This is a genomic window from Pseudomonas sp. AL10 (genome assembly GCF_029960685.1).
GTDB lineage: Bacteria > Pseudomonadota > Gammaproteobacteria > Pseudomonadales > Pseudomonadaceae > Aquipseudomonas > Aquipseudomonas lactis.
Map to the genome: position 1 here is coordinate 1 of NZ_JASBQZ010000009.1, position 56,986 is coordinate 56,986.

General features: G+C 59.7%; 52 protein-coding genes and 1 pseudogene. 15 read left to right on the top strand and 38 right to left on the bottom strand.

Features of this window, described 5'->3' with window-relative positions:
• Positions 1-102: 102 nt before the first annotated feature.
• Positions 103-1,032, bottom strand: a complete 930-nt coding sequence (locus QK296_RS11840; RefSeq protein ID WP_057710344.1) for a DMT family transporter — start codon at positions 1,030-1,032, stop codon at positions 103-105.
• 92 nt (positions 1,033-1,124) lie between these two features.
• Here QK296_RS11840 and QK296_RS11845 point away from each other — a divergent pair, with 92 nt between their 5' ends.
• Together QK296_RS11845 and QK296_RS11850 are read left to right on the top strand one after the other, a co-directional pair.
• Entirely contained in the window at positions 1,125-1,688 is a 564-nt protein-coding gene (locus QK296_RS11845; protein WP_003192155.1) for an XRE family transcriptional regulator, read from the top strand.
• Between the two features lie 153 nt (positions 1,689-1,841).
• Positions 1,842-2,198 carry a hypothetical protein gene (locus QK296_RS11850; RefSeq protein ID WP_032900748.1) on the top strand — a complete coding sequence of 119 codons (357 nt, stop codon included), beginning with the start codon at positions 1,842-1,844 and terminating at the stop codon, positions 2,196-2,198.
• 141 nt (positions 2,199-2,339) lie between these two features.
• On the opposite strand, the gene QK296_RS11855 is transcribed toward QK296_RS11850, so the two are convergent.
• The gene (locus QK296_RS11855; RefSeq protein ID WP_157255546.1) at positions 2,340-2,486 is read right to left on the bottom strand and encodes a hypothetical protein; all 147 of its coding nucleotides are present in this window, start codon (positions 2,484-2,486) and stop codon (positions 2,340-2,342) included.
• A gap of 34 nt (positions 2,487-2,520) precedes the next feature.
• On the opposite strand from QK296_RS11855, the pseudogene QK296_RS29055 reads away from it, so the two are divergent.
• Positions 2,521-2,681, top strand: a pseudogene (locus tag QK296_RS29055) (ABC transporter ATP-binding protein); the annotation flags it as partial.
• A 12-nt stretch (positions 2,682-2,693) separates the two neighbouring features.
• Positions 2,694-4,088, top strand: coding sequence for an FAD/NAD(P)-binding protein (locus tag QK296_RS11860; RefSeq protein WP_282390955.1), 1,395 nt, complete (start codon positions 2,694-2,696; stop codon positions 4,086-4,088).
• A 103-nt stretch (positions 4,089-4,191) separates the two neighbouring features.
• Here the strand turns inward: QK296_RS11860 and QK296_RS11865 are convergent, their stop codons facing one another.
• From QK296_RS11865 to QK296_RS11880, 4 genes are read right to left on the bottom strand one after another with little or no spacing between them, the layout of a single operon-like run.
• Positions 4,192-5,445 carry an HlyD family efflux transporter periplasmic adaptor subunit gene (locus QK296_RS11865; RefSeq protein ID WP_192002766.1) on the bottom strand — a complete coding sequence of 418 codons (1,254 nt, stop codon included), beginning with the start codon at positions 5,443-5,445 and terminating at the stop codon, positions 4,192-4,194.
• On the bottom strand, positions 5,435-6,913 hold the full coding sequence (locus QK296_RS11870) for a TolC family protein (protein WP_282390956.1): 1,479 nt from the start codon (positions 6,911-6,913) through the stop codon (positions 5,435-5,437). Before QK296_RS11870 ends, QK296_RS11865 begins: the two co-directional genes overlap by 11 nt.
• A complete protein-coding gene (locus QK296_RS11875) occupies positions 6,906-8,105 on the bottom strand; it encodes an ABC transporter permease (RefSeq protein ID WP_003192149.1) in 1,200 nt (399 codons plus the stop codon). The genes QK296_RS11870 and QK296_RS11875 overlap by 8 nt, the downstream gene beginning before the upstream one ends.
• Positions 8,102-8,809: an ABC transporter ATP-binding protein gene (locus QK296_RS11880; protein WP_032900746.1), complete on the bottom strand. Its 708-nt coding sequence runs from the start codon at positions 8,807-8,809 to the stop codon at positions 8,102-8,104. Before QK296_RS11880 ends, QK296_RS11875 begins: the two co-directional genes overlap by 4 nt.
• Positions 8,810-9,164: 355 nt before the next feature.
• Here QK296_RS11880 and QK296_RS11885 point away from each other — a divergent pair, with 355 nt between their 5' ends.
• Both QK296_RS11885 and QK296_RS11890 read left to right on the top strand, forming a co-directional pair.
• Positions 9,165-9,896 carry a TetR/AcrR family transcriptional regulator gene (locus QK296_RS11885; protein WP_003192146.1) on the top strand — a complete coding sequence of 244 codons (732 nt, stop codon included), beginning with the start codon at positions 9,165-9,167 and terminating at the stop codon, positions 9,894-9,896.
• Between the two features lie 400 nt (positions 9,897-10,296).
• Complete coding sequence (locus QK296_RS11890) at positions 10,297-14,196, top strand: hypothetical protein (protein WP_282390957.1); 3,900 nt, start codon at positions 10,297-10,299, stop codon at positions 14,194-14,196.
• An 81-nt stretch (positions 14,197-14,277) separates the two neighbouring features.
• Here QK296_RS11890 and QK296_RS11895 read toward each other — a convergent pair whose 3' ends face one another.
• Entirely contained in the window at positions 14,278-15,339 is a 1,062-nt protein-coding gene (locus tag QK296_RS11895; protein ID WP_169855957.1) for an FUSC family protein, read from the bottom strand.
• 162 nt (positions 15,340-15,501) lie between these two features.
• Entirely contained in the window at positions 15,502-17,118 is a 1,617-nt protein-coding gene (locus QK296_RS11900; protein ID WP_057710350.1) for an NADP-dependent glyceraldehyde-3-phosphate dehydrogenase, read from the bottom strand.
• Positions 17,119-17,256: 138 nt separating this feature from the next.
• Here QK296_RS11900 and QK296_RS11905 point away from each other — a divergent pair, with 138 nt between their 5' ends.
• Positions 17,257-18,132 carry a Dyp-type peroxidase gene (locus tag QK296_RS11905; RefSeq protein WP_034133814.1) on the top strand — a complete coding sequence of 292 codons (876 nt, stop codon included), beginning with the start codon at positions 17,257-17,259 and terminating at the stop codon, positions 18,130-18,132.
• A gap of 121 nt (positions 18,133-18,253) precedes the next feature.
• On the opposite strand, the gene QK296_RS11910 is transcribed toward QK296_RS11905, so the two are convergent.
• Positions 18,254-18,988, bottom strand: coding sequence for a carbonic anhydrase (locus tag QK296_RS11910; RefSeq protein ID WP_003192136.1), 735 nt, complete (start codon positions 18,986-18,988; stop codon positions 18,254-18,256).
• Between the two features lie 188 nt (positions 18,989-19,176).
• On the opposite strand from QK296_RS11910, the gene QK296_RS11915 reads away from it, so the two are divergent.
• Entirely contained in the window at positions 19,177-20,325 is a 1,149-nt protein-coding gene (locus tag QK296_RS11915) for an MFS transporter (RefSeq protein WP_057710352.1), read from the top strand.
• Here the strand turns inward: QK296_RS11915 and QK296_RS11920 are convergent.
• Positions 20,322-20,843, bottom strand: coding sequence for a DUF3087 family protein (locus QK296_RS11920; protein WP_057710353.1), 522 nt, complete (start codon positions 20,841-20,843; stop codon positions 20,322-20,324). The genes QK296_RS11915 and QK296_RS11920 overlap by 4 nt on opposite strands.
• A gap of 114 nt (positions 20,844-20,957) precedes the next feature.
• Between QK296_RS11920 and QK296_RS11925 the strand changes: the two genes are divergently transcribed.
• On the top strand, positions 20,958-21,137 hold the full coding sequence (locus QK296_RS11925; RefSeq protein ID WP_003192131.1) for a hypothetical protein: 180 nt from the start codon (positions 20,958-20,960) through the stop codon (positions 21,135-21,137).
• 12 nt (positions 21,138-21,149) lie between these two features.
• A complete protein-coding gene (locus QK296_RS11930; protein WP_003192129.1) occupies positions 21,150-21,350 on the top strand; it encodes a DUF6021 family protein in 201 nt (66 codons plus the stop codon).
• A 30-nt stretch (positions 21,351-21,380) separates the two neighbouring features.
• On the opposite strand, the gene QK296_RS11935 is transcribed toward QK296_RS11930, so the two are convergent.
• Positions 21,381-21,617, bottom strand: a complete 237-nt coding sequence (locus QK296_RS11935; RefSeq protein WP_003192128.1) for a DUF6555 family protein — start codon at positions 21,615-21,617, stop codon at positions 21,381-21,383.
• 120 nt (positions 21,618-21,737) lie between these two features.
• Here QK296_RS11935 and QK296_RS11940 point away from each other — a divergent pair, with 120 nt between their 5' ends.
• Together QK296_RS11940 and QK296_RS11945 are read left to right on the top strand one after the other, a co-directional pair.
• Positions 21,738-22,571 carry an arylamine N-acetyltransferase gene (locus tag QK296_RS11940; protein WP_282390958.1) on the top strand — a complete coding sequence of 278 codons (834 nt, stop codon included), beginning with the start codon at positions 21,738-21,740 and terminating at the stop codon, positions 22,569-22,571.
• Between the two features lie 125 nt (positions 22,572-22,696).
• Positions 22,697-23,449, top strand: coding sequence for an outer membrane beta-barrel protein (locus tag QK296_RS11945; protein WP_003192126.1), 753 nt, complete (start codon positions 22,697-22,699; stop codon positions 23,447-23,449).
• Positions 23,450-23,511: 62 nt separating this feature from the next.
• On the opposite strand, the gene QK296_RS11950 is transcribed toward QK296_RS11945, so the two are convergent.
• The 24 genes from QK296_RS11950 to QK296_RS12065 all read right to left on the bottom strand — a co-directional run bounded on the left by QK296_RS11950 (position 23,512) and on the right by QK296_RS12065 (position 50,693).
• Positions 23,512-23,826, bottom strand: coding sequence for a hypothetical protein (locus QK296_RS11950; RefSeq protein ID WP_003192124.1), 315 nt, complete (start codon positions 23,824-23,826; stop codon positions 23,512-23,514).
• Positions 23,816-24,166 (bottom strand): toxin, encoded by a 351-nt coding sequence (locus tag QK296_RS11955; RefSeq protein WP_003192123.1) that lies wholly within the window; start codon positions 24,164-24,166, stop codon positions 23,816-23,818. Before QK296_RS11955 ends, QK296_RS11950 begins: the two co-directional genes overlap by 11 nt.
• Positions 24,167-24,403: 237 nt before the next feature.
• Complete coding sequence (gene nuoN, locus QK296_RS11960; protein WP_003192122.1) at positions 24,404-25,867, bottom strand: NADH-quinone oxidoreductase subunit NuoN; 1,464 nt, start codon at positions 25,865-25,867, stop codon at positions 24,404-24,406.
• Between the two features lie 7 nt (positions 25,868-25,874).
• Positions 25,875-27,407 (bottom strand): NADH-quinone oxidoreductase subunit M, encoded by a 1,533-nt coding sequence (nuoM, locus tag QK296_RS11965; RefSeq protein WP_003192119.1) that lies wholly within the window; start codon positions 27,405-27,407, stop codon positions 25,875-25,877.
• A gap of 49 nt (positions 27,408-27,456) precedes the next feature.
• Positions 27,457-29,310: an NADH-quinone oxidoreductase subunit L gene (gene nuoL / locus QK296_RS11970; RefSeq protein WP_034133818.1), complete on the bottom strand. Its 1,854-nt coding sequence runs from the start codon at positions 29,308-29,310 to the stop codon at positions 27,457-27,459.
• Positions 29,307-29,615: an NADH-quinone oxidoreductase subunit NuoK gene (gene nuoK / locus QK296_RS11975; RefSeq protein WP_003174727.1), complete on the bottom strand. Its 309-nt coding sequence runs from the start codon at positions 29,613-29,615 to the stop codon at positions 29,307-29,309. Before nuoK ends, nuoL begins: the two co-directional genes overlap by 4 nt.
• Positions 29,616-29,617: 2 nt before the next feature.
• Positions 29,618-30,121, bottom strand: a complete 504-nt coding sequence (gene nuoJ / locus QK296_RS11980) for an NADH-quinone oxidoreductase subunit J (RefSeq protein ID WP_003174726.1) — start codon at positions 30,119-30,121, stop codon at positions 29,618-29,620.
• A gap of 9 nt (positions 30,122-30,130) precedes the next feature.
• On the bottom strand, positions 30,131-30,679 hold the full coding sequence (gene nuoI / locus QK296_RS11985; protein WP_003174725.1) for an NADH-quinone oxidoreductase subunit NuoI: 549 nt from the start codon (positions 30,677-30,679) through the stop codon (positions 30,131-30,133).
• Positions 30,680-30,690: 11 nt separating this feature from the next.
• Entirely contained in the window at positions 30,691-31,698 is a 1,008-nt protein-coding gene (nuoH, locus tag QK296_RS11990; RefSeq protein WP_003192116.1) for an NADH-quinone oxidoreductase subunit NuoH, read from the bottom strand.
• Entirely contained in the window at positions 31,695-34,409 is a 2,715-nt protein-coding gene (gene nuoG, locus QK296_RS11995) for an NADH-quinone oxidoreductase subunit NuoG (protein WP_003192114.1), read from the bottom strand. The genes nuoH and nuoG overlap by 4 nt, the downstream gene beginning before the upstream one ends.
• A 135-nt stretch (positions 34,410-34,544) precedes the next feature.
• Positions 34,545-35,900, bottom strand: a complete 1,356-nt coding sequence (gene nuoF / locus QK296_RS12000; protein ID WP_034133820.1) for an NADH-quinone oxidoreductase subunit NuoF — start codon at positions 35,898-35,900, stop codon at positions 34,545-34,547.
• Positions 35,897-36,394: an NADH-quinone oxidoreductase subunit NuoE gene (nuoE, locus tag QK296_RS12005; RefSeq protein WP_003174721.1), complete on the bottom strand. Its 498-nt coding sequence runs from the start codon at positions 36,392-36,394 to the stop codon at positions 35,897-35,899. Before nuoE ends, nuoF begins: the two co-directional genes overlap by 4 nt.
• Before the next feature lie 2 nt (positions 36,395-36,396).
• The gene (gene nuoC / locus QK296_RS12010) at positions 36,397-38,181 is read right to left on the bottom strand and encodes an NADH-quinone oxidoreductase subunit C/D (RefSeq protein WP_282390959.1); all 1,785 of its coding nucleotides are present in this window, start codon (positions 38,179-38,181) and stop codon (positions 36,397-36,399) included.
• A 71-nt stretch (positions 38,182-38,252) separates the two neighbouring features.
• Positions 38,253-38,927: an NADH-quinone oxidoreductase subunit B gene (locus tag QK296_RS12015; protein WP_003174719.1), complete on the bottom strand. Its 675-nt coding sequence runs from the start codon at positions 38,925-38,927 to the stop codon at positions 38,253-38,255.
• 10 nt (positions 38,928-38,937) lie between these two features.
• Positions 38,938-39,351 carry an NADH-quinone oxidoreductase subunit A gene (locus QK296_RS12020; RefSeq protein ID WP_003192109.1) on the bottom strand — a complete coding sequence of 138 codons (414 nt, stop codon included), beginning with the start codon at positions 39,349-39,351 and terminating at the stop codon, positions 38,938-38,940.
• A gap of 644 nt (positions 39,352-39,995) precedes the next feature.
• Positions 39,996-41,321 (bottom strand): isocitrate lyase, encoded by a 1,326-nt coding sequence (gene aceA / locus QK296_RS12025; RefSeq protein ID WP_003174717.1) that lies wholly within the window; start codon positions 41,319-41,321, stop codon positions 39,996-39,998.
• 495 nt (positions 41,322-41,816) lie between these two features.
• Positions 41,817-42,554, bottom strand: coding sequence for a secretin N-terminal domain-containing protein (locus QK296_RS12030; RefSeq protein ID WP_003192107.1), 738 nt, complete (start codon positions 42,552-42,554; stop codon positions 41,817-41,819).
• Positions 42,555-42,764: 210 nt separating this feature from the next.
• The gene (locus tag QK296_RS12035) at positions 42,765-43,187 is read right to left on the bottom strand and encodes a GNAT family N-acetyltransferase (protein ID WP_057710354.1); all 423 of its coding nucleotides are present in this window, start codon (positions 43,185-43,187) and stop codon (positions 42,765-42,767) included.
• Complete coding sequence (locus QK296_RS12040) at positions 43,180-44,346, bottom strand: cupin domain-containing protein (RefSeq protein ID WP_057710355.1); 1,167 nt, start codon at positions 44,344-44,346, stop codon at positions 43,180-43,182. The genes QK296_RS12035 and QK296_RS12040 overlap by 8 nt, the downstream gene beginning before the upstream one ends.
• An 84-nt stretch (positions 44,347-44,430) precedes the next feature.
• Entirely contained in the window at positions 44,431-45,801 is a 1,371-nt protein-coding gene (purB, locus tag QK296_RS12045; RefSeq protein ID WP_003192102.1) for an adenylosuccinate lyase, read from the bottom strand.
• A 125-nt stretch (positions 45,802-45,926) separates the two neighbouring features.
• Positions 45,927-46,550: a high frequency lysogenization protein HflD gene (gene hflD, locus QK296_RS12050; RefSeq protein ID WP_003192101.1), complete on the bottom strand. Its 624-nt coding sequence runs from the start codon at positions 46,548-46,550 to the stop codon at positions 45,927-45,929.
• On the bottom strand, positions 46,547-47,671 hold the full coding sequence (gene mnmA / locus QK296_RS12055; RefSeq protein WP_034133822.1) for a tRNA 2-thiouridine(34) synthase MnmA: 1,125 nt from the start codon (positions 47,669-47,671) through the stop codon (positions 46,547-46,549). Before mnmA ends, hflD begins: the two co-directional genes overlap by 4 nt.
• A gap of 59 nt (positions 47,672-47,730) precedes the next feature.
• Positions 47,731-48,177 (bottom strand): NUDIX hydrolase, encoded by a 447-nt coding sequence (locus tag QK296_RS12060; protein WP_003192098.1) that lies wholly within the window; start codon positions 48,175-48,177, stop codon positions 47,731-47,733.
• Positions 48,178-48,467: 290 nt separating this feature from the next.
• Complete coding sequence (locus tag QK296_RS12065) at positions 48,468-50,693, bottom strand: NADP-dependent isocitrate dehydrogenase (protein ID WP_003192096.1); 2,226 nt, start codon at positions 50,691-50,693, stop codon at positions 48,468-48,470.
• Positions 50,694-51,176: 483 nt separating this feature from the next.
• Between QK296_RS12065 and icd the strand changes: the two genes are divergently transcribed.
• Positions 51,177-52,433, top strand: a complete 1,257-nt coding sequence (icd, locus tag QK296_RS12070; protein WP_034134539.1) for an NADP-dependent isocitrate dehydrogenase — start codon at positions 51,177-51,179, stop codon at positions 52,431-52,433.
• Between the two features lie 75 nt (positions 52,434-52,508).
• Here the strand turns inward: icd and cspD are convergent, their stop codons facing one another.
• A complete protein-coding gene (cspD, locus tag QK296_RS12075; RefSeq protein WP_003192094.1) occupies positions 52,509-52,769 on the bottom strand; it encodes a cold shock domain-containing protein CspD in 261 nt (86 codons plus the stop codon).
• Between the two features lie 225 nt (positions 52,770-52,994).
• Here cspD and clpS point away from each other — a divergent pair, with 225 nt between their 5' ends.
• Both clpS and clpA read left to right on the top strand, forming a co-directional pair.
• Positions 52,995-53,360, top strand: a complete 366-nt coding sequence (clpS, locus tag QK296_RS12080; protein ID WP_003192092.1) for an ATP-dependent Clp protease adapter ClpS — start codon at positions 52,995-52,997, stop codon at positions 53,358-53,360.
• A 29-nt stretch (positions 53,361-53,389) separates the two neighbouring features.
• The gene (gene clpA / locus QK296_RS12085; RefSeq protein WP_003192090.1) at positions 53,390-55,660 is read left to right on the top strand and encodes an ATP-dependent Clp protease ATP-binding subunit ClpA; all 2,271 of its coding nucleotides are present in this window, start codon (positions 53,390-53,392) and stop codon (positions 55,658-55,660) included.
• Positions 55,661-55,905: 245 nt separating this feature from the next.
• Here clpA and infA read toward each other — a convergent pair whose 3' ends face one another.
• Together infA and QK296_RS12095 are read right to left on the bottom strand one after the other, a co-directional pair.
• The gene (gene infA / locus QK296_RS12090) at positions 55,906-56,124 is read right to left on the bottom strand and encodes a translation initiation factor IF-1 (protein ID WP_002553999.1); all 219 of its coding nucleotides are present in this window, start codon (positions 56,122-56,124) and stop codon (positions 55,906-55,908) included.
• A 100-nt stretch (positions 56,125-56,224) separates the two neighbouring features.
• Positions 56,225-56,932, bottom strand: a complete 708-nt coding sequence (locus QK296_RS12095) for an arginyltransferase (protein ID WP_044274593.1) — start codon at positions 56,930-56,932, stop codon at positions 56,225-56,227.
• Positions 56,933-56,986 lie beyond the last annotated feature (54 nt).

The window sequence follows — 56,986 nt, forward strand, 5'->3', positions numbered from 1 at the left end:
GCCAGCGTGGTTTAACGGGGCGCCTGAGATCAAGATCACAAGCAGATCAAGAGCAAGATCAAGAGCGGCTCGCTTCGCATCGTGGTTACTGTCGATCGTGGACTATCCCTGCCGCTCCTCTTCCAACGCCTCTGCCAACTCAACGGCCTTCTGCCCCTTCGTCTTCAACTCACTCACAATCACCGCCACCACAATCAACACCGCCCCCAACATTGCAATCGGCGGGAACCGCTCCCCGGCGATTCGCCCCACAACGCCGGCCCACACCGGCTCACCGGCATAAATCAACGTCGCCCGGGTTGGCGAAACACTTTGCTGGGCCCAGTTCATCGCCACCTGGATCACCGCACTGGTCAAGCCCAGGCCCACGGCACTGAACAGCAGCAGCCAGGAAAAGCCCGGCAACGCCTCGCCCATGGGCACCACCATCATGAACGACAGCACCGAAGCGGTGGCCAGTTGCACCACGGTCACCCGACGAATATCCACTTGGCCTGCAAATGCGCTGATCAAGATGATCTCGGCCGCTATTGCCACGGCACCGACCAGCGTAGCGATTTCACCTGGGCTGAAGTTCAGTGAAGCCCCCGCCGGGCCGGTCAACAGCATCAACCCGGCAAACGCCAGCATGATGCCGATGCTGGGCATCAACCCGGGGCGACGGCCCAATACCAGCCACTGCAACAGCGGCACGAATGGTACATACAAGGCGGTGATAAACGCCGACTGGCTGCTCAAGATGGTTTGCAGGCCAATGGTCTGCAAGCCATAGCCGAACATGATCGCCACCCCGATAAACACCCCGGCCTTCAATTCGAACAGGGTCAGGTCGCGCAGGGTGCGCAAGGAAAAAAGCCCAACCACTATCGTCGCCGCCGCGAAGCGCAGACCCACAAAAAACATCGGCCCGCTGACGGCCATAGCGTGCTGCACGAGCAAAAAGGTGCCGCCCCAGATCATGGTGATCACCACCAGGATGCATTCGGCTTTACTGAAACGGTTGAAACGCGAAGGCGAGTTCGGGGTGGTCATGGCGGCTCGGTCTTGCAAGGGGAAAGCACGGACCGCACAATGCGCCGCACGCTGGGCAGTATACTGCGCACACCCACCTATTGAGCAATATAGTGCACAAAGAAAATCCGCAACGGGCCTCGGTCCTGCAGCACGTCAGCCAGAACGTTCGTCGCCTGCGCCATGCCGCCGACCTGAGCCAGACCGCGCTCTCGGAAAAATCCGGGGTCAGCCGGCGCATGCTGGTGGCGATTGAGGCAGGGGAGAAGAACGTCAGCTTATCGACCCTGGACCGAGTGGCCGAAGCGTTGGACGTGGCGTTCAGTGATTTGATCCAGGCGCCGGATGCTCCCGATCACAGCTGCATCAACGAGCTGGCCTGGGCGGGTGAGATCCCGGGCAGCAAAGCCGTATTACTGGCTAAGGCTAACGCTCGACGTGAAGTTGAATTGTGGGAGATGCGCTTGGAACCAGGGGATCGCTACTGTCCCGAGCCGGATCCGGAAGGGTGGAGCGTGCAGTTGTTTGTATATGAAGGTCACCTGACACTGAAAGTGGGAGACGAAAAAATAATCGTCAGCGCTGGCGAGTTTTTTATGTTTGCCAGCCGCCAAGGCCACGTCTACCGCAATGATAGTGAGGTCGCGGTGCAGTTTGTTCGTAATGTCGTTATTTGATTAATTTGTCAGGTGTCTGTCGACAGTTTTTATTGTTTGTCAACTGTTGAGTTTGACAGGTTTAAGCGTTCGTCATATTTGCTAGATTGGTTTCTCGATATCGTTGATGTGCTATCAGCGCAAGTCGAGTTAACTTATTGAAGGAGATAGTCAATGGATATTTTTTTGCCTGATCCAGCTACAAACCTGCCTGGCTCGACGTTGCCTGATGCTTCGATCACTCCGGTGAACCCTGATGGGACGCTCAATAATCACGATATCGAGAATAAACTCGCTTACATGCACGTGTTCCCCTATGCCGGTATCCAACTTGAGGACGAGGTAGCTTGCTCCCAAAAAGTGGAGGGCGGAACGTGGTTCAGTTTTCGTGAGGTCACTAATCCTTGCGCCACTATCGACGTATTAGTACGTTCATTGCGTGGTGGCACTACGACAACTATTTCGTATTACGTGAGGCGCGGGGGAGAAATTGTGGGGCGCTCCGGAGAAAGGGTCTATCACGTCGTATAGGGCTTTCTAACCTGAGTGTTTTGATAAGTCATGCAACGTTTTGTCCTTGCCATCTGTTCTGGCGTGATTTTCCAGTGTTTTCATATGGCGAGGAGACTTGGACGCACGCGAAAGTCGTGGCTGTTTCCAGTGCGATAATTGTCAATAGATCGCCATGACAAAAACAGCTGCTGATTGTTTTATCTTACCCTTCCAAAAGCTGCGAACATCGGTATCTGTCTGTGCATCGGCTCTCCATTTCATTGCCAACTGCCACGGCCCGCCTTGCTCTCGCAGCGTTTCAGTCAAAGACAATCCTAATTGCCCAGGCCATGCTAATGCCCGCGAGTAGCGGGTGAGGCTCCTGATCGCTGAGCACACTGTCAATGTCGCGTTCAACTATGCATCTCAGAGCTACGTGCTGGATACTGGGCGGGTGGTCCTGAGTCGCAGTACCGCGCCGTTGTTGGTGCGGGACATGACATTTGTCTGGGCAAACAGTAAGGGTGAACCAGCATGAATCAATCAACTCGTAACGCTGACGTGCTGATCATCGGTGGTGGCCTGAGCGGTACGATGCTGGCCGTGCAACTGCTGCGCCTACCGGGCACGCGGCGCATCCTGATAGTCGAACCTCGCGCTGAACTGGGGCGTGGCGAAGCCTACAGCGCGGTCGAATTGGGCCATACGCTGAACGGCAATGCCGCCCGCATGAGCGTTGACCCGGACAATGCTGACGACCTCACTCAGTGGCTCACCGACTACATCAGCGCCGGGGGATGGCCCGAGTCGTATCAACAGCATGTGCCCATCAGCGAGCTGTTCCCGCCACGGGGGCTTTTCGGCCTGTACGCGCAGCAGCGTCTGGCGCAAGCCAAGGCGCTTTCTACATCGAGCGTCGAGCACATCCGCGCCGAAGGGGTAGACCTGCAAGTCGATGCCACCTCGGCGTTGTTGACTCTCGATACTGGCGAGCAACTGCGCGGCGCCTGTGCGGTATTGGCCACTGGCATGTTCCCGGCGGCGCGCACTCCGCAGACCGAGTCCACAGGATTGAATGCCGCCGCGCTGGACCCCTGGGATGTCCCCGCGATGACTCGTCTCGACCCACAATCGACCGTGCTGATCATCGGCTCGGGCCTGACCATGGTCGATGCCGTGGTCTCCCTGGAGCAGGCCGGCCATCGCGGGCCTATCGAGGTTTTTTCGCGCCACGGCTTGTTGCCCCATGTACGCCGGCAACCGCCGAGCTGGAACGACTTCCTCGCCGCCGACCACAGCCTGAGCAGCCCCCGACAGTTGCTGCGTGAGGTGCGACGCCAATGCCAGCTCGCGTTGGGGCAAGGCACAGACTGGCAGGCGCCGTTGGACACGGTGCGCGGGCATATCGCGCGGCTGTGGAGCCAGGCCAGTGAGGCTCAGAAACGCCAGTTCGTGCGGCATGTGCGGCCCTGGTGGGAAAGCCATCATCACCGTTCGCCACCCTTGAGCGCGCAGTTGCTGGCGCGGTTGCACCAGCAAGGGCGGTTGCGCATCCGTGCGGCGTCGTTCAAGGGTTTGATGACGTCGCAAGAGGGGGTCGCCATTGCGGTGCGCTACCGTGGCGAGGATGTGATCACCCAGGTGTGGGGCGCCGCGCTGATCAATTCCAGCGGCATCGAATACGACTGGCGCCGGGTGGCCCGGCCTTTGCCGCAGCAATTGCTCAAGCGCGGGTTGGTCCAGCCTGGGCCGTTGGCGCTGGGGATTGCGGCGGATGCGTCCGGCGCAGTGCTGGATGCTCGCGGCCAGGTCAGCCCGCGACTGTTCGCCATGGGGCCGCCGTTGCGGGGCATGTGGTGGGAGAGCACGGCGGTGACCGATGTGGCCCTGCAGGCCAAGGCACTGGCCGCCAGGCTGGCACAGGCTTGAATGTGGGAGCTGGCTTGCCTGCGAAAGCGCTAGTGCAGTAACAGATGCAGTGACTGACACACCGCTTTCGCGGGCAAGCCTGCTCCCACATGGTGTTCTCCTTTTATCTGGAGATTTTCACAAACCCGGATTTCAGCCCAAACACCTCAACCCCCTGGGGCGTCGATTGCCCAGTGGTCACTTTTACCCGCTGCACCGGCTGGTCCATCGCCGCCCGATACTCCACCGTCATGTCCGCCTGGATCGCCTGGCTGGGAATCACGATCGCTTGGTCATTGTTGTAGGTGACGATAGTCAAGCGCGCACTCATGCCCAGGCGCACCCGCTGCAACTGTTGCGGTGTCAGCTTGGGGATCGACAAGGTCACCGGAAACTGCGCGCTGCCCTGGCTGTCGCTGGCGATGGCCAAGCCGCTGACCACGCTGACCGAACCCGTCAGCCGTTCGCCATCAAAGCCATCGCCCATCACTTCCACGGCCTGGCCCTGACGCAACTGGTTGATATCCAGCTCTGAGACCTTGGCGACGATTTTCAACTGTTCGATATTGGCCAGGCCGAACAGCACCTGGCCCTGGCTGACCTTGCTGCCGGCCTGCACCGGCGCGCTGTTATTGCCGCCGCCTTGAGCCGTGTTGGTGCTGCCGGGTGCCGGTACCACGATGCCGGAGAAGGGCGCCTTGACCTCCTTGCCTTCGAGCAGGGTTTGCAAGGCTTCGTACTTCACCGTGGCATTGGTCAGTTCCATTTCGGCGATCTGCCGGTATTCGCCCTGGCCTTGGTCCAGGGCTTGTTGCAGCTCACTGCGCGCCGCCGCCAAGTCCAATTGCTGTTGCTGGGTTTGCTGCTTGAGGTCATCCAGTTCGTTGCGCGGGATGATGCCGCGCTTGAACAGGTTTTCGCTCTCGGTGAGTTTGCGTTGGGTGTTGCCCGCGGTCATTTCAGCGGTGCGTAAACTGCGACGGGCGCGGCTGACGGTGGGGCTGCTGCCCCAGTCCTGCATTTCCTGCACGGTGCGCCGGGCCTTGAGTTGTGCGGAGAGGGCGTCGCGCAGTTGCACTTCCAGCGCCGCCGGGTCCATGCGCAACAGGACCTGGCCGGCCTCGACGCGCTGGCCTTGTTCGACCAGGTTAGCCAGCACATTGCCGTCGAACGGTGCCGTCAGGGTGACGGTGGTCTGCGGCTCGATCGTGCCCACCAGGCCGATCTGGTGCACCAGCGGGTCGGGCTTCACGGCCAGCCACTGCTCGGCCGTGTTCGCTGGCTCGGCGCCGCCGCGTTGGCTGAGCAGGCTGACTGCCGCCCCGGCCAACAACAGGGCCAAGGCAACGGCCAGCAGGGATTTTTTATTAATAGTCATTGAGGGCGATTTCCCAACTTTCCAGCGTCATGCCCAGGGTCAGATCGAGCTGGGTCTGGGCGTTCAAATAAGCGATCAGCGCATTGAGCTGGGCATTTTCGGCATTGCGCAGGTCGGTCTCGAAGCTCAGCACCTGGAAGTTGGTGGAGCGTCCGGCACTGAGTTTTTCCCGCTCGATCTCGATCTTGCGCCGCGACAACTCCACGGCGCGCTTGGAGATTTCATATTGGCGCCAGCGGGTGCCGAGGTCACGCACCACATTGTTGACGTTGCGCTCCAGTTCCTGGCGAGCGTCGGTGATGCGGATTTCCTGATCCTCCACATTCACCCGCGCACGCACTTCGGCCTGGCGCGTGCTGATATCGCCAATAGGGATCTGCACTTGCACCCCGGCGTAACTGTCCCAGGTGCGGTTATTGTTATGGCCGTCGTCGTTATCGGTGGCGGCGCGTATCTGGTTGGCGCCTGCGACCAGGTCCACTTGCCAGCGCCCGGAATCCTTGGCGATCACCAGGTTAAGGTCGGCCTGCTGGCTGCCGAGCAGGGCGGCGAGGTATTCCGGTTGCTGGTTTTGCGCGAGGTTGAAGGCCTGGCGCTTGTCTATCTCCATGGGGCTGGCTCCCAGGGCCTCGGTGGCACGCACCGGTGTCGACAGGTCCAGGGCCAGCAGGCGCAGTAACGCCAGGCGGCTGGTGTCGAGTTGGTTGCGGGCTTCTTCCACGCCCAATTGCTGGGTGGCGATGTCGGCTTCGGTCTGCACGATCTCGAACTCGGCCATGCGCCCGGCGCTGATCAGCGCCTTGTTCACCTCCAGCAAGGTCGTGGAGCGCTTGAGGGCTTCCTGCACGATCACCAACTGTTCCTGGGCACGCAGCAACTCGCGGTAGGTGGCGATGATCTGGCTGATGGTCTGCGCCACGGTGGCCTTGAGGTTCAGGCGGTTGGCCTGCTCGGCCAGGCGCGACAGGCGCAACGGTGCGGTGGTGGCATCCCAGCCGGCGCCGCGCATCAGCGGTTGGATGATCGCCAGGTCCAGGCCGTCGCTGCGGTAGCGGCCGGCGCGGTTGGCGTTGTTCAACTGCTGGGTCCAGGCCATGCTCAAGCGTGTGCCGTATTCACCCAGCAGGCTGCTGCTAGGCGCGACGTTGGCGTTGCGCGCATTGTCTTGGGAGCCGCGGGTGCTGCGGTAATAGCTGTTAAGGGTGAGCTTGGGGTTGAACACGTCTTCGGCCACGCGCAGGTCGAACTTCTGCGCCACCCGTTGCAGGTAGGCGCTGCGAATCGCCGGGTTATTACGCAGGCCCAGGTACACCGCGTCGCCCAGGGTCATAGTGGTGGCTTGGGCATTCAGCGAGACACTGCGCTCGTAGCCGCTGCGGGTGGTGCTGGGTGCCTGGGGGGTGATCACCACGTCGGCGGCCACGCCCGGCAGGCTGATCAGCATGAGCAGTGGCAGGTACTTATTCATCGCGCAGGGCCTCCACCGGCTGCAAGCGTGAGGCCGACACTGCCGGGTAAATGCCAAAGAACAAACCCACCAGCAACGTGCTGCCCACGCCCAGGGGCAGGGCGGCCACTGCCAAGGCAAAGGCCCAGCCTGACAGCCACGCATACAGCCAGGCAGCGGTCATGCCCAGCACCGCGCCGCACAGCGCACCCACGGCGGTGAGGGTGACCGCTTCGAGCAAAAACAGGTTGCGGATATCCCGCTGGCGCGCGCCCAGGGCCATGCGGATGCCAATCTCGCGGCGGCGTTCCGAGACGTTCATCAGCATCACGTTCATCACCCCGACACCGCCGCCCACCAGGGAGATTGCGCCGAGGGCCAGCAGCAGGTAGGCAAAGGTGCGGCTTTGGCGGGTCATGCCATCGATCATTTGCTGGGGCACCGTGATGTCGACGTCATGGTCGGTAAGCTGGGGTTGCAGCGCGGCGGCAGCGTCCCTGGCGATACGTTCCATGTCTTGCCCCTGCGCTGCGCGAATGATCAGGTTGTTGATCTGCGGGGTGGCATAGATACGGCGCATGCCCTCGGCGGGGATAAACAACGATTCGTTGGCTTGCACAGGCATCAGCATGGCTCGGGGTTGGTTGTGCAGGATGCCCACCACCAGAAACAGGTAATCGTTGATACGCACACGGTCGCCCAGTTGCAGCGGGTCGCCCGGTGCGCCGAGGGCCTGGGCGAGTTGGTCACCGATTACCCCGTAGGTTTCGTTGGCATCGAAGGGTGACAGGAAGCGCCCCTCACGCAACGCTAGTCGCATGGCGTCCTGGATACCCGCAGTACTGCCGACAAAGTTGGCATTGGCGGTGCGCCCATGAAACACGATGGGCCCGCTGAACAGGCTGAGCGCGCCAATATGGGCAATGCCTGGCACTGCCCGGCGTACGGCGTCGAGGTCGAGCCGGGTGCGCATCGGCACGTTGCTGCTGCCCTTGGGTGGGAACTGGGCGATGAGCGTGTCGGTGCCCATGTCCTTGAAAATCATCGCGGCATCCACCGCCGCGTTGTGGCCGATATTGATCAGCGCCACCACCGAGGAGCTGCCGATGACGATCCCCAGGAGCGCCAGGATCGAACGCTTGCCCAGGGTACGCAGGCTGATAAAGGCTTCGTGCAGCAGCTGGCTGAGGCTCTGCTCGACCCGCAGGCTCATGGGCGCCCGGCCTCATGCACCACGCCGTTGCGTACCAGGATCTTGCGCTCCAGGCGCTCGGCAATGTTAGGGTCGTGGGTGACAATGATCAGCGTCACCTGCTGCTCACGGTTGAGGTTCAACAGCAGGTCCATGATCTCCTGGGCGGTGGTGCTGTCGAGGTTGCCTGTGGGTTCGTCAGCCAGAATCACCGAGGGATTGCCAACCAGGGCGCGGGCAATGGCCACGCGCTGGCGCTGGCCGCCGGAGAGGTCGGCAGGGCGGTGGTGGGCGCGTTCGCCGAGGCCGACCTGTGCGAGCATACGTTGGGCGTGTTCCACCGATTCATGCCGTGACACGCCGCGATAACTCAAGGGCAGCGCGACGTTGTCCAGGGCGCTCAGGCGGGGCAGCAGGTTGAAACTCTGGAACACGAAGCCGATCTGCTGGTTGCGGATCGCCGCCAGCTCATCGGGGGTGGCGTTGAAAATATCGTGGCCGGCAAAGTGGTATTGGCCGCAGTTGGGCAGGTCCAGCAAGCCTAGGATGTTGAGCAGGGTGCTTTTGCCGGAACCGGAAGCACCGAGAATGCCGCAGCTGTCACCGCTGGCGATGGACAGGCACACGTCATTGAGAATGCTCAATTCTTGCCCGGCGAGCTGATAGCGCTTGCCGATGCCTTGCAGGGAAATCAAACCGGGTTGCGCGGGGGTCTGTGTCATCATGACTACGCCTGCAGTCTCGACGGTACCGCCTTGCTCCCGGAAACCCTTTGTAACAAGTTCGGAAGCTGCCTGTACGCGTCACGGACTGGTTTTATTTCTTGTTTTTAAAATATTGTTTGAATAGTAACTGCCTTCCTGACGCTTCGCCAGCCACGGAGGTAGAGCGGTTTTACCCTTCGAAACGATTTCGCCGTCACGTGTGTGGGGCGCACAAAAATTCCATGCCTCGTCTCAAAAGCCCGGTTATACAGGCTTTGCAAGATATGGCGGAGTGTCACTACTTGCTTTCGACGGGCCGCCCCGGTATAAAAAATCAAATTATTTTTTAAAACAATATTTCCGCCGTGGAACCCATATGGTCGCGAAGAAACTCAGCGCTCCAAACGTTACCAAGACTCGACTGCTGGATGCGACAGAGGCTCTTTTCATCAAGTACGGCTATGACGCCGTGTTGCTACGGCAGATAACCGAGCGTGCCCAGGTCAACCTGGCGGCGGTGAACTACCACTTCGGGGACAAGGACTCCCTGATGAAAACCCTGCTGATGCAGCGCCTGGAGCCCCTCAACGAGCAGCGCCTGGAGTTGCTGGCGCGCTGTGAAGCCGAATCCGACGGCCCGCTCGATTGCGACACACTCCTGGGCGTGCTGTTTGCCCCAGCCATGGGCCTGGAGCGCAGCGACCCGGCCAGCGGGGAAGGGCGCTCGTTCATCCGCTTCCTGGGCCGGGTCTACAGCGACACCTCGCCGTTCATTCAGGAATACCTCAAGGTGCATTACCAGCCGGTGTTCCAGCGTTTCTTCGAAGCCTTCGCCCTGGCCCTGCCGGATTTGCCGCGCAATGAACTGGGCGTACGCCTGCAATTTGCCCTCAAGGCCATTTCCGGGGTCATGGCTGGCACCGAACTGCGCCTGCTGATGAACTCCATGAGCCTGGGCCGCCCGGCCACGGATGCCGAGGTAATGGCCAAGCTGATCACGCTGGTGTCGGCAGCGATTCGCGTGCCGCAGCAGAGTGCCGAGGCTGAAACGGCGCTGGCCAAGGTGCTGGAAACCCAGCGCGCCATTCGCGAACAGGCTGCACGCTGAAACCCATCCCCAAACCCATGTAGGAGCGAGCTTGCTCGCGAAAAACGCAATGACGCCGCGGTTAACCAGAATGCCCGCGTTATCGTTGATGTTCTTCGCGAGCAAGCTCGCTCCTACAGGGTGAGGCCGTTTCCTGACCAAAACCCAGGCAAAAAAAAGCCCGCTGGGGCGGCGGGCTTGATATGCAACGTTTGTAACGGATGAGGCTTCACACTACGGCTTGGCTTGTGAATAAAACGTGAAAAATATGTAAGAGAAAGTGTGAATGTGCTTTGCGGCTTACAGGCATGTGAATGAGCAGGATTATTACCGCTGGTCAGAACTGTCAATTCTCACAGGTGACGGGTTGTAGTCGAGAGGACTTTTATTTCCCCAGCGATTCCCGCTCAGGAGAAAGATGATGCCGACCAAGCCCACGAATAAAAAACAGAGCGCTGCAGCCAGCCCCAAGAAAAAATCGGCTGGCATGGCTAAAACCAAGACGACGGCCTCAGAACAGCCGTCGGTTTCCGTCCTTCCTGTAGCGAATAAAAAAAAGACCCCGCCGAAAAAAACGTCGCTACCTAAAGGCCCGGCACAACCCACAGTCGTTCAAGATCTGGACTCCCCCTACCCTGTGCCCAACCAGGTCATTCCGGTTCTGGGAGCGGCCTACGGGATTGGTCATCGTCATATCAAAGATGGTTTGACCTATGTCTTTGAGCGTTGGTCCGACTGTAAAGAGGGCGATACATATCATATATGGATGAACGGGATACACATGCAAGAGGGTCAAGTTAATCCCGACAATAAAGATGACCCACGTTTTTTTCTGATAATTCCCAGAACGACCCTGCTGCACTATTTTGTCAATAATGTATATGGAGAAGTCATCCGGGGCGGCTCGGGAACAACAAGTACTTCAGTACCGCAACGTATTCTGATACTGCACACGTTGCCCGGTGGGGATGGCAATTGCGACGGTTCCTACCACCGTGGATTGACGTTTACGCTCTCCGATGTCTATGTCGACTCCGTGGTTGCGGCTCGAGGTGTGACATGCACCATCCACAAGTGGATGAACATGCGGGTCAATGACCTGGTTATGTTCTACTGGGGAGAGCACCGCTATGAGTTACCCCCTTTGCGTAATGATCAAGTCGGTTCCGACCTTACGTTCACTATCGAACCTACTTTTTTAAATGCAGCGGGCAGCGGCCATTTTGTCGTGCAGTTCTATTTATACGACGAGGTCTTGGATGTGTCTGGACCTTGCCACCGATGGAGCAAACCGACTCCTGTCAACGTTGACCTTAACCTGACGTTGCTGGATGAGCCTGAGATTGTCGAGGCGGATCCGGCAACACTGCTCTTGGAAGCTGATGAGTTACATGGTCAACCTGCCACAGGTTCAGTACTGATTCGCAGAAATGATCCGAACTTTATCAGGGGGGATTTCCTCATTTGGAAGGTGGAAGGCAACACGGTGGATGGCGAGAATGTTTCCTATGGGTTTCGCTTGGAAGTTGAACTGGCGAATTACAACGACATTGCAATTCCCAACGCGTTTATCCGTTCTCTGATTCAAAGCACCTTGAAGATCTCCTATGTTCGTGAACGAGGCATGCTGGCATCCAGATCAACCATCTATGCGGTCGCTGGAGTCCTTTATACCTTGCCTCAGCCCGACGTCGTCCAGGCGCATGGTCCATTTGTGGAGCCGGACTTGCCATACATCACTGCGGCAATGCCTGACTACACCCCGCCCGGTAATGCAGGGGATAGCCTGCGAGTCAATATTATGGGGGATAACAAGGATGGCAGTGTCGAGCACGAATTCAGCGATCGCGCCGCCGGAACTCATCCCCGTTTCCGGGACTTCCTGAACGCCGCCTATGCACGATTCGAAGGACTGCTTCGTACCCGCGTCTATTACGGTGTCACGGGGCCAGTAAACATACGCGAGTCCGAACGTCGATATATCCAGGTCGGGCGTCCGGCACGCAGTTTAATCGCGCCACTTATTCAGGAGGCAGACGCCACCAACAATGTTAATCCGGACAGCATCGGCAGCGTCGCGACGTTTGAGGCCCGTGCAGAGTTCAGGGCCGGCGATGAAGTTATTATCAAATTCGTGGGATCGGTAACGGGAACAATCTCATCCTCCTATGTACTGGCTGTGAATTCCAACCCTTTTCTTGCTGATATTCCTAAACAGCTGATAGACGGCAATAAAAATGGCACGCTCACTATCAGTTATGTGCGCAGGCGGTTTGCCGTGGATGAGTTGTCCGAAGAGGCGACCTATACCATTGGCAGGGCATTGGGCTTGCTGTCCCTGCCCGAGGTCCTCGAGGCGACAACAGGGCCGGATGAACTCGACCCGTGGCTGGTAGTAAATACCGGAGCCACAGTACGTTGCCGCTATGATGAACCCAAGGACGGCGATACCGTCGAAGTCTGTTGGCTAGGGCTGGTCGGCGGCGGCGTACACTTTGAAGTCAAGGATGCGCAAAGCGGAGATGCTTATGTCGATGTGATCGTTCCGCCGGAAGCGATTGGCTTCAGTATTCATCCGTCTGGGCGTGATATCGACGTATCGTTTAAGGTGGTGCGTAATGGTTTTCCCACAGACTCACCAACCCTCACCTTGAACTTGCTGACCTTGAGCCATGTGCCTGGCGCAACGATTGATAGCATCGGCGAAAGCGCCGTTCTCGAAATACCCAAGTTACAAGACCTTGACCAGACCCGTGTGCTTCCCTGGCCATACATTGCACTTAAACAGAAGATGTATAAACGCTACATCGGAACCTTTAACAATGATGACGCCTATTACGAGGAGACATTTGCAGGTCGTGATGTCTCATTCAACGATGTGAACGATGGACCCGCGTCTTACACGCCTGTTGGCAGATTGCGCAATCTGCAAGAGTGGACGCCCTTAGCCATTGAATTTGGTGTGACGTTTAATCACAGTAGCAACGCTGGTGATATTGTATGGTTCGAGACTCGCCATTATATGGTTCAGATTGAGTCCAATATCTTCCCTCATCCGCAAATCAAGTATTCTTCTCCTCCGGACGGGCCTGAAGTTGTTATCAGTCCTATCACCGTTGAAAATAAATGTCAGGTGTTGGTGACCTACCCGAACATGAACCAAGGGGGAGAGGATCTGATTACGCTGTATTTGATCGACTCACAGGGAACGTCGATTGAAGTGGGTACGCTGCCTGGCCTTGACGGCGGCACGGTGACGTTCAATATCAGCAATGAGCTGGTTGGGGCGGCAATTAATACTACAATCCAGTTTCAGTATGAGGTGATATTGGGGCGTGGTGGGCAAGGCTCTTCGGAAGTTCAGATAGTGCATGTCCAGGCGATCCCTCTGGGCAGTCTGCCAAGAGCCTTTATCAATAATATTGGCAATGGAGGCACCATAAATCCTGCCAGTCTGACTGGTAATGCTGTGTTGAGAATGGGCAAATGGCCGTATAGTCAGGAAGGCCATATTGCCTGGTTAAGAGTATCTGCCCCAGGAGCGAGCACGCAGGAATTGCTGGTAGCGCACAGCGTTACTGCTAATGAGGCTGCCAATGGCTTTATAAACCTCACGGTATTGCGCAGTTGGCTGATGTCTGTGCCAAACAATGGAACCGTCACTATAACGCCGCATGTGAACTTCAATAAGCAGAATGATAAGCCAAAAGCGGTGGCCTTCCCGCAGACGCAGTACCGGATCGTGCATACTACAGCATTGGTGTTCAATCAGGTGACGGTGTATCTGAACAGGAAAACGTACCTAATAGACGGATATCCAAATGTTTTGCCAGCTTTCGGTGCGGGTAATCAGGTCCAATATATGGCATCCGGCGGAACTCCGCCGTATACTTATTCTACCTCCAATGCCAATGTCGCCAATGTCACTAGCAATTCAGGATTAGTCACCGTGCGAGGTAATGGCACTGCATATATCAGCGTGCGTGACTCGTCATTCCCCGCACAGACGCGAAGTTACGCCGTTGTTGTCAGTAATGTGGTTCGCTGCCTTGATTTGGGTAATGGTACTGTTCCCACAAATCGGTCGGTCGCTGCCAACGCTGGCAGGCGCCTGCCCAGCCTGACAGAGGCTCGAGAGATTCATGCGGCGTATGGCGCTCGTTGGCCGATAGGGGGCGGCTACTTTGATTGCACTTCGACGTTCTCCCATTCTGAATGGTTTAGTAATTACTACTATGTGATCAACGTCAAAAACGGTGATACAGGGACAGCCAAGGATCACGTTCTTGGTGGTTACAGCAATGCTATCGGGCTGCTCTGAACAGGACTTGTTGTCATGAAATAGTAACGGGAGGGCTCACGATGAAGCGCTCCCGTACTTATTCACTGAGTTGCGTTAGCTTCAAATGCGCCAGCGTGCTGATGTCGTCGCAAGCCGCTCGCGCATTCCCTCCCCATTCTGCGCCAACTGCACCGTCAACAATCGATACCCATCCAGAGCACTGTAAACCGGTTCGCCCAGCGTGGACTCACTGGCCGTGGTGTGTCCGGCTCGCTCCAACCGCTCCGTCACCCCCGACTTCAACGCCCGCGCCATCCCCACCAGTTGCACCCGAATCTGCCGATGCTCGGCCTTTAACATCACCTGCATCCTTGCCGTGGCCTGCTCATCACGCGGGTCCGGCCGGGTATTGCCCAGAATCTCCAAAGTGCTGATGCACATGCGCAGGTGCCGCTGGATCGCATCCAGTTCAGTCATGGAAATCCGCACTTCCTTGGACACCGACGGCATCAACGAGCGCAGTTGCACCATCGCCCCGTTCAAACGGTTGAGCAGCTTGAGGTGTTCATCGTTGGTTACCGATTGGCCATTGGTGATCCGGCTATAAATCTGCGCGCAGTCCCGCAGGGCGCTGGCCAGGTTGTAGCGCCACGAATACACGGCGTACAACGGCAAGGCGAAGGAAAACGCCAGGGCCAGCACGATGCCGATCAGGATATCGACGGTGCGCCACAGGCCATCGGAGATTGGGTTGTCGCCATGGCCGGCGACGATAAATACCGTAATCGCCGACAGCAGCGCGATGTAACCGCCCTTACCGATGGCGTGATAGGAAAAGAACCCGCACACCACCGACATCAGCAGGTAGGTGAGCAACGGCAGGCCGAAGTAAGCCTGTTGCACCACCAGCAGCAAGCCGACGCTGGCGCCGATCAAGGTGCCGTAGGCGCGCTCGACGGCTTTCTTGCCGATGTTGCCGTGGTGCTGCAGCCCGCCGATGACAATCAGCATGGTCACCGACGCCCATTCACCGTGCGGCAGGTTGAGGCCGGTGGTCAGCAGGATGGTTGCCAGCAAACCCACGGACACGCGCGCGGCGTGGATCAGCTTGGCATGGCGAAAGCGGCGGTAGGGGTCGAGCAAGGGGCGCAGCAGGCGCCGGGCAAAGAAGGGCAGGTTCATCAGTATTAAAGTGGCCTCGATTATCTGAGTATGCGCGATCAAATGTGGGAGCTGGCTTGCCTGCGATAGCATCACCGCGACCTGACTGAAAGACCGAGGTGCCGGCATCGCAGGCAAGCCAGCTCCCACACTGACCTGTCTGCACATTGGAACGGGGGGATTTTAGAAGATGTAATCGGTAGTCAGGAAACTCGAGTCGCGGTTACGCAAAATATCGCTGACCAACGCCTTGTTACTTTCCTGGAACTTGGTCGCCACCAAGGTACGGATCGAGAACACACGCAAGGCGTCATGCACCGACAACGTGCCCTCGGCCGAGTTCTTGCGCCCGTTGAACGGAAAGGTATCCGGCCCGCGCTGGCATTGGGCATTGATATTGATGCGGCCCACCTGGTTGGCGAAGGTGTCTACCAGGCGCCCAACTTCCACGGGGTCGGTGCCGAAGAGGCTCAACTGCTGGCCGAAATCCGAGTCCAGCACATAGTCGATCACGGTCTCCAGGTCACGGTAGGGCACGATCGGCACCACCGGGCCGAATTGCTCTTCGTGGTAGACGCGCATCTGCGGGTTCACCGGGTACAGTACCGCCGGGTAGAAGAACGAGCCACGGCTGCTGCCACCCTCGGCATTCATCACTTTGGCACCATGCCGGGCGGCGTCGGCCACCAGTTCGTTGAGGTAATCGACCTTGCCCACTTCCGGCAGAGGGGTCAGCGCCACGCCGTCTTCCCAGGGCATGCCGGGCTTGAGCGTCGCCAGCTTGGCGTTGAATTTCTCGATAAAGCGCTCGACCACGTCTTCATGCACGAACAGGATTTTCAACGCGGTGCAACGCTGGCCGTTGAACGACAGCGAACCGGTAACGGCTTCGTTCACCGCATTGTCCAGGTCCACTTCGGGCAGCACGATCCCCGGGTTTTTGGCATCCAGGCCCAGCGCAGCGCGCAAACGGTGCGGCTTGGGGTGCAGCTTTTTCAAATCACTGGCGGCCTTGTTGGTGCCGATAAACGCAAAGATGTCGATCTTGCCGCTGGCCATCAGCGCGCTTACGGTCTCGCGGCCGCTGCCGTAGATGACGTTGATTACCCCGGCCGGGAAGCTGTCGCGGAAGGCTTCCAGCAAGGGGCGGATCAACAGCACACCCAGCTTGGCCGGCTTGAACACCACGGTATTGCCCATGATCAACGCCGGGATCAGCGTGGTGAAGGTCTCGTTCAACGGGTAGTTGTAAGGCCCCATGCACAACGCCACGCCCAGGGGCACGCGGCGGATCTGGCCGAGGGTGTCCTGCTCCAGCTCAAAGCGACTGCTGCGCCGGTCGAGTTCCTTGAGGGCATTGATGGTGTCGGTGATGTAGTCGCAGGTGCGGTCGAATTCTTTCTGCGAGTCCTTGAGGTTTTTGCCGATCTCCCACATCAGCAGCTTGACCACCGCATCACGCTGTTCGCGCATGCGCCGCAGGAACGCCTCGACGTGCTGGATACGCTCAACCACCCGCATCGTCGGCCATACACCCTGGCCACGGTCGTAGGCGCGCACGGCAGCATCCAGGGCGGTGAGGGCGGTGTCGGCATCCAGCAACGGCGTGCTGCCGATGTGCACGCGCTCATCACCCAGTTGCACGGGGCTTTGCACGCGGGCGAGCGGGCCGTTCCACTCCTGCAACTGGCCATCGACCAGGTATTCACGTTGCTCAATGGGCGCTGCCAGGCGAAATTGCTCGGGAATCTGCGCGGTGGAGGTGGGAAACAGCTGGGCGAGCAGGTTGCTGGTGGTCATGTCGCTACCCCTGGAATAGTTGCAAAACATGACTAGAGAGTCACCCAACACGCGGCTCTAACGCAAGGCTTGCGCGCATTCTTGTTCGCAGCGCGGTGTACGCCGGGTAAACTGCGCGGCTTTTCAGAAGGAGTTCACATGAGTCAGTACCAGCCGGGCATTCTTGCCGCACCGGTGCCTTTGCAGGCCCGCCATCTGTTTTTTGCCCTCGACTCGCTGCAAGCCGTGCCCGCTGCGCTGGACGCACTGGTGCAGTTGACGGATGCGGCGGCCGTGGTGGGGTTCGGTGAGCCGCTGGTAACGGCGCTGGGTGTCCAGATCCCAGGGCTGCGCTCATTCCCGGCCGTCAGCGGCCCTGGCGCCCACAACCCGTCGACTCAACAGGCGCTGTGGGTATGGCTGCATGGGGTGGATCGCGGTGAGTTGCTGCTGCGCAGCCGGACCGTGGAAAAAGCCCTGGCCCCGGCGTTTCGCCTGGTGCAGTCGACAGAAGGCTTCCGCTACAAGACCGGCTTTGACCTGACCGACTACGAAGACGGCACCGAAAACCCTCACGACGATGCCGCCGTGGAAGCCGCGCTGACCGACAGCGGCGCCAGCTTCGCGGCGATCCAGCAATGGCAGCACGACCTTGACGGGTTCGCCGCGTTGCCTGCCCAGGAGCGTGACCACATCATTGGCCGCCGTCATGGCGATAACGAAGAACTCGACGATGCCCCCGAGTCGGCCCACACCAAGCGCACCGCCCAGGAAAGCTTCACACCGGAAGCCTTCGTGGTGCGCCGCTCCATGCCCTGGGCCGAAAATGGCCAGGCGGGGCTGATGTTCCTCGCGTTTGGTCATTCTTTCGATGCGTTCGAAGCGCAGTTGCGACGCATGAGTGGGTTGGAAGATGGGATTGTCGATGGCCTGTATCGCATCAGCAAGCCGTTGACGGGGGGTTATTACTGGTGCCCGCCGCTGAAGGACGGGCGCCTGGATCTGGGCGTGGTTTTTGAGTCGCCGCTTCCTTGAGCGATCATTGCCCCCTGTAGGAGCGAGCTTGCTCGCGAAAAGCGTCAACGATAACGCGCGCCGCCTGAATCAACGCGGCGCCTTCGAGTTTTTCGCGAGCAAGCTCGCTCCTACGCAAAGCCTAACCGAGCATTTTTACTTTGCCGCTGTGCAGCTTGTATACGCCGCCGACAATCAGCAGTTTTCCCGCCGCGACCGCATCAGCCAACAGGCTTGATTCAGCCGTGAGCCGCGCCATGGTGTCGGTGACATTTTGTGCAATGGCGTTTTCCAGCAAATCGCCGGGCGCTTTCAATACCTTGTTCACCGAGGGTTTGAAAGTATCGGCCAAGCCCTGGATCTTGCCCGGGAAGCGGGCGTTATCCTTGACGGCCTTGACCCCCGCCGCGACTGCGCCACACATGTCGTGCCCCAATACCATGATCAGGGGCGTGCCCAATACCGCCACCGCGTATTCAAGGCTGGCGAGCCCGTTATCGGTGACGAAATTGCCCGCGACCCGTACCGCGAAGAGGTCGCCGCGGGCGGTGTCGAAAGCGTACTCGGGAGCGATCCGCGAATCGGCACAACTTAACACCGCGACGAACGGATTTTGCCCACCCACCAACACTTCACGCTCGCTCATAAAGTCATGACGCTTGGTCACCCCGTCGGCGTAACGCTGGTTGCCTTCCATCAGCCGCTGCAAGGCAAGTTGGGGGCTGAGGTCGTTGGCGGGCTTGGGCAGCGCTGGCGCCGCCGATGTTGCGTTCGCGAGGGAGGGCAGCGCCCCGCTTAGTAGCGTTGCGCTTGTACTGACGGCAGCCAGGCGTAGGAAGTTTCGACGGTCTTTGAGGTGAACAGGGCGGTTGCACATCGGGAAGGTTCTCAGACGGGTTGAGGGCACTAGGGTGGGAACGATCAGCCGAAAGAGATGTAAGAAATATCTGATTTTGCTTGTGTCTAGCAGCGGGGGCGCTTTCTAAGCACAAGACTCAGCCCTTGTAAAAAAGGCCAGGGGAAGGCTAGTGTGGCGGCCTGAATATTTCTGAATGTTTCAGTTTTATGTCCAGCCTTGCCCAACGCACCGCCAATACCACCTCGCGCCGCGCGGCACTGACCCTCGGGTTTTGCCTGCCCAGTGATGTGCTGCTGTACCTGTTGCTGCCCATGGAATCCGAGGCGTTCGGCATCACGCTGGCCCAGGCTGGGGTGTTGTTGGCGGCTAACCGTCTGGTACGGATCTTTGGTTATCGGCATGTACTGAATTTTTATGCACGTAACGGCGACCGCCTGACCTGCATGCTCGCCGCCGGCGCGGCAGCACTGTGCGCATTGGGTAATTCGGTGCTGTCGGGCTTCGCTGCGCTGTTGGTCTTGCGGCTGGTGTGGGGCCTGTGTTTTGCCGCGTTGAACCTGTCGACCCAGGTACTGGCGACGTCTGAACCTGAAGGGGCGGCGCGCAGGGCGGGGCGCTCACGGGCATTGATTGCCTTCGGGCCGATGCTGGCCCTGCCTCTGGGCGGGTTGCTGACGTTATGGGCCGGGCCGCGCCCGATCTTCCTGATTCTCGCCGTCTGTTGCCTGGCAGGGTTGTGGATCGCTCGCGGCCTGCCCACCTCCGGTCATGACTTGCACAGCACTCCGGGGCGCCGCTTCAGGTGGCCTGACAGCGTTGCGCTGTGGTCGTTTATCGAAGGTGTCGCGCTGGACGGCTTGTTTATCTTTGGCCTGTCGATCCAGGCGCAGAAGATCATGGGCGGGGATGCGGTACTGATCGCCGGTGGCTTGATGGGCCTGCGCTACCTGTCGGAATTGCTCCTGAGCCCGTTGGGCGGGCGTGCGGCCCAGCGTTTCGGTGCCACGTCGATGCTGTTGCTGTTTTCGTTCTTGAGCGCCCTGGCCCTGGCTGCGTTCGGCAGCCATTGGGTGATCGTCGGCGCGGCGGCGGTGCTGGTGCTGCGTGCGTTGCAATTGCCCCTGGTGACTACCCTGGTGGCCGAGCGCAACCCCGGCGCCATGCGCGTGTCTGCATTGGCGTCCAACGCCGTATGGCGCGATATCGGCGCCGGCCTCGGGCCGCTGCTGGCGGGCCTGTTGCTACCTGTGGCCTCGGCGCCCTGGGTGTTTGGCCTGGCGGGTGCGGCGATTGCCCTGAGTGCAGTGTTTTGCTGGCGGGCCAAATGGCCCACTGACGTGTCCCTGCGGAGCTAAGCGCTTTTCAGGCTGTCCAGCCAGGCAGGATCAAGCCGGGTTTGCTCGGTAGCGATCCCCAGGGCCTGCATCTTCGCCTTGTGGGCCTCGATCTCGCCCACCATTTGCGCCTGGGCGCTGGAGTTGGCGTCCAGTTCGTGCATCTGAATCAGCCCCAGATGATAGAAACGCAACAGCTTGATGGCTGACGGGTCGTTGGCCTGTACCCGTTCGCTGACCTTGTGCATCACATTGGTCACGCTCATCAGGCTGCGTTTGAGCTGCCAGCCATACACCGCCGACGTCATCCAGGGTTGGGTCCAGAACGGGCCACGTACCAGCGCGACGGTGATCAACACCCCGGCAAAGACGCCGCCGACGTTGAAGCGAAAATTATCACCGCCAGGCTCACCGAACAGCATCACTGCCAGGCTCGATAACAGCATGGCCAAGGCCAGGAACAGCACGGCAATGACCAGTGTGCTGCGACGGGTCTGTTGGCGATAGGTGGCGGGGTCGCAGGGTTTGAGCTCGAACATCCGGGGCAGGTCTCCAGAAAGAGCGGTCATCTTCTCATGCTTGGCGCAATGAAGTTGAACGATGGCGGCGGGCGATTTCTCTAAAACGGTGAACCCTTCATGAGGTCAGCCGTCATGCCCGACTATAAACAGCCACCGCCTGGTACACCCGACCCGCACCGCACCCCCGGTGAAGAGGAGCGCGACAACGATGCGTTGCGCCCCAATGATCCGAAAGAACGAGGCCCGGACGACGATGTGCAGCGCGCCGAAGAAGACCTGGAAAACCTCCACGACAAAGCCCGTCCGCTTTAACAGGAGAACCTGATGAACAAGCGTACCGATGGCCCCCATTCCAACGAACACGCCAGTGGCAAGGATGAACTGGGCTTCGACCCGGACTCGCCGGACCTGGCCGACCCGCAGGTCGACCCGATCGGCCCGGCAATTGCGCCGCTGGACAAAACGGACGAGGAGACAGCGAAAAAAAAGCCGCCCTACGATCCGTTGGGCGACTTGAAGCAGTGAACCGAGCCCCGCCTGTGTGCGGGGCTCTGTTTATCTGGGCGGGGACCAGCTGACGTCGCTGATGCCGTATTTTTCCGCCCAGGGCCGGGTGGTCTTTTTCACCTGCTCGTGACCCACGCGACCGATGCGGCTGACATGGGCAATGTCGGCATCAACGGCCGCCCAATGCCAGGCCTCGGCGTTGTTCATCACCTCGGCGCGCACCACGAAAGACTTGGGTTTACCGTGTAGCTGATAGTGGACGGTGTAGATTTTTGCGGTACTCATGTTGCCTCCCAATCTTGTTATAGATGGATAGGCTGGCGCTCCAAAAGGTTCATTCAAAATGACAACGCACACAGAGGCGCGGCATAGTGACGCTCTTGCCCTGCGCCCAAGGATCGCGCCATGCACACACTCGCCGATAGCCGCCTGTACCTACAACGCCTGGGCTATGCCTCGCCACCGCCGCCCACCCTGCAAACCCTGCGGGACCTGCAACTGCGCCATGTGTGCACCTTCGCCTTTGAAAGCCTGTCGACCCTGATGCATGCACCGGTGCCGATCGACCTGCCCAGCGTCGAGCGTAAGGTGCTGCATGAGGGGCGTGGCGGCTATTGCTACGAGCTGAACCAGCTGTTCCTGGCCCTATTGCAGGAGCTGGGCTTTGAAGCCCGTGGTATCACCGGGCGCGTTGTGATCGGCGGCCCACCGGACGCCCACACCGGGCGTACCCACCGCTTGAGCCTGGTGACCCTCGACGGCGTGCGCTATATCACCGATGTCGGTTTTGGCGGCATGGTGCCCAGCAGCCCGTTGCAACTGGACAGCGACGCGCCCCAGGTCACCGCTCATGAGTGCTTTCGTCTGACACACAACCAAGGCAGTTACACGCTATGGGGCCAGGTGGGTGAAGAATGGCGCGGCCTGTACGTGTTCGACCTGCAAACCCAGGCCGACATCGATTATGAAATCGGCAACTGGTACGTCTCCACGCACCCTGGCTCACCGTTCGTAGGGCAGTTGAAAGCCGCGCTGCTTGCGCCCGGTAAACGTCATACCTTGGCCAACGCCCGCTATGCCCTTCATTATCTGGATCGACCCAGCGAAAAGCGCACGCTCAAGAGTGCCGATGAGTTACTGGGACTGCTGCGCGACACCTTCGGCATTCGGCTGCCGGAGCAGCCTCAACTTCGCGAAGCCGTAGAGCGCCTGATCCGCATGAATCCTGAAGAGTCTTGAGATAGAGCCTTCGCTGAATCGTTTTTCCTCCATTTTGGTGCAAATCCGTTCGAACTTTTTGCAAAAGCCAAGGTTCGAACCGATTCCTGAATACTTTGCCCACCTTAAAATGGAGATGTAAAACGATGTCCAAACTATTCGGAAAATTCCTCAAGAACACCTCGTTGCTGGCCCTGGTGGCTGCGCCTGGCGTGGTGTTCGCAGCACCTTCCACTGACCCGATTTCCACGTTCGGGATCATGGGCAGCTACAACGACTTCAAACTTGAAGGCGGCAGCGAAAGCGACAAAGACCACATGCCCGAAGCCGGCCTGTTCTACAACTTCGGCAACAAGCTCACTGCCGAGTCGGGCTTTATCTACCAGGCCGGTATCGAAGCCAAGTACGGTGAAAAAAGCGATAACAAACTCAAGGAAGGCCAGGCCGACCTCGACCTCGGCTGGCGTGCCGCGCTGGATGCGCGCAATTTTGTCGACGTGATCGTGGGCGGTGGCTACAGCTGGACCCGCTACGAGCCGGACACCAATGGCTACGACATGAAGCTCACCAACAAATCGCCGTTTGCCAAGGCGGCGCTGGGCTACAACCACCAGTTCGATGACATGACCCTGCGCGTTGAAGCCGGCGCCCGTCACACCATCGACGGCCGCGCCAAGCTCAAGGTCGACGGCGTCGGCAGCGACACCGTAGACCTCAAGGACCGCACCAACCCTTACGCCGAAGTCAGCCTGCTGATGAACCAGAAGGGCGACCTGCCAGTGATGGCGGGCCTGTACTACACCCGCACCGAGTACAAGCTCGATAACGACTCCTATGTGGCCGACAACACCAAGCTCAAGCGTGATGAGTATGGTTTCAAGGTGGGTATCGCGTTCTAACGCTGTTTGCGCTGCAAAAACGCCCCGAATGCTCGGGGCGTTTTTTTTGCGGCTATTGCCGGTCAGCCCAATGCGGCAAGTTGCGCCACGGTTTCCGGAAAGCGCGCCACCAGTCGTATCAACGTGACAGCCTGCGCATTCGGCTTGGCCCGGCCTTGCTCCCAGTTCTCCAAGGTGCGGGTGTTGGTGCGCAGGTACATGGCGAATACCGAGCGGGACAGGTTGAGTTGCTGGCGTACGGCGATTACCTCGTCAGCGCTGAGTGGCGCCAGCTTGTTGAGGTGCGCTTTGTGGGTGCGCAGGGTAATTTTGCCCTGGCGTTCATCAGCCAAGGCGTCGAAGCCTTCGACCAGTTCGGAAAAGATTTCACGTTTCATGGTGTGTTCTCGCTTTGATTTCCCTGTCTAGCATGTGTTTAAGGGCTTTCTTGTGTTGGGGTGTCAGGTCGTTCTGTTCGTGTTTGCCGTACAAAGTGAATAACCAGAATTGCGTACCGCCTGACCACCAGTAGTAAATGACCCGCAGGCCACCGCGCTTGCCTTTGTTTCGTCGCTCATCGACGAAGCGAACCTTTCTCAACCCGCCCGTTCCTTCGATCACGTCTCCCGCTTCTGGGTTTTTCATCAACTCCTGCTGAAAACCGTGAAAAAGTTCATCGCTCAGATAGTCCCTGCGATGCCGTTCGAATGCCGGCAGTTCGATAAATAGAGCATCCATGTTCTGTACGTAGCCTGCGTATAGTTTGGTGGCCCACTCGCTTTGGGTCAAGCGCCCAAGCTGTGGGAACTTTCTTAAAACGCAGACACCTTAGGCCGCATCCAGCGGGGAAGATGCCGGATGAGGAGGCAGATTGAAGAGGAAATTTCAGCGAGTAGGGAAGGGAAAAAGCCAGGCTACAGAAATGCAAAACGGCGCCCAAAGGCGCCGTTATGTTTACTGCATTAATCTAAGCGATCAAACGCCCAGCACCGCGTGCTGCACCAGGGTGAGCAACGGTTGTGGGTACACGCCCAGGAAGAACGCGAGCAGGGCGATGGCCAGCAGCATGACGCCACCGGCTTTCTGTTCCCAATGCAGCTCGGCATCCACACGGCGCAGGTTTGGCTCGATCAGGTACAGGGTGACCATCACGCGCAGGTAGTAGAACACGCCGATGGCGCTGCCCAGTACCAGCGAGGCAACCAGCCACCATTCGTGGGCTTCGACACCGGTAGCGACGATGTAGAACTTGCCGATAAAGCCCGCCGTCAGCGGAATGCCGGCCAGGGACAGCATCATCACGGTGAGCACGGCGGTCAGGTACGGCCGGCGCCAGAACAGGCCGCGGTATTCGTACAGGGCGTCGGCGTCACGGCCTTTGTACGGCGACGACATCAAGGTGATGACGCCGAACGCACCCAGGCTTGTGATCACGTAGGTGACCAGGTACACGCCAATGGCTTCCACGGCCAGGCCTTTGCTCGCCACCAGGGCGATCAGCAGGTAGCCGAAGTGGGCGATGGACGAATAGCCCAGCAGACGCTTGAGGTTGTTCTGGGTCAGGGCCAGCAGGTTACCGAACAGGATCGACGCTATGGCGATCACGGTCAGCACGTTGCTCAGCACGCCGGTGTTGGCGGCGGGGGAGATCTGGAACAGACGCACCATCACCGCAAACACCGCCACTTTCGACGCAGTGGCCAGGAACGCCGCCACCGGCGCTGGGGCGCCTTCGTACACGTCCGGGGTCCACAGGTGGAACGGCACCAGCGACAGCTTGAACGCCAGGCCGATCAGCATCATCGCCAGGCCCAGTTGGGCAATCGGCGCCGGGCTGTTGGTGGCGGCCAGGGCGTGGCCGATACCGGTGAAGCTCAGGCTGCCAGCTTCGGCGTAGAGCAGGGCCATACCGAACAACAGGAACGCGGAACCGGCAGCCGACAGCACCATGTACTTGATGCCGGCTTCCAGGGAGCGCTTGTTGAAGAAGGCATAGGCCACCAGGCCGTAGGTCGGGATCGACAGCAGTTCCAGGCCGATGAACAGGCCCGCCAGGTGCTGAGCGCTGACCAGCACGATACCGCCGGCCGCAGCCAGCAGGATCAGCAGGTACAGCTCTTCCTTGTTGCCCGGGTAGCCGGTGCCGCCTTCGCCGAGGTAGGCGTGGGCGAGGGTGACGCAGGCCAGGGTCGCCACCAGGATCAGGGCGATGTACAGCAGTGCGAAGTCATCGACCATCATCAGTGGCGTGACCGCCAGTGGCGCGACCTTGAGGGCCGGAATGATCGACAGCAGGGCCAGGTTCAACCCGGCGCAAGACAGCAGGAACGTTTGCGAATGATTGCGGCGCCAGGCGATCGCCAGCATCACCACCACGATGGTGAGGCTGGTGATCAGCAGCGGCGCAAGCGCGATAAAGTGTTGGATCGTGAATTCCATAGCGCTCTTACCGGGCCGAAGCGAGTTGGGAGAAGGCGGTGCCGAACCACTGCTGCACGCCATGCATCGTTGCGGCAGAAGTGTCCAGGAACGGTTGCGGGTACACGCCGATGAAGACCAGCAGTACCGCAAGGCCGAGCACCATGATCAGTTCGCGCGCATCCATCCCTTGCAGGACGGTGTCGGACTTGGCCGGGCCGAAATAGGCGCGGTGGATCATGATCAGCGAGTAGACCGAACCGAACACCAGGCCGGAGGTGGCGATGGCGCTGATCCACGGCGTTTGCACAAAGGCACCCATCAGGATCAGGAACTCGCCGATGAAGTTACCGGTACCCGGCAAGCCCAGCGACGCGGCGGCAAAGAACAGGCTGATGGCCGGCAGGTACGCGATGCGCGACCACACGCCACCCATCTCACGCATGTCACGGGTGTGCAGGCGCTCGTACAACTGGCCACTCAGGATAAAGAGGGCAGCGGCGGAAACACCGTGGGCCAACATCTGGATCACCGCACCCTGCAGCGCCAGTTGGCTGCCGGAGTAGATGCCGATCAGTACGAAACCCATGTGGGAAACGGACGAGAAGGCAATCAGACGCTTGATGTCGGTTTGCGCGAAAGCCAGGAACGCACCGTAGAAGATCCCGATCAGACCCAGGGTCATGGCGATCGGCGCGAATTCGGCCGAAGCATTCGGGAACAGCGGCAGGGCGAAACGCAGCAGGCCGTAGGCAGCGGTCTTCAGCAGGATACCGGCCAGGTCCACGGAGCCGGCAGTCGGCGCCTGGGCGTGGGCGTCAGGCAACCAGGAGTGGAACGGCACCACCGGCAGCTTCACCGCGAAGGCGATGAAGAAGCCCAGCATCAGCACGTACTCGGTGGTCAGCGACATCTTGGTTTTCAACAGGTCGGCGTAGTTGAAGGTAATCACGCCGGTGTTGTTGAAGTTGACCAGTACCAGGCCCAGGATCGCCACCAACATGATCAGGCCGGAAGCCTGGGTGAAGATGAAGAACTTGGTCGCTGCGTAGATCCGGGTTTTCTTGCCGTCCGAAGAGCTGTGACCCCAGAGCGCGATGAGGAAGTACATCGGCACCAGCATCATTTCCCAGAAGAAGAAGAACATGAACAGGTCCAGCGCCAGGAACACGCCGACAACACCGCCCAAAATCCACATCAGGTTCAGGTGGAAGAAGCCCACGTGACGTTGGATCTCTTTCCAGGAGCAGAGTACCGAGAGGATACCCAGCAGGCCGGTCAGCAGGATCATCAACAGCGACAGGCCGTCGAGGGCCAGGTGCACGTTGATGCCGAAGCGCTGGATCCACACGTGCTTGAATTCAAGCGCGAAGGTGGGGTCGACACCCGGTGCCGGAGCGAATGAATAGTCACCATGGGCCCACAGCCAGAGGCCGAGCGCGAGTTCCAGGGACATGGTCAGCAACGCAATCCAGCGGGGGAGGGTGGCGCCGAAGCGTTCACCCATCCAGCAGAGCAGGCCGCCGATAAAGGGGATCAGGATTAGCCAGGGCAGAATCATGACGGGCTCGTTTCCTTTTGCAAGTTCGCAAAGTACGCAATGTTCATAGTCATACCGCTACCACCACGATGGCGCCGATCACCAGCACGGCACCGACGGCCATGGAAGCTGCATACCAACGCAATTGGCCGGTCTCGCTGCGGCTCAGGGCGGTGTGACCGGCCTTGGCGGCACGCGGGATCAAACCGATGGTCTGGTCGAGCGGGTCTTTGCGCAGCACGTGGCTGATCGCAAGGTAAGGTTTGACGAACAGTTTGTCGTAGATCCAATCGAAGCCCCAGGCAGCGAACCACCAGGCCGACAGGAAGCGACCAATGCCACTGTTGGCCACGGCGGTCACGAAGCGACGCTTGCCGAGGAACAGCAGGGCCGCCAGCAGGATACCGGCGATGGCGATGGCGCCCGAGGCGATTTCCAGGCTGTGCTGGGCTTCGCCGCCGGCATGGCCGACGCTCTGTGGCAACACACCGTGCAGCGGTGGAGTGATCATCGCGCCGACGAAGGTCGACAGGATGATCAGCACCGACAGTGGCAGCCAGTGGGAGATGCCGTGGCCTGCGTGCGCTTCGGTCTTGGCTTCACCGTGGAAGGTGATGAAGATCAGGCGGAAGGTGTACAGCGAGGTCATGAACGCACCCACCAGGCCTGCGTACAGCAGGTTCTGGTTACCGCTGGCGAAAGCTTCCCAGAGGATTTCGTCCTTGGAGTAGAAACCGGCGGTCACCAACGGCAAGGCGGCCAGGGCGGCACCACCGACGATGAAGCTGGCGTAGGCCAGTGGCAGTTTCTTCCACAGGCCGCCCATCTTGAAGATGTTCTGCTCGTGGTGGCACGCCACGATCACCGCACCGGAGGCGAGGAACAGCAGGGCCTTGAAGAATGCGTGGGTCATCAGGTGGAAGATCGCCGCGTCCCAGGCGCCCACGCCAAGGGCCAGGAACATGTAGCCGATCTGGCTCATGGTCGAGTAGGCGAGGATACGCTTGATGTCGGTCTGCACCAGCGCGGCGAAGCCGGCCAGCACCAGGGTCACGCCGCCCACGATGCCCACCAGGTGCAGGATGTCCGGCGCCAGGGTGAACAGGCCGTGGGTACGGGCGATCAGGTAGACACCGGCGGTTACCATGGTGGCGGCGTGGATCAATGCCGATACCGGGGTAGGGCCGGCCATCGCATCCGCCAGCCAGGTTTGCAGCGGCAGTTGCGCAGATTTACCCACGGCGCCGCCCAGCAGCATCAGGGTCGCCAGGGTGATCCAGAAGTCGCCGACCTGGAATTTCTGCGGAGCCAGTACCAGCAGTTCCTGGATGTTCAGCGTGCCCACCTGTTGGAACAGGATGAACAGGCCGATGGCCATGAACACGTCGCCGATGCGGGTGACGATAAATGCCTTGAGTGCCGCGTTACCGTTGTTGCGGTTGCTGTAGTAGAAACCGATCAACAGGTACGAGCACAGGCCCACGCCTTCCCAGCCGAAGTACAGGAACAACAGGTTATCGCCCAGCACCAGAAACAGCATGCTGGCGATAAACAGGTTGGTGTACGAGAAGAAGCGCGAGTAGCCCGCTTCACCGCGCATGTACCAGGACGCGAACAAGTGGATCAGGAAGCCCACACCCACCACCACGCCGAGCATGGTGATCGACAGGCCGTCGACGTAGAGGGCGAAGTTGGGCTTGAAGCCTTCAACCGCCATCCACTGCCACAGCACCAGGGTGTAGTGACCGCCTTCAGGCGGTGCCACATTGAATTGCCAGATGACGTAGGCGGCCACGATGGCCGACAGGCCGATGGAGCCCACGCCGATCAGGGCCGAGAGGTTTTCCGACCAGCGCCCGCGAGAGAACGACAGCAGCAGGAAACCGATCAGGGGGAATACGAAAGTCAGAAAGATCATGTTCATCCGCGCATCTCACTGGCAGCGTCGATATCAAGCGTGTGGAAGCGACGATACAGTTGCAGCAGGATCGCCAGGCCAATACTGGCTTCGGCGGCTGCCAGGCTGATCACCAGGATGAACATCACTTGCCCATCCGGCTGGCCCCAACGTGCGCCTGCCACGATGAATGCCAGTGCCGCGGCGTTCATCATGATTTCCAGGCTCATCAACACGAACAGAATGTTACGGCGAACCATCAGGCCGACCAGGCCAAGGCAGAACAGGATGCCGGCGACCGCCAGACCATGCTCCAAAGGGATAGCAGGCATCGTCATTGCTCCTTGGCTTCGTTGCGGCCCAAGTGGAAGGCGGTGATGGCTGCGGCGAGCAGCAGCATCGAAGCCAGTTCAACCACCAGCAGGTACGGGCCGAACAGGCTGATGCCCACGGCTTTCGCGTCTACGGTGGTGTGGCCGATGGCCTGGCCGCTCTGGTGAGCGAACAGTACATACAGCAGTTCACCCAGCAGCAACGCTGCGAGGACAACCGGGCCGAGCCAGATGCCGGGCTTGAGCCAGACGCGCTCCTGGGCGACCGAAGCCGGCCCCAGGTTGAGCATCATCACCACAAACACGAACAGCACCATGATGGCGCCGGCGTAGGCGATCACTTCCAGCACACCGGCGAACGGTGCGCCGAGGCTGAAAAACGTCATGGCCACGGCGATCAGCGAAATGATCAGGTAGAGCAGGGCGTGCACAGGGTTAGTGTTGGTGATCACGCGAAGCGTAGACACCACTGCAATACCCGATGCGAAATAGAAAGCGAATTCCATCTTTCTTCCTTAAGGCAGCAAGCTCTTCACGTTGATCGGTTCGGCTTCGTTTTGTGCGGCGCCTTTTGGCTTACCGGCAACGGCCATACCTGCAACACGATAGAAGTTGTAATCAGGGTTTTTACCGGGACCAGAGATCAAAAGATCTTCTTTCTCGTACACCAGGTCCTGACGTTTGAACTCGGCCATCTCGAAATCCGGTGTGAGCTGGATCGCGGTGGTCGGGCAAGCTTCCTCGCAGAGGCCGCAGAAAATGCAGCGCGAGAAGTTGATACGGAAGAAGTCCGGGTACCAGCGACCGTCTTCGGTTTCAGCTTTCTGCAGGGAGATGCAACCCACCGGGCACGCCACGGCGCACAGGTTGCAGGCTACGCAACGCTCTTCGCCGTCGGGGTCGCGGGTCAGTACGATGCGGCCGCGATAGCGCGGCGGCAGGTACACCGCTTCTTCGGGGTATTGCAGGGTGTCGCGTTTGCGAAAGCCGTGACCGAACACCATCACCAGGCTTCGCAACTGGGTACCGGTACCCTTAACGATGTCGCCAATATATTTGAACATGGGTCAAATCCTCACTGAACCGCGGCAGCGGGCGTGTTCAACAACACGACGGCAGCCGTCACCAGCAAATTGATCAGGGTCAGCGGCAGGCAGAATCTCCAGCTGAAATCCATCACCTGGTCATAGCGCGGGCGCGGAATCGAGGCGCGCAGCAGGATGAACAGCATGATGAAGAACGCGGTCTTCAAGAAGAACCAGAAGAAGGCCAACTGCGGCAGGATGCCAAACGGACCGTGCCAGCCGCCGAAGAACAGCGTGACCAGTAGGGCCGAGATCAAGATGATGCCGATGTACTCACCAACGAAGAACATGCCCCATTTCATACCGGCATATTCAATGTGGTAACCGTCGGCCAGTTCCTGTTCCGCTTCCGGCTGGTCGAACGGGTGACGGTGAGTCACGGCCACGCCAGCGATGAAGAAAGTACAGAAGCCGAAGAACTGCGGAATGATGAACCACAGGTTCTGCGCCTGGTACTCGACGATATCGCGCATGTTGAACGAGCCAACCTGCACCACGATGCCCATCAGGGCCAGGCCCATGAACACTTCGTAGGACACGGTCTGGGCCGAGGCCCGCAAGCTGCCCAGCAGGGCGAACTTGTTGTTACTGGCCCAACCGGCGAACAGCACGGCATAGACCGACAAACCGGCCATGGCGAAGAAGAACAGCAAGCCGATGTTCAGGTCCGCCACGCCCCAGGTCGGGGTGATCGGGATGATCGCGAAGGCGATCAGCAATGCGCTCATGGCTACCACCGGTGCCAGGGTGAAGATCACCTTGTCGGCGAACGGCGGGGTCCAGTCTTCCTTGAAGAACATTTTCAGCATGTCGGCCGCGATCTGGAACATGCCGAATGGGCCAACGCGGTTCGGACCGTAACGGTCCTGCCACCAGCCCAGCAGGCGACGTTCGACGAAGCTGAGCAACGCGCCCGCGACGACCACGGCCAACAGGATCACGATGGCCTTGACCACCGAGATGATCACGTCAATTACTTCCGGCGTGAACCAAGTCATTGCGCTGCCTCCTGCAGACCGTCAACGGTTTTGCCGAAAATGGCAGGCGGAATACCGGCGATGCCTTTAGGCAGTGCAACCAGGCCGGCACCCAGCTCGTCATTGATACGCAGCGGCAGACGCAGGGTCTGGCCGGCCACGTTCAGGCTGAGCAGCGCACCGTCGTTGACGCCCAGGCGGTCGGCTTCGGACTTGGCGACAGACACATAGGCGGCAGGAATACGCTCTTGCACCGGCGCGGCCTTGGAAGAAGTTTCTTCGCTGCCGAACAGGTGGAAGAACGGCACGACCTGCCAGGTGCCCGGCGCCGGGTTGAACGGACGCGGTACCGCAGCGAACCAGTTCAGCGAGTCACCGCTGCTTTCGATCAGGCGGGTGCCCGGGTCGCCAGCGCGGATATGACCACCGACTTCGTCCTGGAACTTGTTCCAGGCTTGCGGCGAGTTCCAGCCCGGCGACCAGGCAAACGGCACCTGCTGACGCGGCTCGGCCGAACCCGAATAACCTTCCATGGAGAAGGCAAACGCGGTGTCGTTGTCTTGCGGGGTACGCGGCTCGTGCACGCTGATGTCAGCACGCATGGCGGTACGACCGGAGTAACGCAACGGCTCACGCGCCAGTTTCAGGCCCTTGATGCGGAACGCGGCAGACGGCGCGGCATCGACGATACGAGCCAGTTGCGGCGCGCTGGCAGCGGTGGCAGCGGTGACGTGGTCGAGCTGGGTCCAGTCGATCGGCTGGTTCAGCAGGGTGGCGCGCAGGGCATGCAGCCAGCGCCAGCCTTCGTGCACCAGGATGCTGGCGTCCATGTACTTCGGATCGAACACCTGGAAGAAGCGCTGGGCGCGGCCTTCCTGGCTGACCAGGGTACCGTCGCCTTCAGCGAAGGTGGCGGCTGGCAGCACCAGGTCGGCGCGGTCGCTGGTGGCGGTCTTCTGATGGTCGGCGACGATCAGCACCTTGGCGGCGTTGAGCGCAGCGTCAACCTTGGCCGCAGCGGTGCGGGTGTACAGGTCGTTTTCCAGTACCACGATGGCGTCGGCGTTGCCGTCGATCACGGCTTGCAGCGCCGCGTCCACGGACTCGCCACCGAGCATGGCCAGGCCCAGACTGTTGGCTTCCGGCACTACCAGGCTGATGGAACCGTTTTTGTCGCGCAGCTTCAGGGCCTTGGCGATGTTGGCAGCGGCTTCGATCAGCGCCTTGGAACCCAACGAGGTACCGGCAATGATCAACGGACGCTTGGCCGCCAGCAGGGCGTCGGCAATGCGCTGGGCCAGTTCGACGGCTTCAGCGTCCAGGCCTTCAACCGCAGGCGCGCTGGCGTCGAGGGCATGGGCCACGGCGAAACCGAGGCGGGCCAGGTCGTCCGGCGCAGCGTGCACGCATTCTTCGGCGATGTCGTCGAGCTTGGTTTCAGCCAGAGAAGCGATAAACAGCGGGTTCAGCGCGTGCTGGCCGATGTTTTTCACGGCCGCGTCGAGCCACGGCTGTACGCGCATGGCGTCGGCCATTTCTTCGGCCTTGCCTTTGACCGATTGACGCAGGGACAGCGCGATACGCGCGGCGGTCTGGGTCAGGTCTTCACCGAGCACGAAGATCGCATCGTGGTCTTCGATGTCGCGCATGTTCGGAACCGGCAGCGGGCTGTCGTTCAGCACTTGCAGGACCAGGCGGATGCGCTCCAGCTCGCCGGCTTCGATACCGCAGTAGAAGTGCTCGGCACCTACCAACTCGCGCAAGGCGAAGTTGCTTTCGAGGCTGGCACGTGGTGAACCGATACCGACGATGTTACGGCCGCGCAACAGGTCGGCGGCCTTATCCAGTGCGGCGTCCAGGCTCAGCTTGGCGCCATCGGCCAACAGTGGCTGGCGTGGGCGGTCTTCGCGGTTGACGTAGCCATAGCCGAAACGGCCACGGTCGCACAGGAAGTACTGGTTGACCGAACCGTTGAAGCGGTTTTCGATGCGACGCAGTTCGCCGTAGCGCTCGCCCGGGGAGATGTTGCAACCGCTGGAGCAGCCATGGCAGATGCTCGGTGCAAACTGCATGTCCCACTTACGGTTGTAGCGCTCGGAGTGGGTCTTGTCGGTGAACACACCGGTCGGGCAGACCTCGGTGAGGTTGCCGGAGAACTCGCTCTCCAGCACGCCGTCTTCAACGCGACCGAAGTACACGTTGTCGTGGGCGCCGAATACACCCAGGTCGGTGCCGCCGGCGTAGTCCTTATAAAAGCGCACGCAGCGGTAGCAGGCGATGCAGCGGTTCATTTCGTGGGAAATGAACGGGCCGAGGTCCTGGTTCTGGTGGGTACGCTTGGTGAAGCGATAACGGCGCTCGTTGTGGCCGGTCATCACCGTCATGTCTTGCAGGTGGCAGTGACCGCCTTCCTCACAGACCGGGCAGTCGTGGGGGTGGTTGGTCATCAGCCATTCGACAACGCTGGCGCGGAATGCCTTGGATTCTTCATCGTCGATGGAGATCCAGGTGTTGTCGGTGGCTGGGGTCATGCAGGACATGACGATACGACCACGGGTGTCGTTCTCGTCGGTGTATTGCTTGACCGCACACTGGCGACAGGCACCGACGCTACCAAGCGCGGGGTGCCAGCAGAAATACGGGATGTCGAGGCCGAGTGACAGACACGCCTGTAACAGGTTGTCCGCCCCATCGACTTCGAGCGCTTTGCCGTCTACGTGGATAGTGGCCATGGTTCAAAGTTCTTCGTTGGCCCGTTGTCAGCGGGCGTGGCTAATGGAATCTTGTTATTCATGTGCATCTACACAGCCTTGAAGGCGTCAGCACATGAGCAGGCGAAGGGCACGGACCCTTCGCCTGTTTAAGCGTTACGCGCCGACTACGATCGGCTTCGCCAGAGGCGGGACGGCGGCGCTGGTGGGCGCGATGCCGGCTTCGAACTCCGAGCGGAAGTATTTGATTGCGCTGCCCAATGGCTCCACGGCGCCCGGTGCGTGAGCACAGAAGGTCTTGCCTGGGCCGAGGAAGCCGACCAGGCCCAGCAGGGTTTCGATGTCACCCTCGCGGCCTTCGCCATTTTCCAGGGCCATCAGCAGCTTGACGCTCCACGGCAGACCGTCGCGGCATGGGGTGCAGAAACCGCACGATTCACGGGCAAAGAACTGCTCCATGTTGCGCAGCAGCGAGACCATGTTCACCGTGTTGTCGACCGCCATCGCCAGGCCAGTACCCATCCGGGTACCCACCTTGCCGATGCCGCCGGCATACATCTGTGCGTCGAGGTGCTCAGGGAGCAGGAAGCCGGTACCGGCGCCGCCTGGCTGCCAGGCTTTCAAGGTGTAGCCGTCGCGCATGCCGCCGGCGTAGTCCTCGAACAGCTCGCGCGCGGTCACGCCGAACGGCAGCTCCCACAGGCCAGGGTTCTTGACCTTGCCGGAGAAGCCCATGAGCTTGGTGCCCATGTCTTCGCTGCCTTCACGGGCCAAGGATTTGTACCAGTCCACGCCGTCGGCGATGATCGCTGGCACATTGCACAGGGTCTCGACGTTGTTCACGCAGGTCGGCTTGCCCCACACGCCCACGGCGGCGGGGAAGGGCGGCTTGGAGCGCGGGTTGGCGCGGCGGCCTTCAAGGGAGTTGATCAGTGCGGTTTCTTCACCGCAGATATAACGCCCGGCGCCGGTGTGTACGAACAGTTCGAAGTCAAAGCCGGAACCGAGGATGTTCTTGCCCAGCAAGCCTGCGGCCTTGGCTTCTTGCACGGCACGGTTGAGGTGCTTGGCGGCGGTGGTGTACTCGCCACGCAGGAAGATGTAGCCACGGTAGGTTTTCAGCGCACGGGCACTGATCAGCATGCCTTCGATCAGCAGATGGGGCAGTTGCTCCATCAGCATGCGGTCTTTCCAGGTGTTGGGCTCCATTTCATCTGCGTTGCACAGCAGGTAGCGGATGTTGATGGATTCGTCTTTGGGCATCAGGCCCCACTTCACGCCAGTGGGGAAGCCCGCACCGCCGCGGCCCTTGAGGCCGGCGTCCTTCACGGTCTGGACGATATCGTCCTGGGCCATGTCGGCGAAGGCTTTGCGCGCAGCCGCGTAGCCGTTCTTGGCCTGGTACTCGTCGAGCCATACCGGCTCGCCGTCGTCACGCAGGCGCCAGGTGAGGGGGTGAGTCTCGGCCGAACGCTTGATCAGGTTGGCCGGGCCGAAGGAAGTCAGGGTCATGGGTAGCCCTCGAGCAATTGGGTGACGCCAGCGGGCTGTACGTCACCGAATGTGTCGTCGTCGATCATCAACGCCGGCGCCTTGTCGCAGTTGCCTAGGCAGCACACCGGCAGCAGCGTGAAGCGGCCGTCCGGGGTGGTCTGGCCGAGGCCGATGCCCAGCTTGTTCTGGATCTCGCTGACCACGGACTCATGGCCGCCGATGTAGCAGACCATGCTGTCGCACACGCGAATGATGTGGCGGCCCACCGGCTGACGGAAGATCTGGCTGTAGAACGTGGCCACGCCTTCAACGTCGCTGGCGGGGATGCCGAGGATCTCGCCGATGGCGTAGAGGGCGCCGTCGGGCACCCAGCCACGTTCCTTCTGGACGATCTTCAGGGCTTCGATAGACGCCGCGCGCGGGTCTTCGTAGTGATGCAGCTCGTGCTCGATGGCCGAGCGCTCGGTTTCACTCAAGGTGAAACGGTCTGTCTGGATAAGCGTGCTGTTCATGCTTAGCGGTCCACGTCGGCCATAACGAAATCGATACTACCCAGGTACGCAATCAAGTCCGCGACCATCTCGCCTTTGATCACCGAAGGGATCTGCTGCAAGTGGGCAAAGCTTGGGGTACGAATCCGGGTGCGGTAGCTCATGGTGCCGCCATCGCTCGTCAGGTAATAACTGTTGATACCCTTGGTCGCTTCGATCATCTGGAAGGATTCGTTGGCCGGCATCACCGGGCCCCACGAAACCTGCAGGAAGTGCGTGATCAGGGTTTCGATGTGCTGCAGCGTGCGCTCTTTGGGCGGCGGCGTGGTCAGCGGGTGATCCGCCTTGTACGGGCCGGCCGGCATGTTGCGCATGCACTGCTCGATGATCTTCAGGCTCTGGCGCATTTCTTCGAGGCGCACGATGCAACGGTCGTAGGCATCGCCATTGGCCGCCAGCGGTACTTCGAACTCGAAGTTCTCGTAGCCGGAGTATGGGCGCGCTTTACGCAGGTCGAAGTCGCAACCAGTGGAACGCAGGCCGGCACCGGTGACGCCCCATTCCAGGGCCTCTTTGGTGTTGTACTGCGCGACGCCGATGGTGCGGCCTTTGAGGATGCTGTTGTCCAGGGCGGCTTTCTGGTATTCGTCCAGACGCTTGGGCATCCAGTCGATGAATTCCTTGACCAGGCGCTCCCAGCCGTTCGGCAGGTCGTGGGCCACCCCGCCAATGCGGTACCAGGCCGGGTGCAGACGGAAGCCAGTGATGGCTTCGATGACCTTGTACGCGCGCTGACGGTCGGTGAAGGTGAAGAACACCGGGGTCATGGCGCCGACGTCCTGGATATAGGTACCCAGGAACAGCAGGTGGCTGGTGATCCGGAAGAACTCGGCCATCATGATGCGGATGGTGTCGACGCGGTCCGGCACCTTGATACCGGCCAGCTTCTCGACCGAGAGCACGTACGGCAGGTTGTTCATCACGCCGCCGAGGTAGTCGATACGGTCGGTGTACGGGATGAAGCTGTGCCAGGACTGACGCTCGGCCATCTTCTCGGCGCCACGGTGGTGGTAGCCGATGTCCGGGACGCAGTCGACGATCTCTTCGCCGTCCAGTTGCAGGATAATACGGAAGGCACCGTGAGCCGAAGGGTGGTTCGGGCCCAGGTTGAGGAACATGTAGTCCTCGTTAGTGCCGGAACGCTTCATGCCCCAGTCTTCGGGGCGGAAGCGCGCGGCTTCTTCTTCCAGTTGCTGCTTGGCCAGGTTGAGGCTGAACGGGTCGAATTCGGTGGCGCGGGCAGGGAAGTCCTTGCGCAGCGGGTGACCTTCCCAAGTCGGTGGCATCATGATGCGCGTCAGGTGCGGGTGGCCGGGGAAGTCGATACCGAACATGTCCCAGACTTCACGCTCGTACCAGCTGGCGTTCGGCCAGATACCGGTCACGGTCGGGATGCTCAGGTCGTTCTCGCTCAGGGCGACCTTGATCATCACGTCGCTGTTACGTTCCAGCGACATCAGGTGGTAGAACACGGTGAAATCGGCGCCGCTCGGCAGGCCCTGGCGCTTGGTGCGCAGACGCTCGTCCACGCCATGCAGGTCATAGAGCATGACGTACGGCTTGGGCAGGTTGCGCAGGAAGGTCAGGACTTCGACGAGCCTGGCACGCGCCACCCACAGCACCGGCATACCGGTGCGTGTGGCCTGGGCGGTGAAGGCGTCAGGGCCAAAACGGTTATTGAGTTCGACAACCACATCCTGGTCGTCTGCCTTATAAGGCGGGATGTACAGAGCACTGCCTGTAGTCATGGTTTTTTATCGCTTTCGGTCAACGTAAAGAATGAAGCCAGGTTTTCGTTCTATAAAAGAAGCGGGCTGGATCAGACTTCGTCGGGGCTGCGCAGGTTGGTGACTGCGATTCGCTGTTCGCGGCGCTGTTCCTTTTGAGACGGCATCTCGGCGCGATAAACGCCTTGATCACCGACCACCCAGGACAGTGGGCGACGCTCCTTGCCAATCGATTCCTGCAACAGCATCAAGCCTTGCAGGAACGCTTCGGGACGGGGCGGGCAGCCAGGCACGTAGACGTCCACGGGCAGGAACTTGTCCACCCCTTGAACGACCGAGTAGATGTCGTACATGCCACCGGAGTTGGCGCACGAACCCATGGAGATAACCCATTTTGGTTCGAGCATTTGCTCATAGAGACGCTGGATGATCGGCGCCATCTTGATGAAGCAGGTACCGGCGATAACCATGAAATCCGCCTGGCGCGGCGAGGCCCGGATCACTTCGGCGCCAAAGCGCGCGATGTCGTGGGGCGCCGTGAAGGCGGTGGTCATTTCCACGTAGCAGCACGAAAGGCCGAAGTTGTACGGCCACAGGGAGTTTTTACGCCCCCAGTTGACCGCGCCACTCAGCACGTCTTCCAGCTTGCCCATGTAGATGTTTTTGTGGACTTGGTCTTCTAACGGGTCGGAAACGGTTTCCCGTTCGCCGATGGGGTACTGCTCGTTAGGAGCATCCGGGTCGATCCTGGTGAGATTGTATTGCATTGCCAAAGCCTCATTGTTTCAGCTTCGCTTGCCGCTTGCGACGAGCTTCCGGAGCCCAGTCAAGGGCGCCCACTCGGAACAGGTAGACAAGACCTGCCAACAGAATTGCTATGAAAACGAGAGCTTCGACGAATCCGGTCCAGCCGCTTTCGCGGACGGACACAGACCATGCAAAGAGAAAGAGGGCTTCGATATCGAAGATCACGAACAACATCGCGACCAGATAGAATTTGGCTGAGAGCCGCAAGCGGGCGCCACCTGTAGGCAGCATGCCGGATTCGAACGGTTCGTTTTTGCTGCGGCCCCAGGCTTTTGACCCGAGGAGGCTGGACACGCCGAGCATGAAGGCGCAAAGGCCTACAACACCGAGGAGGAAAATGGCAAAGCCCCAGTTGTGGGCCATGAGTCCTGTCGCGTCGGTCATGCTGGAAATCCTTAACAGAGAGCAAAGGTCTCTGAGCTCGAAAAAGTAACGATGCAGTGACGATATGTCGCACTGCAATCAATCGCGGTGATTTTATGGCTAAACACCGGGCAAGTAAAATTCCCAGGGCGAAATTATTCGGTGGAATAAGCACATAGTGCACCTTCTTGGGGCTGTAGCCCTTGTGGTGTGGGCATTAGCGGGCTTTTCATCAAATATGTTTTGTTTAAGATGTAACGAAGTTTTCAAGCGCCAAATGATAATGAATATTGTTTGCGCAGAGGTTTAAGCGAGTGTTTCTCATGTGGCGCGGGAAGTTAGCGTTACTTGCTTGAGTGCTGCTTAGTTGCTGCAACGGCTCTTTTACCCGATTGGGCCTGTGCGGATACCGCTCTGGATCAATGTTTTTAGCAAAAAACTATGGATAGGGCGCGGTCAATGTGGGAGCTGGCTTGCCTGCGATATCAGCGAATCAGCTGAAACACCTGCCTCTGACCCACCGCCATCGCAGGCAAGCCAGCTCCCACCATTGATTTTCGGTGATTCCTAGGCAAAAAAAACGCCCCGAACCAGTCGGGGCGTGATTGTTGCGCGGCACTGCGGTTAGGTCTTCCGTGGGGCCGCAGTGGCCGTGTACGCGGTACTTAGTGGAACTGCTCTTCTTCGGTCGAGCCGGTCAGCGCGGTCACGGACGAGGTGCCGCCCTGGATTACGGTGGTCATGTCGTCGAAGTAGCCGGTGCCCACTTCCTGCTGGTGCGCCACGAAGGTGTAGCCTTTGGCGGCGTCAGCGAATTCCTGCTCCTGCAGCTTCACGTAGGCCGTCATGTCGTTGCGGGCGTAGTCGTGCGCCAGGTTGAACATGCTGTGCCACATGTTGTGGATACCGGCCAGGGTGATGAACTGGTGCTTGTAGCCCATGGCCGACAGCTCACGCTGGAACTTGGCGATGGTCGCGTCGTCCAGGTTCTTCTTCCAGTTGAAGGAAGGCGAGCAGTTGTAGGACAGCAGTTGGTCCGGGTATTCCTTCTTGATCGCTTCGGCAAAGCGGCGTGCTTCGTCCAGGTCCGGCTTGGCGGTTTCGCACCAGATCAGGTCGGCGTACGGCGCGTAGGCCAGGCCACGGGCGATAGCCTGGTCGAGGCCGGCGCGCACTTTGTAGAAGCCTTCCTGGGTGCGTTCGCCGGTGACGAACGGCTGGTCGTACGGGTCGCAGTCCGAGGTCAGCAGGTCTGCTGCGTTGGCGTCGGTACGGGCCAGGATGATGGTCGGCGTACCGGCCACGTCAGCGGCCAGGCGAGCGGCGGTCAGCTTCTGTACGGCTTCCTGGGTCGGTACCAGTACCTTGCCGCCCATGTGGCCGCATTTTTTCACCGAGGCCAACTGGTCTTCGAAGTGCACGCCGGCAGCGCCTGCCTCGATCATGCTTTTCATCAGTTCGTAGGCGTTGAGTACGCCGCCGAAACCGGCTTCGGCGTCGGCCACGATTGGCGCGAAGTAGTCGATGTAGCCTTCATCGCCTGGGTTCTTGCCGGCTTTCCACTGGATCTGGTCGGCACGACGGAACGAGTTGTTGATGCGCTTGACCACGGTTGGCACCGAGTCCACCGGGTACAGCGATTGGTCGGGGTACATGGATTCAGCGGAGTTGTTGTCCGCTGCCACTTGCCAGCCGGACAGGTAGATCGCCTGGATACCGGCTTTTACCTGCTGGACTGCCTGGCCGCCAGTGAGGGCGCCCATGCAGTTGACGAAATCTTTGTCGGGACGGAAGGACGGCTTGGCGCCTTGGGTGACCAGGTTCCACAGCTTCTCGGCGCCGAGTTTTGCAAAGGTGTGCTCAGGTTGAACCGAGCCACGCAGGCGGACGACGTCAGCAGCGGAATAAGCGCGGGTTACGCCTTTCCAGCGTGGGTTTTCAGCCCAGTCTTTTTCAAGGGCTGCAATTTGCTGTTCGCGTGTCAGTGCCATGGGGAAAAACCTCGTCGCGTCTTGTTTGAAGTATCCGTTTGCCAGCCCGGCATTCGTTGCCTGGGTAGGGTTGCTCGCTGACCAGAAGCTTTGGTGTTCAAGTCAAATCTGACGGAGGTAGGCGACGGGATGAACGATGGGGCTCAAAGGGGGGAGTTGAGCAGGTAAGGGCAAACTGCGAACGGTCTTCGGGCGTCGTGGGCCTTGGTACGATCCATCAGTGTGTAGCCGGGTTACCTGGTTAGCTTCCGTCCCTCGGGACAACTTCGTTCCAGTCGCAACCAACGTCAAACACACCTTGTGGGCGGTACAGACACGAATCGGCTCAGGTGGGTAGCTTAGAGCAGCGATCCGAAGGCCCTTGCCAGGGCCCCTGATTAGCGGGAGCGAGGCCATCATGCCCATGCTTTTTTGGCTCGTCAAATGTTTTGTAGTGCTTTTTTTAAAGCACTACATCTTTAGTCTAATGCGACTTGCCAGTCAGTTTTCGGTGCTTCAGTTCAGGGTGTCGACCTTGACCCGTAAAGTCAGGTCATCGCGGCCCTGAGTAGAGTAGCTGCGGGTTGTAGAGGATTTGTCCGCCTGGGTTTCGCGATTGATGCCGGCCAGGGGGATCCATTCGCCCAGGCGGCCGCTGACAGTTGTGTCGGTGCTTTGCACGTTCACTACATCGGGACGTTCCTGGCTCATGCGGTCACGGTTGGTACTGATGGCCAGGTGTACGGTTTCGCCAGTGACGCTGGCGGTCACGTAAAAGCCCTGGGTGACGTTGCGATACTGGGTCTGGTTTTGCAGACGGCCATAGCTGTCCTGTTGCGTGGTGGTCAGCGGTACGCTCTGGCCGACCTGGATCAGCGCAGGCACGCCTTCGCTGGCCTGGATCTGCTGCACGCCACCGTCGCGGCTGGCAGTGCCGTAGCTGATGATGCGGGTCTGGCTGTCACCGCTGTTCTGCTGGTTGTTCTCGTTGGTATCGACGGTGATCAGCAGGCGTTTGGCCGGTGTATCCAATTGGCCGAGCAGTGCGCGCAAGCCCTCGATCTTGGCGGGCTCAGCGTTAACGATAAGTTGGTTGCCGTAGGCGCTGACGGTGCCGTCCTTGCCGATGAAGTTCTGCGCCACGGGCAGCAGGTCGGCGCTGGTGCGGTTGTTCAGGTTGACGACTTCAGTGGCGGCCATGGCGCAAGCGCTGACGGTCATCAGGAGGGCGGTGAGCAGGGTGCGTAGGGACATGTCCGTTATCTCTGCGAGTCATTTGCTTGATAGTGCCAGTTTGTCGGCCTGGCAGGGTGCAAGTTGAATCGTAGACGGCAAAATGCCCTGGCAGGCAGGGCATTCAGGGTGTTGCTGAAATAGCTATCGCAGGCAAGCCAGCTCCCACACTTGGAATGCAGTCAAATGTGGGAGCTGGCTTGCCTGCGATAAAGGCGGCGCGGTCTCGAATTAGCCCTCGCGCACCATATCCACATGCGGAATCCCGACCTCAAGAAACTCATCGCTGACAATCTTGAAACCCAGCCGCTCATAGAACGGCGCCGCATACACCTGCGCACTCAGGAACTGCCGGGTCTGGCCGCGTTTCACAGCCTCGCCAATCACGGCTTCCATCAGCTTGTCGCCGACTTTCAGCCCGCGCCAGTCCTTGAGTACCGACACGCGCCCGATCTCGCCGCTGGGCAGCAGTCGAGCAGTGCCAATCGGGAAGTCGCCTTCGTATGCAAGAAAATGCATGGCGCCGGCATCGTCCGCGTCCCACTCCAGTTCAGGCGGGACCGATTGTTCAGCGATAAATACCGCTTCACGAATGCGCCGAATCTCGTCGATATCCTTTCGCCAGTCCGCGACACTTACGTGAATTCTATTCATCCGCGAACCCCAGGCTGCCTTGCTTGACCAGTTCGCACAGCAGGTCGCGACCGTCTTCGTCGGCCAGCCACTCGCCCAGGTTTTCGCTGTGCAGTGCATCCGCCGAGCACACCAGCTTCAACAGTTCACGCAGTCTGCCCGGCAGGTAACGGCTCTGGCCGCTGGCGAACAGCAGGACGTCGTCGTCCACTTCGGACCAGGCCAGGCGCGCGCTCGGGTTGCGCACCAGGATCGCGCCGTCTTGCAGGCTGTTGATGAAGTCTTCTTCGCCCAACTCTTCGCCGGCTACCAGCTCCGGGTAGCGTGGTTCGGTCATGAACTGGCCGAACCAGGTCAGCAGCATGCGCTCATCGCTCATGTGCTCGGCGAGCAGGCCCTTGAGGCGGTCCAGTGCGTCGCCCTGAATCTGGTGCGGGTCGCTGACCGGCTGGGCGTCGGCGTCGGTGTAGCGTTCTTCGTCGGTCAGGTACTGGCTGAGGAAGTCGGTGAAGTGGGTCAGCACTTCAGCGGCGCTCGGTGCACGGAAACCGACGGAATAGGTCATGCAGTCGTCTTCGGCAATACCGAAATGGGCCAGGCGCGGCGGCAGGTAGAGCATGTCGCCCGGTTCCAGTACCCATTCGGCGCTTTCTTCGAATTCGGCGAGGATGCGCAGGTCGGCGTGTTGCAGCAACGGGCTTTCGGAATTGCACATCTGGCCGATCTTCCAGTTGCGCTTGCCCTGGGCTTGCAGCAGGAACACATCGTAGTTATCGAAATGCGGACCGACGCTGCCACCCGGCGCGGCGAAGCTGATCATCACATCATCGATACGCCAGCTCGGCAGGAAGCGGAAGTGCTCCAACAGCTCAGCCACTTCCGGCACGAACTGGTCGACCGCCTGCACCAGCAGGGTCCACTCACGCTCGGGCAGGGTGCTGAAAGCGTCTTCGGCGAACGGGCCGCGGCGCAGTTCCCACGGGCGCTCGCCGTGTTCGATCACCAGGCGCGACTCGACTTCCTCTTCCAGGGCCAGGCCTGCCAGTTCGTCGGCATCGATCGGGCTTTCGAAGTCAGGGAGGGCCTGGCGGATCAGCAGCGGTTTTTTCTGCCAGTAGTCGCGCAGGAATTCCCGTGCCGTGATGCCGCCCAGAAGTTGAAGAGGGATATCAGGATTCATGTGTAACCTATTGAAAAAAAGCACTTTTAAGACAGGAATAAAAACGCCCGGCGCGGCCGGGCGTCTCAAAGGAGCTTGCTTGGATCAGATGCGCTTGGCTTGCTCTACAGCGTTGCCGATGTAGTTGGCCGGGGTGAGCAGTTTCAGCTCGGCCTTGGCCGCGGCTGGCATGTCCAGGCCGTCGATGAAAGTTTGCAGCGCTTCGGGGCTGATGCCCTTGCCGCGCGTCAATTCTTTCAGCTTCTCGTAGGGGTTTTCGATGTTGTAGCGGCGCATCACGGTCTGGATCGGCTCGGCCAGTACTTCCCAACACGCGTCCAGGTCAGCGGCAATCTTCTGCTCGTTGAGCTCCAGCTTGCTGATGCCTTTGAGGCTGGCTTCGTATGCGATCACGCTGTGGGCAAAGCCGACACCGAGGTTGCGCAGTACAGTGGAGTCGGTCAGGTCGCGCTGCCAGCGGGAGATCGGCAACTTGCTGGCCAGGTGCTGGAACAGGGCGTTGGCAATACCCAGGTTGCCTTCGGAGTTTTCGAAGTCGATCGGGTTGACCTTGTGCGGCATGGTCGACGAACCGATTTCGCCGGCAATGGTGCGCTGCTTGAAGTAGCCCAGGGAGATGTAGCCCCAGATATCGCGATCGAAATCGATCAGGATGGTGTTGAAGCGTGCAATCGCGTCGAACAGCTCGGCGATGTAGTCGTGCGGTTCGATCTGCGTGGTGTAGGGGTTGAAACCCAGGCCCAGCTCGTCTTCGATGAAGGCGCGGGCGTTGGCTTCCCAGTCGATCTCAGGGTAGGCCGACAGGTGGGCGTTGTAGTTGCCTACGGCACCGTTGATCTTGCCCAGCAATGGCACGGCGGCGACTTGGGCGATCTGGCGCTCCAGGCGGTACACAACGTTGGCCAGTTCTTTGCCCAGGGTAGTTGGCGAGGCCGGCTGGCCGTGGGTGCGCGACAGCATCGGCACGGCAGCGAAACGGATCGCCAGCTCGCGGATGGCTTCGGCAGTCTGGCGCATCAGCGGCAACATCACGTCATCACGGCCTTCGCGCAGCATCAGGGCGTGGGACAGGTTGTTGATGTCCTCGCTGGTGCAGGCAAAGTGGATGAACTCGCTGACCTTGGCCAGTTCCGGCAGTTGGGCCGCTTGCTCTTTGAGCAGGTATTCGATGGCTTTGACGTCGTGGTTGGTGGTGCGCTCGATCTCTTTCACACGCTCGGCGTGCTCCAGGGAGAAGTTTTCCGCCAGGGCGTTCAATACAGCGTTGGCCTCGGCGGAAAACGCCGGCACTTCGCTGATGGCGCGGTGACTGGCCAGGCGCTGGAGCCAGCGCACTTCAACCAGGACACGGGCACGGATCAGGCCGTACTCGCTGAAAATAGGGCGCAGGGCCTGGGTTTTGCCGGCGTAGCGGCCGTCAACAGGGGAAACCGCAGTGAGCGAAGAGAGCTGCATGGGGTGTTCTCGGACAGTCGGGCAACGAAATGGGGCGCGTATCATACATGAAAAAATCCGCCGGTCCGTCGCCAACTGACCGGCGTATTACGCGTAATGGCTTGAAAACAGCCTGTTGGTGCGACTTATTCGTTGCGCATCAACGGGTAAAGCTCTTTGAGCAATTTGCGCCGGCTGATCACCAACTGCCAGCGATGACCGCCCAGCTGGCGCCACAAGCGTGCCGAACGAATACCGGCCAGCAGCAATGCGCGGATTTTCGACGCGTTGTTGGGTTGTTGCAGGTTGCGCATATCGCCGTGCACCTGGATGCGCTGGCGCAGGGTGCTCAAGGTGTCTTGGTACAGCGCACCACAGGCTGCGATCACGTTTTCGTGGGCCGGGCCGAAGTGTTCTACCTGGGACTGGATCTGCGGCAGGCGCTTGCCGATGGTGTCCAGCAGGTCGTCGCGCTTGGCCAGTTGGCGCTCAAGGCCAAGCATCGACAGGGCATAGCGCAACGGTTCGCGCTGCAAGGTGCTGGGGTCGCGCTCCAGGGCGCCGATCAGGGCGCGATAGCCTTCACGCAGCGCCAGGTCGTCGCCGCCGTAAACCTCAAGGGTGTCCTTGGGATCGCGGATCAGCAGGCTACCGAGCATGCAGGTCAGGCCGGCTTCAGTGACTTGGCCGGTCTTGGCGATCTTGTCCACCAGTACCGCAGCGAGAAACACACCGCCAAGGGCTGTCAACTGCTCCTGGGTCGGGCTCATGCCGGGTTGCTCCAGGCTTGCGCAACTTCAATCACGCCGCCGCCCAGGCAGATTTCGCCGTCATAGAACACCACGGACTGGCCAGGGGTGACCGCGCGTTGCGGGTCATCGAAGGTGGCGCGGTAACCGGTGGCGGTCTTTTCCAGGGTGCAGGGCTGGTCGCTCTGGCGATAACGCACTTTGGCGGTCAGGCGGCGCGGGGTGCTCAAGTCGATAGGGTTGACCCAATAGATCTCGGAAGCGAGCAGGGCGCCGGAGAACAGCAGCGGATGCTCATTGCCTTGGCCGACCACCAGCACGTTGTTTTCCAGGTCTTTGACCAGCACGTACCACGGCTCTTCACCTGCGTCCTTCAGGCCGCCAATGCCCAGGCCCTGACGCTGGCCGATGGTGTGGTACATCAGGCCGTGGTGACGGCCGATCACTTCACCGTCGGTAGTCTTGATCTCGCCCGGTTGCGCGGGCAGGTATTGCTTGAGGAAGTCGCTGAAACGCCGCTCGCCGATAAAGCAGATACCGGTGGAATCTTTCTTCTTGGCGGTGGCCAGGCCGTGCTTCTCGGCGATCTTGCGCACTTCGGGCTTTTCCAGCTCGCCGACCGGGAACAGCGTTTTGGCGATCTGTTCACCGCCGACGGCATGCAGGAAGTAGCTCTGGTCCTTGTTCGGGTCCAGGCCCTTGAGCAATTCGGTGCGGCCATCGATATCGCGACGGCGCACGTAGTGGCCGGTAGCTATCAGGTCGGCGCCGAGCATCATGGCGTAGTCGAGGAAGGCCTTAAACTTGATTTCGCGGTTGCACAGGATATCCGGGTTCGGCGTGCGGCCGGCCTTGTATTCGGCCAGGAAGTGCTCGAACACATTGTCCCAGTACTCGGCGGCGAAGTTGGCGGTGTGCAGCTTGATGCCGATCTTGTCGCACACGGCCTGGGCGTCGGCCAGGTCGTCCATGGCGGTGCAGTATTCCGTTCCATCGTCTTCTTCCCAGTTCTTCATGAACAGGCCTTCCACCTCATAACCCTGCTCCATGAGCAGAACGGCGGAAACGGAAGAGTCCACGCCGCCGGACATGCCGACGATGACGCGCTTCTTTTGTGTGTCAGAAGGGGCTGGATCACGCATAGGGTTTCAACGGGTGTCTTGAAAAAGGACGCGATTCTAGCAGGCCTGGGCCCGCAAGGCTAAAGAGAAGGGCGGATCAATTCGAGACTGTGGCGCTGGCCGGCCAGGTAATCATCGATGCAGCGGATAATCAGCTCGCTGCGCCAGTCGTCGCGCACCGCCATCAGCTCGTCACGGGTCAACCAGCGGGCGCGCAGGATGCCTTCGTCGAGTTGGTACTCCGGGTGGTGTCTCAGGGCCTTGGCGACAAAGCAGACCCGTTGATAGGTCACGCCATTGCTGGGTGCGGTGTACAGGTAGATGCCGACGATGCCGGTGGCTTCCACGTCCCAGCCGGTTTCTTCCAGCGTCTCGCGCACGGCGGCTTCGGTCAGGGTTTCGTTCGGGTCCAGGTGGCCGGCGGGCTGATTGAGCACGGCGCGGCCGCCCTTGAGTTCTTCGACCATCAGGAACTTGCCGTTGTCTTCGACGATGGTGGCGACGGTGATGTGGGGGAGCCAGGTCATTGCGAACCTCGGTATCTGGAAGGTGACTCGGTCAATGTGGGAGCTGGCTTGCCTTAATGCCAGTCAATTAAGGCTTTTTTGTAGGAGCGAGCTTGCTCGCGAAAAACGTCAACGATAACGCGTGCTTGCTGAATGAACGCGGCGCCTTTGAGTTTTTCGCGAGCAAGCTCGCTCCTACAGACTGCAATCGCAGGCAAGCCAGCTCCCACATTGGATTGGGTTTCTTCAATGAAGTCCCTACAAGCAGAAACCCCGGCACTTGGCCGGGGCTTCTTTGCATCCTTACAACCTTACTTCAACTTGGCAATCGCCGCATTGAGGGTGTTGCTTGGGCGCATGGCTTTGCTGGTCAGCTCTGGGTTCGGCGCGTAGTAGCCGCCGATGTCCACTGGCTTGCCCTGTACGGCGTTGAGTTCGGCAACGATGGTTGCTTCGTTCTCGGCCAGGGTTTTGGCCAATTCGCCAAACTGCGCTTGCAGTGCAGTGTCTTCGGTCTGGGCGGCCAGGGCTTGTGCCCAGTACAGCGCCAGGTAGAAGTGGCTGCCGCGGTTGTCGATGTTGCCGACTTTGCGCGATGGCGACTTGTTGTTGTCCAGGAACTGGCCGGTAGCCTGGTCCAGGGTCTTGGACAGTACCAGGGCTTTCGGGTTGTTGTATGTCACACCCAAGTGCTCAAGGGATGCGGCCAAGGCCAGGAACTCGCCCAAAGAATCCCAGCGCAGGAAGTTTTCTTCCAGCAGTTGCTGCACGTGCTTTGGAGCCGAGCCGCCAGCGCCGGTTTCGAACAGGCCGCCACCGTTCATCAGCGGCACGATCGACAGCATCTTGGCGCTGGTGCCCAGTTCCATGATCGGGAACAGGTCGGTCAGGTAGTCGCGCAGTACGTTACCGGTCACCGAGATGGTGTCCAGGCCCTTGCGGGTGCGCTCCAGGGTGAACTTCATCGCATCGACCGGGGCCATGATGCGGATGTCCAGGCCTTCGGTGTTGTGGTCTTTGAGGTAAGCCTGAACTTTCTCGACGACTACACCATCGTGGGCGCGCTTAGGGTCCAGCCAGAAGATGGCCGGGGTGTTGCTGGCGCGAGCACGGTTGACGGCGAGCTTGACCCAGTCTTGGATCGGCGCGTCTTTGGTCTGGCACATGCGGAAGATGTCGCCAGCTTCGACGTTCTGTTCCATCAGCAGGTTGCCCTGGCTGTCGGTGACGCGGACAACGCCGTCAGCCTTGATCTGGAAGGTCTTGTCGTGGGAGCCGTACTCTTCGGCTTTCTTGGCCATCAGGCCAACGTTTGGCACGCTGCCCATGGTGGTTGGGTCGAAGGCGCCATTGGCCTTGCAGTCTTCGATGACCGCCTGGTAGATGGTGGCGTAGCAGCGATCCGGGATCACGGCCTTGGTGTCGTGCAACTGGCCGTCGGTGCCCCACATCTTGCCGGAGTCGCGGATCATTGCTGGCATCGAGGCGTCGACGATCACGTCGCTCGGCACGTGCAGGTTGGTGATGCCTTTGTCGGAGTTGACCATCGCCAGGGCAGGGCGCGCGGCGTAGACCGCCTGGATGTCGGCTTCGATCTGCGCTTGCTGGTCGGCCGGCAGGGCCTTGATGCGGGCGTACAGGTCGCCGATGCCGTTGTTCAGGTTGAAGCCGATCTGCTCCAGCACGGTGGCGTGCTTGGCCAGGGCGTCTTTATAGAACTCGGCAACGATCTGGCCGAACATGATCGGGTCGGAGACCTTCATCATGGTGGCTTTCAAGTGGACCGACAGCAGCACGCCTTGCTTCTTGGCGTCTTCGATTTCAGCGGCGATGAAGCTGCGCAGGGCTTTTTTGCTCAGCACGGCGGTGTCGATGATTTCGCCGGCCTGTACGTTGGTCTTTTCCTTCAGGACGGTGGTGGTGCCGTCCTTTGCGACCAGCGCAATTTTGACAGCGTCAGCGGCTTCGATCTGCACGGCTTTTTCGCTGCCGTAGAAGTCGCCGTTGTTCATGTGGGCAATGTGCGACTTGGAGTCGGCGGCCCAGGCGCCCATCTTGTGCGGGTGCTTGCGTGCGTAGTTCTTGACCGACAGCGGTGCGCGACGGTCGGAGTTGCCTTCGCGCAGGACCGGGTTCACGGCGCTGCCCTTGACCTTGTCGTAACGTGCACGGGTTTCTTTTTCTGCGTCGGTGGTTACGGTTTCAGGGTAGTCCGGCAGGGCGTAGCCCTGGGCCTGCAGTTCCTTGATCGCGGCTTGCAGCTGCGGGGTCGAGGCGCTGATGTTGGGAAGCTTGATGATGTTGGCTTCAGGCGTAACGGCCAGGTCGCCCAGTTCGGCGAGGTGGTCCGGGATGGCCTTGGTGCCCAGTTGCTCGGGGAAGCTTGCGAGGATGCGCCCGGCGAGGGAAATGTCGCGGGTTTCCACGGCAATATCAGCGGAAGCGGTGAAGGCCTCTACGATAGGCAGCAGTGAATAGGTGGCGAGGGCTGGGGCTTCGTCGGTGAAGGTGTAGATGATCTTCGAGCGGGTGGGCATATTCGGATTAACTCTCTTCTTTGCTGAAAGCGTGCGCAGAAACTCGAGATGCGCCGGGTAGAGCGCGTTCGTTCAAAGTCATCCATGAGCGAAATGTCGAGGTTTCTTCGCGGTGATGTTGGTTTGCATCAGTCGAGCGTCAAGCGGGTGGGCTATGGTAATAGTCCGGCTTTCTGGCGAAAGGCTACGTTCTAGAGCGGTCCGCCGTCGTGACTCTTTGGTCAGCGGCGGCATTATACATAGGTCGCTATGCTTACGCTGAGCCTTCATGAAAAAGGAGGCTCGTCCATTGGTCTAAAGGTCGCAGGCGCACGGGGTGGTGGGATGTGCTCAAGATTGGCGCTTTTCCCTTTGCTTTCAGGCTTGTAGGCCACCAAATATGCTGTTTTCGATGCAAATGAGCATGGCGTGAGGTTTCAGTCGCCATTTATCTGGAGTAGGCTCGAACGCAGCCAGATGTTCAATCCATAGATGGAGTTCAGCATGGGATACAAGAAGATTCAGGTTCCGGCAGTCGGCGACAAAATCACCGTCAATGCAGACCATTCTCTCAATGTTCCTGACCAACCGATCATCCCCTACATCGAAGGTGACGGTATTGGCGTCGACATCAGCCCGGTGATGATCAAGGTGGTCGACGCCGCTGTTGAAAAGGCTTACGGCGGCAAGCGCAAAATCTCCTGGATGGAGGTGTACGCTGGCGAAAAGGCCACGCAAGTCTACGACCAGGATACGTGGCTGCCCCAGGAAACCCTGGAGGCGGTCAAGGATTACGTGGTGTCCATCAAGGGTCCCCTGACCACGCCGGTCGGCGGCGGCATCCGCTCGCTGAACGTGGCCCTGCGCCAGCAACTCGACCTGTATGTGTGCCTGCGCCCGGTGCGCTGGTTCGAAGGCGTGCCCAGCCCGGTGAAAAAGCCTGGCGACGTGGACATGACCATCTTCCGTGAGAACTCCGAGGATATTTACGCCGGCATCGAGTGGAAGGCCGGTTCGCCGGAGGCGATCAAGGTGATCAAGTTCCTCAAGGAAGAAATGGGCGTTACCAAGATCCGTTTCGACCAGGATTGCGGGATTGGCGTCAAGCCGGTCTCCAAAGAGGGCACCAAGCGCCTGGCGCGCAAGGCCTTGCAGTATGTGGTGGATAACGACCGCGACTCGCTGACCATCGTGCACAAAGGCAACATCATGAAGTTCACCGAAGGGGCCTTCAAGGAGTGGGCCTACGAGGTGGCGGCTGAAGAGTTCGGCGCGACCCTGCTCGATGGCGGGCCGTGGATGCAGTTCAAGAACCCCAAGACCGGCAAGAATGTGGTGGTCAAGGATGCCATTGCCGACGCCATGCTCCAGCAGATCCTGCTGCGCCCGGCCGAGTATGACGTGATCGCCACGCTTAACCTCAATGGTGACTACCTGTCCGATGCCTTGGCGGCGGAAGTGGGCGGCATCGGTATTGCACCGGGGGCCAACCTGTCGGACACCGTTGCAATGTTTGAAGCCACCCATGGTACTGCGCCTAAATATGCGGGCAAGGATCAGGTCAACCCAGGGTCATTGATCCTGTCGGCAGAAATGATGCTGCGGCATATGGGCTGGGTCGAGGCGGCGGATCTGATCATCAAGGGCACCAACGGCGCGATTTCGGCCAAGACCGTGACCTATGACTTCGAGCGTCTGATGGATGGCGCTACGTTGGTGTCGTCGTCGGGATTTGGTGATGCGTTGATCAAGCATATGTAAACAGGCAGAGAAAACCGGCCGCCCTGATGAATCGGGGCGGCCGGTTTGCTTTGAGTGCTTAATTTCAGTGGCTGGTCAGGCCCGTTGCTTCTCTGATTTTTCTACCTTTGTTTCTTTCACGCCTGCAGTGGCAGGCGCATCAACAATATTTACGGCATGCATGCCTTTTGGCCCTTGAATGATTTCAAAGTTGACACGCTGACCCGCTTTCAACGTTTTGTAGCCTTCCATCTGGATCGCTGAGAAATGCGCAAAAAGGTCCTCAGTCTTGCCGTCTTCAATGACGAAGCCGAAACCTTTGGCATTATTGAACCATTTGACCTTACCACTAGCCATTCCCATATCCCTCTGCACCAGACTCCATCACTGGAGTATCATCCTGTCTATCCGTCCTAACCCGAATAAATAAGGTTGACTGCGCGGACCTTTTTTACCCACTGTGGGTTCTATTGGTTGTAACACCGTTTCGCCGATAGTCAAGGCGACCAGGCGGTCAGAGTTGAAATTCTGACAGGTCGCCCCCACCACTGTAATTGAACCACTGACGAACCTTTCTTTCCCATGCATGCAAACAGCCAGATTCGACTAACATTCAATCAGGATCGCCCGGATCAGGAACATGACGACGGTTCTGCAGGCATTGCTGTTCAAGAGGCGAAGCCTGCTTTACAGGCGCCGCCGATGTACAAGGTGGTTTTGTTTAATGATGACTACACACCGATGGATTTCGTCGTCGAAGTGCTCGAGGTGTTTTTCAACCTGAACCGCGAGTTGGCGACCAAGGTAATGCTGGCCGTTCACACAGAAGGACGGGCAGTATGTGGAGTGTTTACCCGCGACATAGCCGAGACAAAGGCCATGCAGGTCAACCAGTACGCCAGGGAAAGCCAGCATCCGCTACTCTGTGAAATCGAGAAGGACGGTTAACGCCGACCACTTGGGTATGAGGTGAAGCTATGTTAAACCGCGAGCTCGAAGTCACCCTCAATCTTGCCTTCAAGGAGGCTCGTTCGAAGCGTCATGAATTCATGACCGTCGAACACCTTTTGCTGGCACTTTTGGATAACGAAGCTGCCGCCACCGTTCTACGTGCGTGCGGCGCCAACCTTGACAAGCTCAAGCATGACCTGCAGGAGTTTATCGACTCCACCACGCCACTGATCCCCGTGCATGACGAGGACCGCGAAACCCAGCCAACCCTGGGCTTCCAGCGGGTATTGCAGCGTGCTGTGTTCCACGTACAGAGCTCCGGTAAGCGTGAGGTCACAGGCGCGAACGTGCTGGTGGCGATTTTCAGCGAACAGGAAAGCCAGGCCGTGTTTCTGCTCAAGCAGCAGAGCGTTGCCCGTATTGATGTGGTCAACTACATCGCCCACGGTATCTCCAAGGTGCCTGGGCACGGCGATCATTCCGAGGGTGAGCAGGACATGCAGGACGAGGAGGGCGGCGAGTCTTCTTCTTCCAGCAACCCGCTGGATGCCTATGCAAGTAACCTCAATGAAATGGCGCGCCAGGGGCGGATCGATCCGCTAGTGGGGCGTGAGCATGAGGTTGAGCGTGTAGCGCAGATCCTGGCGCGTCGTCGCAAGAACAACCCATTGCTGGTGGGCGAGGCGGGCGTGGGTAAAACCGCGATTGCCGAAGGCCTGGCCAAGCGCATTGTCGACAACCAGGTGCCAGACCTGCTGGCCAGCAGTGTCGTCTACTCCCTTGACCTGGGCGCGTTGCTCGCCGGGACCAAGTACCGTGGCGATTTCGAGAAGCGCTTCAAGGCGTTGCTCGGCGAGCTGAAAAAACGCCCGCAGGCCATCCTGTTCATCGACGAGATCCATACCATCATTGGCGCCGGTGCGGCTTCCGGTGGGGTGATGGACGCTTCCAACCTGCTCAAGCCACTGCTGTCCTCCGGTGATATCCGCTGCATTGGTTCGACCACGTTCCAGGAATTTCGCGGCATCTTCGAGAAAGACCGCGCCCTGGCGCGTCGCTTCCAGAAAGTTGACGTGTCCGAGCCCTCGGTTGAAGACACCATCGGCATCCTGCGCGGGCTCAAGGGGCGTTTTGAAGCGCACCATGGCATCGAGTACACCGATGAGGCCCTGCGTGCGGCGGCTGAGCTGGCGTCGCGCTACATCAACGACCGGCACATGCCAGACAAAGCCATCGATGTGATCGACGAGGCGGGTGCCTACCAGCGCCTGCAGCCGGTCGAGAAGCGCGTGAAGCGCATCGACGTGCCTCAGGTCGAGGACATCGTGGCCAAGATCGCGCGGATTCCGCCAAAACACGTCACCAGTTCCGACAAGGAGCTGCTGCGTAACCTGGAGCGCGACCTCAAGCTCACCGTGTTTGGTCAGGATGCGGCCATCGACTCGCTGTCCACGGCGATCAAGTTGTCCCGTGCGGGCCTCAAGTCGCCGGACAAGCCAGTCGGTTCGTTCCTGTTCGCAGGCCCGACCGGCGTCGGCAAGACCGAGGCGGCTCGCCAGTTGGCCAAGGCCATGGGCATCGAGCTGGTGCGTTTCGACATGTCCGAGTACATGGAGCGCCACACGGTGTCGCGTTTGATCGGCGCGCCTCCGGGCTATGTCGGCTTCGATCAGGGCGGCCTGTTGACCGAGGCGATCACCAAGCAGCCACACTGCGTATTGCTGCTCGACGAAATCGAAAAGGCTCACCCGGAAGTCTTCAACCTGCTGTTGCAGGTCATGGACCACGGCACCCTGACCGACAACAACGGGCGCAAGGCAGACTTCCGCAACGTGATCGTGATCATGACCACCAACGCCGGTGCTGAAACCGCGGCGCGTGCTTCGATCGGCTTTACGCATCAGGATCACTCGTCTGATGCCATGGAAGTGATCAAGAAGAGCTTCACGCCGGAGTTCCGCAACCGCCTGGACACCATTATCCAGTTTGGTCGCCTCAGCCATGAGGTCATCAAAAGCGTGGTGGACAAGTTCCTCACCGAGCTTCAAGCGCAGTTGGAAGACAAGCGCGTGCAGCTGGATGTGACGGAAGCGGCCCGCAGTTGGATCGCAGAGGGCGGCTACGATGCGGCAATGGGCGCACGCCCAATGGCGCGTCTGATTCAGGACAAGATCAAACGGCCATTGGCCGAAGAAATCCTGTTCGGCGAACTCTCCGACCATGGCGGCGTGGTGCACATCGATCTGAAGGACGGCGAGCTGACCTTCGAGTTCGAGACCACGGCGGAAATGGCCTGATCGTTAGCTGCAACATTGCAAAAGGCGCCGAAAGGCGCCTTTTTGCTGTGTGCAATACGATTTACGAAGTAATGACGTTCAACTGTGGGAGCTGGCTTGCCTGCGATGGCGGTCCTTCAATAGCGCATCTATATCTGACCCGCCGCTATCGCAGGCAAGCCAGCTCCCACAGAGTCAAGCGGTGACTGTTAAATCCTGCGCACACAAAAACGCCCGGCATAACCGGGCGTTTTGTATTGACTTGCTTAGCGAGCGCGGTAAGTGATGCGCCCTTTGCTCAAGTCATAGGGCGTCAGCTCGACGCGCACTTTGTCACCGGTAAGAATACGAATGTAGTTCTTGCGCATCTTGCCGGAGATATGCGCGGTTACGACGTGCCCATTTTCCAACTCCACACGAAACATGGTGTTGGGCAGGGTGTCGACGACAGTGCCTTCCATTTCGAAGCTGTCTTCTTTCGACATGCAGTAAAGCCCTCGGTATCCAGTGAATGGCCCGGTGCAACTGCGCCAGGCAAAAGCGGCGTGCATTGTGCCCGAAAAAGGGTGTTCAAGCCAAGGGGTTCTAGTTAAGCGTGACCCATCTTTGATTAATCAGCAGCTCAATGGGCCGATATTGAGTCTTATAGTTCATCTTTTTGCAGTTCTTGATCCAGTATCCGAGGTACACCGCTTCCAGCTCCAGGCGCAGCGCTTCGCCTATTTGCCACAGGATGGCGAAACGCCCGAGGCTGCGGCGTTCTTCGGTCGGTTCGTAGAAGGTGTACACCGCCGAGAGGCCATTGGGCAGCAGGTCGGTCACCGCCACGGCCAGCAGGCGGCCGTCGAGGCGGAACTCGTAGAAGCGCGAAAAGGGCAGGTCACGCACCAGGAACGTGGAAAACTGGTCGCGGCTGGGCGGAAACATATCGCCGTCGGCGTGGCGTTGTTCGATGTAGCGTTGGTAGAGATCGAAATATTCTTCGCTGTATTGAGGTTTAGTGGCGTGTACGGTCAAGTCGGCGTTGCGCTTGAGAATACGTTTCTGGTTACGGTCGGGCGAAAATTGAGCCACCGGGATGCGCGCAGGCACACACGCATTGCAATTCTGGCAATGGGGGCGGTACAGGTGATCGCCGCTGCGCCGAAAGCCCATCTCGGACAGGTCGGCATACACATGCACGTCCATGGGCTGGCTGGGATCGAGGAACAGCGTGGTGGCCTGCTCGTCGGGCAGATAGCTGCATGAGTGGGCTTGAGTGGCATAGAACTTCAAGCGCGCCAGCTCGGTCATGATCAACCCTCGGGATAAGCTTTGAAATAAGTGTAAGCCACGTGTGCGAAAGTC

Bases quoted from the DNA above. Each gene is read 5' to 3' on its own strand.
- QK296_RS11840 (WP_057710344.1), bottom strand. From the start codon at position 1,032: ATGACCACCCCGAACTCGCCTTCGCGTTTCAACCGTTTCAGTAAAGCC.
- QK296_RS11850 (WP_032900748.1), top strand. From the start codon at position 1,842: ATGGATATTTTTTTGCCTGATCCAGCTACAAACCTGCCTGGCTCGACG.
- QK296_RS11860 (WP_282390955.1), top strand. From the start codon at position 2,694: ATGAATCAATCAACTCGTAACGCTGACGTGCTGATCATCGGTGGTGGC.
- QK296_RS11865 (WP_192002766.1), bottom strand. From the start codon at position 5,445: ATGACTATTAATAAAAAATCCCTGCTGGCCGTTGCCTTGGCCCTGTTG.
- QK296_RS11870 (WP_282390956.1), bottom strand. From the start codon at position 6,913: ATGAATAAGTACCTGCCACTGCTCATGCTGATCAGCCTGCCGGGCGTG.
- QK296_RS11875 (WP_003192149.1), bottom strand. From the start codon at position 8,105: ATGAGCCTGCGGGTCGAGCAGAGCCTCAGCCAGCTGCTGCACGAAGCC.
- QK296_RS11880 (WP_032900746.1), bottom strand. From the start codon at position 8,809: ATGATGACACAGACCCCCGCGCAACCCGGTTTGATTTCCCTGCAAGGC.
- QK296_RS11885 (WP_003192146.1), top strand. From the start codon at position 9,165: ATGGTCGCGAAGAAACTCAGCGCTCCAAACGTTACCAAGACTCGACTG.
- QK296_RS11890 (WP_282390957.1), top strand. From the start codon at position 10,297: ATGCCGACCAAGCCCACGAATAAAAAACAGAGCGCTGCAGCCAGCCCC.
- QK296_RS11895 (WP_169855957.1), bottom strand. From the start codon at position 15,339: ATGAACCTGCCCTTCTTTGCCCGGCGCCTGCTGCGCCCCTTGCTCGAC.
- QK296_RS11900 (WP_057710350.1), bottom strand. From the start codon at position 17,118: ATGACCACCAGCAACCTGCTCGCCCAGCTGTTTCCCACCTCCACCGCG.
- QK296_RS11905 (WP_034133814.1), top strand. From the start codon at position 17,257: ATGAGTCAGTACCAGCCGGGCATTCTTGCCGCACCGGTGCCTTTGCAG.
- QK296_RS11910 (WP_003192136.1), bottom strand. From the start codon at position 18,988: ATGTGCAACCGCCCTGTTCACCTCAAAGACCGTCGAAACTTCCTACGC.
- QK296_RS11915 (WP_057710352.1), top strand. From the start codon at position 19,177: ATGTCCAGCCTTGCCCAACGCACCGCCAATACCACCTCGCGCCGCGCG.
- QK296_RS11920 (WP_057710353.1), bottom strand. From the start codon at position 20,843: ATGTTCGAGCTCAAACCCTGCGACCCCGCCACCTATCGCCAACAGACC.
- QK296_RS11925 (WP_003192131.1), top strand. From the start codon at position 20,958: ATGCCCGACTATAAACAGCCACCGCCTGGTACACCCGACCCGCACCGC.
- QK296_RS11930 (WP_003192129.1), top strand. From the start codon at position 21,150: ATGAACAAGCGTACCGATGGCCCCCATTCCAACGAACACGCCAGTGGC.
- QK296_RS11935 (WP_003192128.1), bottom strand. From the start codon at position 21,617: ATGAGTACCGCAAAAATCTACACCGTCCACTATCAGCTACACGGTAAA.
- QK296_RS11940 (WP_282390958.1), top strand. From the start codon at position 21,738: ATGCACACACTCGCCGATAGCCGCCTGTACCTACAACGCCTGGGCTAT.
- QK296_RS11945 (WP_003192126.1), top strand. From the start codon at position 22,697: ATGTCCAAACTATTCGGAAAATTCCTCAAGAACACCTCGTTGCTGGCC.
- QK296_RS11950 (WP_003192124.1), bottom strand. From the start codon at position 23,826: ATGAAACGTGAAATCTTTTCCGAACTGGTCGAAGGCTTCGACGCCTTG.
- QK296_RS11955 (WP_003192123.1), bottom strand. From the start codon at position 24,166: ATGGATGCTCTATTTATCGAACTGCCGGCATTCGAACGGCATCGCAGG.
- nuoN (WP_003192122.1), bottom strand. From the start codon at position 25,867: ATGGAATTCACGATCCAACACTTTATCGCGCTTGCGCCGCTGCTGATC.
- nuoM (WP_003192119.1), bottom strand. From the start codon at position 27,407: ATGATTCTGCCCTGGCTAATCCTGATCCCCTTTATCGGCGGCCTGCTC.
- nuoL (WP_034133818.1), bottom strand. From the start codon at position 29,310: ATGAACATGATCTTTCTGACTTTCGTATTCCCCCTGATCGGTTTCCTG.
- nuoK (WP_003174727.1), bottom strand. From the start codon at position 29,615: ATGCCTGCTATCCCTTTGGAGCATGGTCTGGCGGTCGCCGGCATCCTG.
- nuoJ (WP_003174726.1), bottom strand. From the start codon at position 30,121: ATGGAATTCGCTTTCTATTTCGCATCGGGTATTGCAGTGGTGTCTACG.
- nuoI (WP_003174725.1), bottom strand. From the start codon at position 30,679: ATGTTCAAATATATTGGCGACATCGTTAAGGGTACCGGTACCCAGTTG.
- nuoH (WP_003192116.1), bottom strand. From the start codon at position 31,698: ATGACTTGGTTCACGCCGGAAGTAATTGACGTGATCATCTCGGTGGTC.
- nuoG (WP_003192114.1), bottom strand. From the start codon at position 34,409: ATGGCCACTATCCACGTAGACGGCAAAGCGCTCGAAGTCGATGGGGCG.
- nuoF (WP_034133820.1), bottom strand. From the start codon at position 35,900: ATGACCCTGACTTCCTTCGGCCCGGCCAACCTGATCAAGCGTTCGGCC.
- nuoE (WP_003174721.1), bottom strand. From the start codon at position 36,394: ATGAACAGCACGCTTATCCAGACAGACCGTTTCACCTTGAGTGAAACC.
- nuoC (WP_282390959.1), bottom strand. From the start codon at position 38,181: ATGACTACAGGCAGTGCTCTGTACATCCCGCCTTATAAGGCAGACGAC.
- QK296_RS12015 (WP_003174719.1), bottom strand. From the start codon at position 38,927: ATGCAATACAATCTCACCAGGATCGACCCGGATGCTCCTAACGAGCAG.
- QK296_RS12020 (WP_003192109.1), bottom strand. From the start codon at position 39,351: ATGACCGACGCGACAGGACTCATGGCCCACAACTGGGGCTTTGCCATT.
- aceA (WP_003174717.1), bottom strand. From the start codon at position 41,321: ATGGCACTGACACGCGAACAGCAAATTGCAGCCCTTGAAAAAGACTGG.
- QK296_RS12030 (WP_003192107.1), bottom strand. From the start codon at position 42,554: ATGTCCCTACGCACCCTGCTCACCGCCCTCCTGATGACCGTCAGCGCT.
- QK296_RS12035 (WP_057710354.1), bottom strand. From the start codon at position 43,187: ATGAATAGAATTCACGTAAGTGTCGCGGACTGGCGAAAGGATATCGAC.
- QK296_RS12040 (WP_057710355.1), bottom strand. From the start codon at position 44,346: ATGAATCCTGATATCCCTCTTCAACTTCTGGGCGGCATCACGGCACGG.
- purB (WP_003192102.1), bottom strand. From the start codon at position 45,801: ATGCAGCTCTCTTCGCTCACTGCGGTTTCCCCTGTTGACGGCCGCTAC.
- hflD (WP_003192101.1), bottom strand. From the start codon at position 46,550: ATGAGCCCGACCCAGGAGCAGTTGACAGCCCTTGGCGGTGTGTTTCTC.
- mnmA (WP_034133822.1), bottom strand. From the start codon at position 47,671: ATGCGTGATCCAGCCCCTTCTGACACACAAAAGAAGCGCGTCATCGTC.
- QK296_RS12060 (WP_003192098.1), bottom strand. From the start codon at position 48,177: ATGACCTGGCTCCCCCACATCACCGTCGCCACCATCGTCGAAGACAAC.
- QK296_RS12065 (WP_003192096.1), bottom strand. From the start codon at position 50,693: ATGCCCACCCGCTCGAAGATCATCTACACCTTCACCGACGAAGCCCCA.
- icd (WP_034134539.1), top strand. From the start codon at position 51,177: ATGGGATACAAGAAGATTCAGGTTCCGGCAGTCGGCGACAAAATCACC.
- cspD (WP_003192094.1), bottom strand. From the start codon at position 52,769: ATGGCTAGTGGTAAGGTCAAATGGTTCAATAATGCCAAAGGTTTCGGC.
- clpS (WP_003192092.1), top strand. From the start codon at position 52,995: ATGCATGCAAACAGCCAGATTCGACTAACATTCAATCAGGATCGCCCG.
- clpA (WP_003192090.1), top strand. From the start codon at position 53,390: ATGTTAAACCGCGAGCTCGAAGTCACCCTCAATCTTGCCTTCAAGGAG.
- infA (WP_002553999.1), bottom strand. From the start codon at position 56,124: ATGTCGAAAGAAGACAGCTTCGAAATGGAAGGCACTGTCGTCGACACC.
- QK296_RS12095 (WP_044274593.1), bottom strand. From the start codon at position 56,932: ATGACCGAGCTGGCGCGCTTGAAGTTCTATGCCACTCAAGCCCACTCA.